The organism is Fulvivirga sedimenti (assembly GCF_020328055.1).
Map to the genome: position 1 here is coordinate 173,015 of NZ_JAIXNE010000005.1, position 57,671 is coordinate 230,685.

General features: G+C 45.1%; 50 protein-coding genes and 4 tRNA genes (2 of these 54 running past the window's edge). 23 read left to right on the forward strand and 31 right to left on the reverse strand.

The genetic code is table 11. The annotated features are described in order from the left end of the window. Together LDX50_RS24505 and LDX50_RS24510 are read right to left on the reverse strand one after the other, a co-directional pair. Positions 1 to 1,051, reverse strand: partial view of a BT_3928 family protein gene (locus LDX50_RS24505; protein ID WP_225698916.1) — the 5' portion only. 53 nt of this gene lie to the left of the window's left edge; 1,051 of the gene's 1,104 nt are visible here — the first part of the coding sequence; its start codon is at positions 1,049 to 1,051; its stop codon lies off the left edge, out of view. Beyond that, complete coding sequence (locus LDX50_RS24510; protein ID WP_225698917.1) at positions 1,041 to 1,595, reverse strand: DUF1599 domain-containing protein; 555 nt, start codon at positions 1,593 to 1,595, stop codon at positions 1,041 to 1,043. The genes LDX50_RS24505 and LDX50_RS24510 overlap by 11 nt, the downstream gene beginning before the upstream one ends. 38 nt (positions 1,596 to 1,633) lie before the next feature. Here LDX50_RS24510 and folP point away from each other — a divergent pair, with 38 nt between their 5' ends. Further along, a complete protein-coding gene (folP, locus tag LDX50_RS24515; protein WP_225698918.1) occupies positions 1,634 to 2,500 on the forward strand; it encodes a dihydropteroate synthase in 867 nt (288 codons plus the stop codon). Next, a complete protein-coding gene (gene cdaA / locus LDX50_RS24520) occupies positions 2,497 to 3,375 on the forward strand; it encodes a diadenylate cyclase CdaA (protein ID WP_225698919.1) in 879 nt (292 codons plus the stop codon). Before folP ends, cdaA begins: the two co-directional genes overlap by 4 nt. A 2-nt stretch (positions 3,376 to 3,377) precedes the next feature. On the opposite strand, the gene kbl is transcribed toward cdaA, so the two are convergent. Together kbl and LDX50_RS24530 are read right to left on the reverse strand one after the other, a co-directional pair. After that, positions 3,378 to 4,577: a glycine C-acetyltransferase gene (kbl, locus tag LDX50_RS24525; protein ID WP_225698920.1), complete on the reverse strand. Its 1,200-nt coding sequence runs from the start codon at positions 4,575 to 4,577 to the stop codon at positions 3,378 to 3,380. 1 nt (position 4,578) lies between these two features. Then, positions 4,579 to 4,896, reverse strand: a complete 318-nt coding sequence (locus LDX50_RS24530; RefSeq protein ID WP_225699203.1) for a hypothetical protein — start codon at positions 4,894 to 4,896, stop codon at positions 4,579 to 4,581. A 121-nt stretch (positions 4,897 to 5,017) separates the two neighbouring features. Between LDX50_RS24530 and LDX50_RS24535 the strand changes: the two genes are divergently transcribed. Then, positions 5,018 to 5,968 (forward strand): NAD-dependent epimerase/dehydratase family protein, encoded by a 951-nt coding sequence (locus LDX50_RS24535; RefSeq protein ID WP_225698921.1) that lies wholly within the window; start codon positions 5,018 to 5,020, stop codon positions 5,966 to 5,968. On the opposite strand, the gene LDX50_RS24540 is transcribed toward LDX50_RS24535, so the two are convergent. Then, positions 5,945 to 7,102: a T9SS type A sorting domain-containing protein gene (locus tag LDX50_RS24540; protein ID WP_225698922.1), complete on the reverse strand. Its 1,158-nt coding sequence runs from the start codon at positions 7,100 to 7,102 to the stop codon at positions 5,945 to 5,947. The genes LDX50_RS24535 and LDX50_RS24540 overlap by 24 nt on opposite strands. A 201-nt stretch (positions 7,103 to 7,303) precedes the next feature. Here LDX50_RS24540 and LDX50_RS24545 point away from each other — a divergent pair, with 201 nt between their 5' ends. From LDX50_RS24545 to LDX50_RS24620, 16 genes are all read left to right on the forward strand, one after another. Continuing rightward, a complete protein-coding gene (locus LDX50_RS24545) occupies positions 7,304 to 8,077 on the forward strand; it encodes an enoyl-CoA hydratase/isomerase family protein (protein WP_225698923.1) in 774 nt (257 codons plus the stop codon). Between the two features lie 7 nt (positions 8,078 to 8,084). Beyond that, positions 8,085 to 9,557 carry a lipopolysaccharide biosynthesis protein gene (locus LDX50_RS24550; RefSeq protein ID WP_225698924.1) on the forward strand — a complete coding sequence of 491 codons (1,473 nt, stop codon included), beginning with the start codon at positions 8,085 to 8,087 and terminating at the stop codon, positions 9,555 to 9,557. 41 nt (positions 9,558 to 9,598) lie between these two features. Beyond that, positions 9,599 to 10,603: a sugar phosphate nucleotidyltransferase gene (locus LDX50_RS24555; RefSeq protein ID WP_225698925.1), complete on the forward strand. Its 1,005-nt coding sequence runs from the start codon at positions 9,599 to 9,601 to the stop codon at positions 10,601 to 10,603. Positions 10,604 to 10,620: 17 nt separating this feature from the next. After that, the gene (locus LDX50_RS24560; RefSeq protein WP_225698926.1) at positions 10,621 to 12,333 is read left to right on the forward strand and encodes a tetratricopeptide repeat protein; all 1,713 of its coding nucleotides are present in this window, start codon (positions 10,621 to 10,623) and stop codon (positions 12,331 to 12,333) included. Then, positions 12,326 to 13,084 (forward strand): lipoprotein insertase outer membrane protein LolB1, encoded by a 759-nt coding sequence (gene lolB1, locus LDX50_RS24565; protein ID WP_225698927.1) that lies wholly within the window; start codon positions 12,326 to 12,328, stop codon positions 13,082 to 13,084. The genes LDX50_RS24560 and lolB1 overlap by 8 nt, the downstream gene beginning before the upstream one ends. After that, the gene (locus LDX50_RS24570) at positions 13,071 to 14,264 is read left to right on the forward strand and encodes a murein hydrolase activator EnvC family protein (protein ID WP_225698928.1); all 1,194 of its coding nucleotides are present in this window, start codon (positions 13,071 to 13,073) and stop codon (positions 14,262 to 14,264) included. Before lolB1 ends, LDX50_RS24570 begins: the two co-directional genes overlap by 14 nt. Before the next feature lie 102 nt (positions 14,265 to 14,366). Beyond that, entirely contained in the window at positions 14,367 to 14,573 is a 207-nt protein-coding gene (locus tag LDX50_RS24575) for a Sec-independent protein translocase subunit TatA/TatB (protein WP_225698929.1), read from the forward strand. Positions 14,574 to 14,575: 2 nt separating this feature from the next. Then, positions 14,576 to 16,003 (forward strand): Asp-tRNA(Asn)/Glu-tRNA(Gln) amidotransferase subunit GatA, encoded by a 1,428-nt coding sequence (gatA, locus tag LDX50_RS24580; protein WP_225698930.1) that lies wholly within the window; start codon positions 14,576 to 14,578, stop codon positions 16,001 to 16,003. Next, positions 16,000 to 17,355, forward strand: coding sequence for a lytic transglycosylase domain-containing protein (locus tag LDX50_RS24585; protein WP_225698931.1), 1,356 nt, complete (start codon positions 16,000 to 16,002; stop codon positions 17,353 to 17,355). Before gatA ends, LDX50_RS24585 begins: the two co-directional genes overlap by 4 nt. A gap of 74 nt (positions 17,356 to 17,429) precedes the next feature. Further along, positions 17,430 to 18,557, forward strand: coding sequence for a DUF4837 family protein (locus LDX50_RS24590; protein WP_225698932.1), 1,128 nt, complete (start codon positions 17,430 to 17,432; stop codon positions 18,555 to 18,557). A 97-nt stretch (positions 18,558 to 18,654) separates the two neighbouring features. Next, entirely contained in the window at positions 18,655 to 20,955 is a 2,301-nt protein-coding gene (locus LDX50_RS24595; RefSeq protein WP_225698933.1) for an NADP-dependent malic enzyme, read from the forward strand. Further along, the gene (ruvA, locus tag LDX50_RS24600; protein WP_225698934.1) at positions 20,933 to 21,526 is read left to right on the forward strand and encodes a Holliday junction branch migration protein RuvA; all 594 of its coding nucleotides are present in this window, start codon (positions 20,933 to 20,935) and stop codon (positions 21,524 to 21,526) included. Before LDX50_RS24595 ends, ruvA begins: the two co-directional genes overlap by 23 nt. A 14-nt stretch (positions 21,527 to 21,540) precedes the next feature. Next, the gene (gene sov, locus LDX50_RS24605) at positions 21,541 to 28,713 is read left to right on the forward strand and encodes a T9SS outer membrane translocon Sov/SprA (RefSeq protein WP_225698935.1); all 7,173 of its coding nucleotides are present in this window, start codon (positions 21,541 to 21,543) and stop codon (positions 28,711 to 28,713) included. Between the two features lie 50 nt (positions 28,714 to 28,763). Continuing rightward, positions 28,764 to 29,144 carry a glycine cleavage system protein GcvH gene (gene gcvH / locus LDX50_RS24610; RefSeq protein ID WP_225698936.1) on the forward strand — a complete coding sequence of 127 codons (381 nt, stop codon included), beginning with the start codon at positions 28,764 to 28,766 and terminating at the stop codon, positions 29,142 to 29,144. Further along, positions 29,137 to 29,526 carry a VanZ family protein gene (locus LDX50_RS24615; RefSeq protein ID WP_225698937.1) on the forward strand — a complete coding sequence of 130 codons (390 nt, stop codon included), beginning with the start codon at positions 29,137 to 29,139 and terminating at the stop codon, positions 29,524 to 29,526. Before gcvH ends, LDX50_RS24615 begins: the two co-directional genes overlap by 8 nt. A gap of 51 nt (positions 29,527 to 29,577) precedes the next feature. Further along, complete coding sequence (locus tag LDX50_RS24620) at positions 29,578 to 30,252, forward strand: energy transducer TonB (RefSeq protein WP_225698938.1); 675 nt, start codon at positions 29,578 to 29,580, stop codon at positions 30,250 to 30,252. On the opposite strand, the gene LDX50_RS24625 is transcribed toward LDX50_RS24620, so the two are convergent. From LDX50_RS24625 to recF, 23 genes are all read right to left on the reverse strand, one after another. Further along, positions 30,244 to 30,618, reverse strand: coding sequence for a hypothetical protein (locus LDX50_RS24625; protein ID WP_225698939.1), 375 nt, complete (start codon positions 30,616 to 30,618; stop codon positions 30,244 to 30,246). The genes LDX50_RS24620 and LDX50_RS24625 overlap by 9 nt on opposite strands. 72 nt (positions 30,619 to 30,690) lie before the next feature. Further along, positions 30,691 to 31,866, reverse strand: a complete 1,176-nt coding sequence (gene chrA / locus LDX50_RS24630) for a chromate efflux transporter (RefSeq protein ID WP_225698940.1) — start codon at positions 31,864 to 31,866, stop codon at positions 30,691 to 30,693. A gap of 6 nt (positions 31,867 to 31,872) precedes the next feature. Beyond that, a complete protein-coding gene (locus tag LDX50_RS24635; RefSeq protein ID WP_225698941.1) occupies positions 31,873 to 32,844 on the reverse strand; it encodes an isopenicillin N synthase family dioxygenase in 972 nt (323 codons plus the stop codon). Between the two features lie 125 nt (positions 32,845 to 32,969). Beyond that, positions 32,970 to 33,275 carry a 30S ribosomal protein S10 gene (gene rpsJ, locus LDX50_RS24640; protein WP_143399871.1) on the reverse strand — a complete coding sequence of 102 codons (306 nt, stop codon included), beginning with the start codon at positions 33,273 to 33,275 and terminating at the stop codon, positions 32,970 to 32,972. A 7-nt stretch (positions 33,276 to 33,282) separates the two neighbouring features. Further along, the gene (gene fusA, locus LDX50_RS24645; RefSeq protein WP_225698942.1) at positions 33,283 to 35,418 is read right to left on the reverse strand and encodes an elongation factor G; all 2,136 of its coding nucleotides are present in this window, start codon (positions 35,416 to 35,418) and stop codon (positions 33,283 to 33,285) included. 13 nt (positions 35,419 to 35,431) lie between these two features. After that, entirely contained in the window at positions 35,432 to 35,899 is a 468-nt protein-coding gene (gene rpsG, locus LDX50_RS24650) for a 30S ribosomal protein S7 (protein ID WP_225698943.1), read from the reverse strand. Between the two features lie 13 nt (positions 35,900 to 35,912). Further along, the gene (rpsL, locus tag LDX50_RS24655; RefSeq protein ID WP_202242120.1) at positions 35,913 to 36,287 is read right to left on the reverse strand and encodes a 30S ribosomal protein S12; all 375 of its coding nucleotides are present in this window, start codon (positions 36,285 to 36,287) and stop codon (positions 35,913 to 35,915) included. A 169-nt stretch (positions 36,288 to 36,456) separates the two neighbouring features. Beyond that, complete coding sequence (locus tag LDX50_RS24660) at positions 36,457 to 36,786, reverse strand: DUF3467 domain-containing protein (protein ID WP_225698944.1); 330 nt, start codon at positions 36,784 to 36,786, stop codon at positions 36,457 to 36,459. Between the two features lie 3 nt (positions 36,787 to 36,789). After that, positions 36,790 to 41,097 (reverse strand): DNA-directed RNA polymerase subunit beta', encoded by a 4,308-nt coding sequence (gene rpoC / locus LDX50_RS24665; RefSeq protein ID WP_225698945.1) that lies wholly within the window; start codon positions 41,095 to 41,097, stop codon positions 36,790 to 36,792. A 62-nt stretch (positions 41,098 to 41,159) separates the two neighbouring features. Continuing rightward, positions 41,160 to 45,032 (reverse strand): DNA-directed RNA polymerase subunit beta, encoded by a 3,873-nt coding sequence (rpoB, locus tag LDX50_RS24670; RefSeq protein WP_225698946.1) that lies wholly within the window; start codon positions 45,030 to 45,032, stop codon positions 41,160 to 41,162. Between the two features lie 168 nt (positions 45,033 to 45,200). Further along, entirely contained in the window at positions 45,201 to 45,584 is a 384-nt protein-coding gene (gene rplL, locus LDX50_RS24675; protein WP_225698947.1) for a 50S ribosomal protein L7/L12, read from the reverse strand. A 40-nt stretch (positions 45,585 to 45,624) separates the two neighbouring features. Continuing rightward, positions 45,625 to 46,164: a 50S ribosomal protein L10 gene (gene rplJ, locus LDX50_RS24680; RefSeq protein WP_225698948.1), complete on the reverse strand. Its 540-nt coding sequence runs from the start codon at positions 46,162 to 46,164 to the stop codon at positions 45,625 to 45,627. Between the two features lie 2 nt (positions 46,165 to 46,166). Then, positions 46,167 to 46,868, reverse strand: coding sequence for a 50S ribosomal protein L1 (rplA, locus tag LDX50_RS24685; RefSeq protein ID WP_225698949.1), 702 nt, complete (start codon positions 46,866 to 46,868; stop codon positions 46,167 to 46,169). 9 nt (positions 46,869 to 46,877) lie between these two features. Further along, positions 46,878 to 47,324 (reverse strand): 50S ribosomal protein L11, encoded by a 447-nt coding sequence (gene rplK / locus LDX50_RS24690; RefSeq protein WP_225698950.1) that lies wholly within the window; start codon positions 47,322 to 47,324, stop codon positions 46,878 to 46,880. 21 nt (positions 47,325 to 47,345) lie between these two features. Then, positions 47,346 to 47,903 (reverse strand): transcription termination/antitermination protein NusG, encoded by a 558-nt coding sequence (gene nusG / locus LDX50_RS24695; protein WP_225698951.1) that lies wholly within the window; start codon positions 47,901 to 47,903, stop codon positions 47,346 to 47,348. Positions 47,904 to 47,918: 15 nt separating this feature from the next. Further along, on the reverse strand, positions 47,919 to 48,113 hold the full coding sequence (gene secE, locus LDX50_RS24700; protein WP_225698952.1) for a preprotein translocase subunit SecE: 195 nt from the start codon (positions 48,111 to 48,113) through the stop codon (positions 47,919 to 47,921). Positions 48,114 to 48,128: 15 nt separating this feature from the next. Beyond that, positions 48,129 to 48,201, reverse strand: a tRNA-Trp gene (locus LDX50_RS24705). Between the two features lie 169 nt (positions 48,202 to 48,370). After that, positions 48,371 to 49,558, reverse strand: coding sequence for an elongation factor Tu (gene tuf, locus LDX50_RS24710; RefSeq protein ID WP_225698953.1), 1,188 nt, complete (start codon positions 49,556 to 49,558; stop codon positions 48,371 to 48,373). Between the two features lie 147 nt (positions 49,559 to 49,705). Then, a tRNA-Thr gene (locus LDX50_RS24715) sits at positions 49,706 to 49,777 on the reverse strand. A 45-nt stretch (positions 49,778 to 49,822) separates the two neighbouring features. Further along, positions 49,823 to 49,895, reverse strand: a tRNA-Gly gene (locus LDX50_RS24720). 35 nt (positions 49,896 to 49,930) lie between these two features. Next, a tRNA-Tyr gene (locus tag LDX50_RS24725) sits at positions 49,931 to 50,011 on the reverse strand. A gap of 148 nt (positions 50,012 to 50,159) precedes the next feature. Then, positions 50,160 to 50,465, reverse strand: a complete 306-nt coding sequence (locus tag LDX50_RS24730) for a DciA family protein (RefSeq protein WP_225698954.1) — start codon at positions 50,463 to 50,465, stop codon at positions 50,160 to 50,162. Continuing rightward, on the reverse strand, positions 50,452 to 51,552 hold the full coding sequence (recF, locus tag LDX50_RS24735; RefSeq protein ID WP_225698955.1) for a DNA replication/repair protein RecF: 1,101 nt from the start codon (positions 51,550 to 51,552) through the stop codon (positions 50,452 to 50,454). Before recF ends, LDX50_RS24730 begins: the two co-directional genes overlap by 14 nt. Positions 51,553 to 51,602: 50 nt before the next feature. On the opposite strand from recF, the gene pdhA reads away from it, so the two are divergent. The 3 genes from pdhA (at position 51,603) to ribH (ending at position 53,959) form a co-directional block, all read left to right on the forward strand. After that, positions 51,603 to 52,637, forward strand: a complete 1,035-nt coding sequence (pdhA, locus tag LDX50_RS24740) for a pyruvate dehydrogenase (acetyl-transferring) E1 component subunit alpha (RefSeq protein ID WP_225698956.1) — start codon at positions 51,603 to 51,605, stop codon at positions 52,635 to 52,637. Positions 52,638 to 52,699: 62 nt separating this feature from the next. Beyond that, entirely contained in the window at positions 52,700 to 53,407 is a 708-nt protein-coding gene (locus tag LDX50_RS24745) for a tetratricopeptide repeat protein (RefSeq protein ID WP_225698957.1), read from the forward strand. Positions 53,408 to 53,476: 69 nt separating this feature from the next. Further along, on the forward strand, positions 53,477 to 53,959 hold the full coding sequence (gene ribH / locus LDX50_RS24750) for a 6,7-dimethyl-8-ribityllumazine synthase (RefSeq protein ID WP_225698958.1): 483 nt from the start codon (positions 53,477 to 53,479) through the stop codon (positions 53,957 to 53,959). Positions 53,960 to 54,040: 81 nt separating this feature from the next. On the opposite strand, the gene icd is transcribed toward ribH, so the two are convergent. Next, on the reverse strand, positions 54,041 to 55,267 hold the full coding sequence (gene icd, locus LDX50_RS24755) for an NADP-dependent isocitrate dehydrogenase (RefSeq protein ID WP_225698959.1): 1,227 nt from the start codon (positions 55,265 to 55,267) through the stop codon (positions 54,041 to 54,043). 137 nt (positions 55,268 to 55,404) lie between these two features. On the opposite strand from icd, the gene LDX50_RS24760 reads away from it, so the two are divergent. Further along, entirely contained in the window at positions 55,405 to 55,968 is a 564-nt protein-coding gene (locus LDX50_RS24760) for a CAP domain-containing protein (RefSeq protein ID WP_225698960.1), read from the forward strand. On the opposite strand, the gene panB is transcribed toward LDX50_RS24760, so the two are convergent. Further along, a complete protein-coding gene (panB, locus tag LDX50_RS24765) occupies positions 55,965 to 56,783 on the reverse strand; it encodes a 3-methyl-2-oxobutanoate hydroxymethyltransferase (RefSeq protein WP_225698961.1) in 819 nt (272 codons plus the stop codon). The two genes, LDX50_RS24760 and panB, sit on opposite strands and share 4 nt — an antisense overlap. A gap of 16 nt (positions 56,784 to 56,799) precedes the next feature. Next, positions 56,800 to 57,671, reverse strand: the 3' portion of a protein-coding gene (locus tag LDX50_RS24770; RefSeq protein WP_225698962.1) for a sensor histidine kinase. Its footprint extends 616 nt past the window's final position; only the last 872 of its 1,488 coding nucleotides appear in the window; its start codon lies beyond the right edge, outside the window; its stop codon occupies positions 56,800 to 56,802.

The window sequence follows — 57,671 nt, forward strand, 5'->3', positions numbered from 1 at the left end:
TACCCACTACGACCCCGTCTTTCAGCAACATAATACCGGGATTTGAACGGATCATTGCCTTCAACACCGTTGCGTCGAGAAAATAGTAAGGAACGGCCAGCTGGTGCTCATGCCGGTAATTCTCAAAGGCATCCGGCCCTGAAGACGTGAATGCCATAACATCAAATTTTCCCGGGGCAAATGCTATCAATTCCCTGATCGCCTCAAGTGATTCATCATCCGATTTTGAAACATCCTGAAACAACAGCAGCAATTTTATCCCCTGAAATGATTCCTCCGTAAAATCATTCCCATCCAGATCCACTACCTGGTAATCTGTAATCTTCGGAGTAGAGGCTTTTTCATTTAAAATGGTCGCATCAATGTATTCATAACCGTCTTCCGGCATGAGATATTTTTCAGATGTTACCTCCTCTCCATCTTTTAAAAACCGGTATTCAACGATCGGATTTTCCTCGGCGATCATATTCTGAGGAATGCTGTTTCCAATTTTGTACGGCCTGAAATCTATGTAAGGCAAATGTTCTATGGCATACCACCCTACAAGCACCGACAGGAGACCGGCAAATGCTACTATGGTGCGATTTACCCCTGTTCGGAAAGAAGGAATAAAACGCTTCCGGTGCCAGAACAAATGCAAAACAAATACCATCAGTATTAAGTCTTTATAGAAAGACTGCCAGGGAGTAAGTGGAATCGCATCTCCGAAACACCCGCAATCCGTTACCTTGCCGGTGTATGCCGAAAAGAATGTAAGGCCAGTAAAGAAGATCATCAGAACCAATAACACTACGGCTGTATAACGCATGCGGTAATTCAGCAAGACGGCAACTCCCAATACAATTTCAAGTACAATGAGGAAAAGAGAGATCCCCAGTGCCCAGGGTATGAAAATACTGAAGAGCGGACTGAAGGAATCTGCAAATACCGTAAAGTATTCTTCCAGCTTGATCTCTGTGCCGATGGGATCATTCAGCTTTACCAGCCCCGAAAAAATAAAGAGTGAACCAACAAAAACGCGTGAAAAGGTATCGATCAATTTATTCAGCATCACTGGCGTAATTTAACTTTATTAAACAAAATACGGCGTAATTGATCATATCCTGGTAGTTAGCCCGTACCCCTTCAGACACCAGGGTCTGTCCCTGATTATCTTCAATCTGCTTCACACGAAATAGTTTCATGAGAATGATATCGGTGATGGAACTCACACGCATATCGCGCCATGCTTCTCCATAATCATGATTTTTCTGCATCAGGAGATCACATGTTTCACTTGCGATTTGATCATACATGGGCTCGATCTCTTCAAACGGGATTTCAAGATTCTCACTATCCCCAAGGTCAATTTGCATTATGGCAATGATGCAATAATTAATAATCCCGACAAACTCATCTTCTATAGCATCACCCACCTTCTGTTGACCCTTTTCCTGAATGGATCTGATGCGCTGAGCCTTAATGAAAATCTGATCGGTGATCGAGGGAACCCGAAGTATTCTCCATGCTGTTCCGTAATCCCTTGTTTTTTTTTCAAAGAGATTTTTACACTTTTGAATAACTCGCTGGTATTCAGCTACTGTTTTTTCAATCAATTTTTATTGCTATATTTTAAATAAAACCTTTTTTCGAGGTGGGCCAAGATACGCTATTTTCAACTAAAAAAACACTCAGGATCGGCGGAAATCTGCTTTCTTTCGATTCACCGAAAGTGATGGGGATCCTGAATATTACCCCGGACTCCTTCTCAGATGGCGGGGAACTGGATTCCTCTGATGCCCTGTTGCTCCGTGCCGAAGAAATGCTGAATGCGGGAGCAAGTATTTTGGATATTGGCGGATATTCTACCCGTCCCGGTGCCGATGATATCTCTGAGAATACCGAACTGGAACGTGTGATTCCGGTAATTCAAATGTTGAGAGAGACATTCCCGGATGCCCTGCTTTCCATTGATACTTTTCGCTCCAGAGTAGCGGCAGAAGCCGTCACTGCAGGCGCCAATATGGTCAATGATATCTCAGGAGGTTCACTCGATCAGGATATGTTCTCAACCATTGCTGCACTTGATGTACCGTATGTGCTTATGCATATGAAAGGAACACCTCAGACCATGAAAAATGAGGCGCATTATGAAAATATGCTCACCGAAATGCTGGAATATTTCAGAAAAAAACTGGAACAGCTGGCAGGCCTCGGTGTAACCGAAATCATACTTGATCCAGGATTCGGTTTTGCCAAGAATATTGACCAAAATTATTATTTGCTCAAAAATATGAGCTATTTCAAGTCTTTAGGATTACCTTTACTAACCGGTATTTCTCGCAAGTCCCTGATCTTTAAATTACTGAACATAGAGCCCCGTGACGCTGTAAACGGGACATCTGTTTTGAATACATACGCCCTGATGGAGGGGGCCTCTTTACTGAGAGTTCATGACGTTAAGGCTGCGATGGAATGCATAAAACTGACTGAGAAAATAAAAAATACAGTACTGGCTTGATTTATTTGTTTAGCATCGGATTCCTTGATATCAGCTGGGTCGACATGATCGATATAACCCTGGTAAGTATCCTGTTGTATCAGGTGTATAAACTCATGCGCGGTAGTGTCGCCGTGAAAATTTTTCTGGGGGTTTTAGCACTGTACCTCATCTACCTGATCGTACGCGCTGCGCAGATGGAACTTTTGGGCTCCATTCTTGGTCAGTTCATGGGCTATGGTGTCCTTGCTGCTATTATCCTCTTTCAACCTGAAATCCGGAAATTCCTGCTGCTGATCGGTAAATCAGCCGACTTTAAATCACTGGATGGCATCCGTAGTTTTTTCAACTGGAAAAGGAGCCGGAAGGAAGAAACCTTCAACATTACCCCGGTGATCGAGGCAGTTAAAATACTGGGAGGTACCAATACCGGGGCCTTGATCGTTTTTTCAAGAGATTCAGCACTGAAATTTTACTCCGAATCAGGTGATATCATTGACGCGGTGCTCTCCAAAAGACTACTTGTGTCTATTTTCAATAAAAACAGTCCGCTGCACGATGGCGCCGTTATTGTGTACAAGGGTAAAATAAAAGCAGCCCGATGTGTGCTCCCTGTTTCTGAAAGTGATAGCCTTCCTGCTCAATTCGGATTGAGACATCGTGCCGCACTCGGTATGTCGGAAGTGACCGATACAACCGTTCTGGTGGTATCAGAAGAAAGCGGGCAATTCTCACTGGCGCGAAACGGGCGGCTCGAACACAATCTTTCTCCCCAGGAACTCAGAAAGGGCATCAATGAATACTTAACCGCTGAAAAAGAAACAGCCATGGAAACCATGGCTGAAAATTCTACTGAAACATCTGTGGTGGCTAAAGAAGCCAATGCCGGTGCCTGAGATCAGGCTTCCTGAATTACCTGTAATTCCTTACCTACTTCAATAAAAGCGTTAATTGCACGATCCAGGTGTTCCCGCTCATGAGCTGCACTTATCTGTACGCGAATGCGCGCTTCGCCCTTCGGAACCACTGGAAAAAAGAACCCGATTACGTAAATACCACGCTCAAGCAGGGCATCTGCGAACCGCTGTGAAAGCGCTGCATCGTACAGCATGATCGGAACGATCGGGTGCTCACCAGGTTTAATGTCAAAACCCGCATTTGTCATTTTCTCCCTGAAATAACGTGTATTCGACTCCAGTTTATCCCTGAGCTCTGTAGTTTCACTGAGCATATCAATTACAGCAATGGATGCACCCGTGATCGACGGTGCCAGTGTATTTGAAAAGAGATAAGGCCTTGATTTTTGTCGCAACATATCAATTACTTCTTTCCGGGAGGATGTGAATCCTCCGGAGGCACCCCCAAGCGCCTTACCAAGAGTCCCTGTGATTATGTCAACACGACCCATTACATCCCTGTATTCGTGTACACCCCTTCCAGTCTTACCCATAAAACCCGTAGAGTGGCATTCATCGCTCATAACCATTGCACGGTACTTCTCGGCCAGGTCACATATTTTATCCAGCTGTGCAATCGTTCCATCCATTGAAAAAACACCATCCGTTACAATCATGATATCCTGCGCCCCGGCATTGCGGGCTTCCTGGAGCTTCTCTTCCAGATCCATCATATCGTTATGCTTGTATCTGAATCTCATGGCCTTACATAAACGCACGCCGTCAATAATCGATGCATGATTCAGCGAATCGGAGATAATGGCATCCTCCTGCCCCAGGAGAGGCTCAAATACACCCCCATTGGCATCAAATGCCGCAGCATAAAGTATGGTATCCTCCATGCCAAGAAATTCGGAAATCTTTGCTTCCAACTCCTTATGTATATCCTGGGTTCCGCAAATGAACCGAACCGAAGACATGCCATATCCATGTGTATCAATCGTTCTTTTTGCAGCCTCAATAACACGAGGATGGGAAGAAAGCCCGAGATAATTATTTGCACAAAAGTTAATTACTTCCAGACCCTTGTCTGTTCGGATCTCAGCACCCTGGGGGGTAGTGATTACGCGCTCCCGTTTATAAAGACCTTTGTCTTCAAGCTCCTTCAGCTCCTTTGCGAGCTTATCCTTAATTGTGAACATACTATTTCTTTTTAATGATGGGTTTTGGTTTAATAACCGGCCGTGATGGCTTCTTTACATCCTGGGCAATTTTGGAAGCAGGCTTTGCCAGCACAGGTGCCGACGCCTTTTCAGTACGCTTGTCGGCTTTTACCCACTGATCTGCCGGAAGTGGGTACAATCTCCTGATCGAATTGATCAGAAATAATTTTTGCATTGTGAAACTGTTGGGATGCATCTGCGCGAAAGCTTTCGAAAATTCACTGAAACGCGCCGGCTCGCTCTTTGCAAATGCGGCCGGATCAATCTTTTTGTCGACAAGATAATCCCTGAATTTCATCCTTACAAATATAACAGATTCCAGACCGAACAACAGAAATTTGGCCGGTCATTGATGTTTAAAATTAGTCTTATATCATTTTAAATTATGTATTTTCGCACCGAATTTGACGAAAATCGAAATGGAAAAAATTCTGATCATCGGGGCTGGCGGCCAACTTGGCACAGAACTAACAGCCGCACTTCGTGAAAAGCATGGTAAAGATGCCGTTGTAGCTACAGACATTCGTGAAATTCAATCTGCCGACGGTCCTTTCGAAATCCTCGACGCAATGGACGCAGACCGCCTGGCTGAATTGCAATCCAGTTATCAATTCACGCAGATCTATCACCTCGCTGCAATTCTGTCGGCCAAGGGTGAGAATAATCCGCAATGGGCCTGGAAGCTCAATATGGAAAGCCTGATGAACATTCTGGAATTAGGGAAGAACTCCGGTGTAAAACGGATTTTCTGGCCGAGTTCCATCGCTGTTTTTGGTCCGGGTACTCCCCGCCAGCAAACCCCACAGCATACGATCATGGACCCAACAACAGTTTACGGCATCAGCAAACTGGCCGGTGAACGGTGGTGTGAATATTATTTTAATAAATATAATGTGGATGTGCGCAGTATTCGGTATCCAGGCCTGATCAGCTACAAAGCCGATCCGGGTGGGGGTACAACTGATTATGCCATCGATATTTTCAAGCAGGGGCTGCTGCATGGCAGCTATACAAGTTTTCTCTCCGAAAACACTTATCTGCCCATGATGTATATCGACGATGCCGTGCGTGGCACGATTGAACTCATGGATTCTGCTCCGGATAAAATCAAGACGCGATCATCCTACAACCTCGGCGCCATGAGTTTTTCACCTTCAGAGCTCGCGGCTGAAATCAAGAAATATCTGCCCGGGTTTTCCATTAACTATGAGCCGGATTTCCGTCAGGCCATTGCCGACAGCTGGCCGGATTCAATTAATGATGATGCCGCAAGGAATGAGTGGGGCTGGAAGCCACAGTACGACCTTTCAAAACTAACTACTGCGATGATTGACGGAATGAAACCCCTACTTAAGCACCAGTCGGTGTAGCTTTCGCAGGGATCCGCTTCTTACCTCAAGCAGATACGTACCGCGTTCAACCGATTCTGGCACCATTAATTCAAGATGGTTTCCTTCAAAGGAATCCTTCCACACCACTGTTCCGCTCACAGAATAAAGGACCACTGCAACCTGATCAGACTCATTTCCACCGGTAAATAGCTGGATTCGGTCTGTAGTTGACGCAGGATTCGGATAAATGCCAATATCCCCTTCAAATCCACGATCAACCTTTACAGGCGTGAATATGGTGGTTATTCCCGAGTAATCGGTTTGTGAAAGCCGGTAATAGGAAGTACCCGGCATCGGATTATAATCTGTAAATTCATATTCAAGCTTCTGTTCGCTGTCACCGGCTCCCTTGATCCTGGTAAGCTCTGAGAATTCGCTTCCGTCACGGCTCACCTGTACGCGGAAGTAATCATTATCCTTTTCAGTAGCCGTCGCCCAGCTTACCAGAACAGCCTCCCCAACCGGACGGGCTGCGAAATTCAATAACTCAACCGGTAGGATTTGATTACAAATATTGGTTGTCCAGGAACATGATCCTCCAACGGTAAATGATCCACCCGGGCCTAAATTCAGGTTTCCGCTTCCCACACTTATATCGCCCCCGATGTCAACCGATCCGTTCACAGTGAAGTCGGTATTATTATTGGCAATAAAATCACCATCAACCACCATAGATCCTGAAATACTGAAATTGGAATTATTTCGGAGATCCACGTTACCGTGAATGATAAAATTACCGGTCACCTGGATCACCAGGTTATTATTTACATTGAGATCCCCGAAGATCTCCAGGGTGCCATTTACATAAATCTCCGCGTTATTATTGGTTTCCAGAAAACCAAGATTGCCAGAAGAACCGATAATCAGGATACCTCCGGTATTTATATAGAGCTTGGCCCCGTTAGCAAATGTAAGGTCACCAATCGTATAATTGTCCCCGCTAACAATAGTTGAGGTAATACCACCCGCCAGGTCTACGGATTCGGAAATATTATCTCCGATATTGCCACCCTGCCAGTTACCGGAATTATTCCAGTTACCAGTAGTATTTTGCCTTTGTGCAAAAGTTAACCCAGCCAACAGGGTTAAAACAGCTGCTAAAAAATATCTCATTAGTAAAAGATTTACAGCGATTAATACGTATTCTCTTTAAAATGTAAGCAATATCAGGCCAAAATAAATTATTACAAAGTCGAAATCGCAGAAAAACATACATGTATTGCAGAAATACGGTTTGAGAACTTGGTTGTGCGCAGGTTTTTATTTTGAATACTTTATATATAATTTTAGCCGAGTCAGAAGATCATATCAAATATGAACATCACCAAAGAATTGAACGACGGTGTCCTTACACTCACCATTTCCAGAACGGAATGCCTCAACGCACTGAATACAGAGACCATAAATGAACTCCGTGAGGTCATGAACGAGGTATATGATGATAAGGATGTAAAGGGAGTAATACTAACCGGTGCCGGTGAAAAGGCATTTGTCGCAGGGGCTGATATCAAGGAAATAGCCGCATTGAATGAACTCAACGCGCGAAAATTTGCTGAGAACGGACAGGAAGCATTCTCATTGATCGAAAATTCCGAAAAACCGGTCATTGCCGCGGTAAACGGCTTTGCCCTGGGAGGCGGATGCGAACTGGCCATGTCCTGCCACATCAGAATTGCCACGCAGAATGCCAAATTCGGACAACCAGAGGTGAATCTCGGTATCATTCCCGGTTATGGAGGCACACAGCGTCTCACGCAGCTGATCGGAAAAGGGAAAGCGATGGAATTGATGATGACTGCCGATATGATCGGTGCGGAAGAGGCGAAATCCCTCGGACTGGTGAATCATGTAGTTTCCGACAAAGCTGAATTAATGGAACTGGCTGATACGATCATCCGCAAAATCATTAAAAAAGCGCCTCTTGCCATTGGAATGATTGTAAACTGCGTGAATGCATATTTTTCCGACGAGGAAAGCGGATACCAGACTGAAGCCAACAGTTTTGCACATTGTGTGAATACCGAGGACTTTAAGGAAGGCACAACCGCATTCCTTGAAAAACGTCCGGCCGAATTCAAAGGCCAATAAGAAGTAAATGAGTCAACTAAAACGCCTGGCTTCTCAAACCGCCATTTACGGGGTTAGCAGTATCCTCGGCAGGTTGATCAATTACACCCTTGTACCCCTGCATACATCTGTTTTTGGGACGATGGCTATGGGTGAGGTTGGAATCCTTTTTTCCTACACGGCCATATTCCTGGTGGTTTATACCTTCGGGATGGAAACCGCCTATTTTCGCTTCGTAAATAAGGAAGATACCCAGGAAACATATAACAAGGCTTCGACAGCAGTAATTGCAATAAGCACCTTTCTTTCAGTTATTATACTGGCCGCAGCCCCGAAGATTGCAATACTCATTGGATTGCCCGATGCCGTCTTGCTGATCAGATGGCTCGCGGTGATTTTATGGATTGACGGTATAATGGCTATTCCGTTTGCCCGGCTCCGGCATGAAAACCGTCCCATCCTTTTTGCCGGAATTCGGGTGTCGAACATTTTCATAAATGTTGGTCTGCAACTTTGCTTCCTTTGGCTGTTCCCCAACCTCATTGATATTGAAATCCTGAATAATACGGATGGCACACCTGGGATTGGTTATATATTTCTGGCCAATTTAATTGCCAACCTTTTTCTGTTCCCGCTCCTTTGGGGATACCTCCGAAAAATTCGTTTTACTTTCGACTGGCAGGCATTCAAACCGATGCTCCGGTATGCATTCCCCATAATGATTACCGGCCTGGCAGGAATGTTCAATGAGCAGCTGGCGAATTTGATGATCGAATATTTTCTGCCCGACGATTTCTATGATACCATGAGCAGCACAGAGGCAGTGGGTGTTTATAATCAAACGCTGAAACTCGGGGTTTTCATGATGCTGGCTATTCAGGCATTCAGGTACGCGGCGGAGCCATTTTTCTTTAGTCAGGCATCCGATAAGAATTCTCCGGAATTATTTGCCAGGGTTATGCATTATTTCATGCTCTCGGGATTGGTACTGCTGTTCGCTGTTAGTGTAAATGTAGACCTGATCGGTGCAATTTTTCTGAGGAAACCGGAGTTTAGAGTGGCACTTTACCTGGTTCCTATCCTGCTGTTTGCCAAACTTTTGAATGGAATTTATCTAAACCTGAGCATTTGGTTCAAGCTCACAGACCGAACAGTGTATGGCATGTATTTCAGTATACTCGGGGCCGCAATAACCATTGGCGGAAATATATTGCTGATTCCCTATATCGGATACAATGGCGGAGCACTCACGATGGTCCTGTGCTACCTCGTCATGTGCGCGGTATGCTACTATTATGGTCAGAAATATTATCCGATCCCGTATCAGTTCAGCAAGATCATACCCTACCTGTTCGCAACATTTCTGCTGGTTCTTCTTTCAGGAAGCTTTCATCTGCAAAATTTCCTCCTGGAAAGTGCCATCCGGGTAACAATCACGCTGCTCATCCTGCTTGGTTTGTTTTTGCGGGAAAAAAGGCATTTACTTCCAAAAGCAGGGTAGATTTCCTTATTTTGCACTGATTTTTACATAGACAGATTTCAATGAACATCATAATTCCAATGGCAGGTCGCGGAACGCGTCTTCGCCCGCATACACTCACCGTTCCAAAGCCATTGATACCTATTGCTGGAAAACCGATTGTCCAACGCCTGGTCGAAGATATCGCGAAGGTTTATGACGGGGAAATCAGCCAGATAGGGTTCATCATCGATCGTGATTTTGGCGCACAGATTGAAGCCGATCTGAAGCAGATAGCTGCAGCGGTTGGCTCTGAAGGAGTAATTTTTTATCAGGATGAAAAGCTGGGTACGGCGCACGCCATTCTTTGTGCGGCAGACCTGCTCGAGGGCAATGTTACCGTAGCTTACGCGGATACTTTATTTAAAGCTGATTTTAATCTGGATGCATCAAAAGATGCCATTATCTGGGTTCAACAGGTGGATGATCCATCTGCATTCGGTGTAGTCACAGTAAATGACCATGGCATCATTACAGAGTTTGTTGAAAAACCTAAAAAATTCGTGAGTGATCTCGCTATTATCGGGATTTACTATTTCAGAGATGGAGCCAATCTGAAGGCAGAATTACAATACCTGATTGATGAAGATATTCGTAAGGGCATGGAGTACCAGCTCACAGATGCACTTGAGAATATGAAAAAGAAAGGCCTGGAATTTGTGCCTGGACAGGTTTCTGAATGGCTGGATTGTGGTAATAAAGATGCAACCGTATATACCAATAAACGATACCTGGAGTATCTGAGTAATGAAAAACTAATTCATGACTCCGTACAGCTTAAAAATTCAGTAATCGTTCCACCGGTGTTTCTGGATGAAAATGTCACCATTGAGAACTGCATTATCGGCCCCCATGTATCCGTAGGAAAAGGATCCGCCATAAAGAATTCAATCATTCAAAATACCATAATCCAGACCCACAGTGAGTTAAATAATATTCATCTGAAAAACTCGATGATTGGAAATTACGTTACTTTTGAGGGTACGATCTCCGATGTCAGCCTTGGAGATTATAACAATATTCAGTGAACGACCGCTTGATGGGCATGAAATCATTCTTAATTCCATTGTTACTGTGCTGTTTAAGCATGACGATGGAATATGCGCATGGCCAAAACAAGAAGAGCAAGGAAGTTGACGCGAAAACCAGGCTTGAAGCTGAATTCTATTTCACCGAAGGTGAAAAATTCTTCATTCTGGAGGATTTTGCAAAAGCCCTGGTACTTTTCAGAAAATCAGCAGAAAGTGACCCGAACAACGCGACCGCCCATTTTAAAATGGCACAGGTCTATCGCCTGATGGGTGATCAGGTCCAGGCACTACAGGAGATCTCAACCGCCATCAGTATCAATCCGGATAATAAGTATTTTCATGCGCTGCAGGCAGAGCTATACACCGATATGAATGAGTTCGACAGGGCGGCAGATGTGTATGAAAATATGATCTCTTCGATGGATGGGACGGATGAATACCTTTTTGAACTCGCGGCCATTTACCTTTTTCAGCAGAAATATGAAAAGGCCATAACCGCCTACGACCGGATTGAACAATACTACGGGGCGAGTGAGGAAATAGGCACTCAGCGCCAAATGATATACCTTCAGCAAAATAAACTGGATAAAGCGATTGCCGAAGGTGAAAAACTAATTGAAAGTTTCACTGAAACCGACAAATATGCCGTCAGGCAGGTTGAACTCCTTCTCAACAATGGCATGGAGAAAGAGGCAGGAGTTGAAATCATGGAATTAATAGAAAAATTCCCGCAATCTGCCCGACTAAGGCTGATCCTTTCAGATATGCAACGAAAAAGTGGAAATGTCGCCCTTGCTGAAGAAAGCCTGAGGGAAGCCTTTCGTAATCCAGTCATGGATATTGACACCAAGGTTCAGCAGCTGGCAGAATACAGAACACTTTTGTCTGAAGATGAACTTCGCGAACGGGCCCTGCCACTCGCCGAAATCCTTACAGAAGTTCATCCGGAATCTGCACTGGCATATGCCGTAAAGGGAGATCTGTACCAGGCCCTCGGAGACCGGGCTGAATCTAAAAATGCATACCTCAAAGCACTTCAATATGATCAGTCGAACCTTTCGGTTTGGCAAAATGTGCTTCAGATGCTGATTGAGAATAACCGTATGGACAGCGTACTGCTGTTATCGGAAGAGGCCCTGGAAGTTTTTCCAAACCAGGGAATGATCTATTATTTCAATGGAGCAGCAAACCTGCAGAAACAAAATTATGATGAGGCTGTATACGCACTTGAGCAAGGCAAAAGACTGTCATCAGCTAATCTCGGTCTTGTAAGTGTTTTCAACAGTATGCTCGGCGATGCGTACAACGGGGCCGGAGATTATACGAAATCAGACCGGGCCTACGACGCAGCCCTCGATTTTGATCCGGATAACCTGGCTGTATTGAATAATTACAGCTATTATCTCGCTCTTCGGAAAGAAAAACTGGACAAGGCGGAAGCCATGGCCAGGCGTGCAGTGGACGGCGATCCCGACAATACAACTTTCCTCGACACCTACGCCTGGGTTCTCTTTACACAGGAAAAATATAAGGAAGCTTCCAAAGTAATTGAAAAAGCCATAAATCTCGGAAATGTTTCTGCCATTCATTATGAACATTATGGTGATATTTTGTATAAATTGGGAGAAATTAATGCCGCAGTTGAACAGTGGAAAAAAGCACGTGAACTGAATCCAAAAGCTCCTTTAATCGACAAAAAAATTGCTGAAAAGACTTTGTATGAATAGCCGGTACGCCACGATCATTATCATCTTCATGTATGTTGGGATCATCGGCTGCAGCAAAAAAACCTCTGGCATAAACTGGAACTTCCTGGATAAAAACAAACTTGATGTTCAGGAGGCCAACTTTGAATATTTTTCAGGAAAAGCAAAAATCAATTACAAAGACGACGAACTTGATATCAAGGCACGTGCGAATGTGCGTATCCGTAAAGACAGTGTGATCTGGATATCTTTTTCCTCGGTGGGGATTCAGGGTGCGCGCTGCCTTATCAATAAGGATTCCATTACCATCATTAACCTTGTAAAGAAAGAATACTATGTTTTCAACTATGATTCACTTACCAAACAGTTCAATTTTGAAGTGAATTATGATGCCATTCAGGCAGCAACATTCGGTAATCTCATCAAATCGAGGGATAAATCGGATGTCGTGGAAAAAGAAGAAGGACTCTATATCCTGAAACAAACTTCAGGCAATGTTTCGATCGACAATTTCGTTAATCCAAAGACAATGAAGATAGAGCGTGTAGAGATGACCGAGGATTCCACCAAAAATACCGCGGTCATCCGGTATTATGATTTTCAAATGGTGGATCAGTCTGCTTTCCCCTATTCAGCGATATTGTCAATTTTCTATAAAAAGGGCGTAAAAATGCTGAATACAGTAATTGAAATGGAGTACAGTAAAGCGGAATTGGGTGATAAAGAGCTGAAGTTCCCATTTAATATTCCTAAAAAATATGAGCGGAAATAGACGTCGGCACGGCGTATTTTTACTATTGTTTCTCTTAATTTTTACCTGTGGTTATGGTCAGAAGACCAAGGAACAACTGCAGCGTGAAAAACAGGAAAACCTGCGTAAAATTCAGGAAACTGAACGCATTTTGCAGGAAACCACGGGACAAAAACAAAATACCATTGGAGAGTTGAATGCACTGAATCAACGGATTCAGGCACAGGAGGACCTCATCAGCTCTATCCGTAATGAAGTATTGCTACTGAATGAAGAGATTGAGGAGAATAATCTGATCATCGATGCACTGGAACAGGATGTTAATAACCTGAAGCAGGAATATGGAGCAATGATATATGCTACCTATAAAGCCAATAAAGGGTTTAACAAACTCACATTTCTCTTCTCCGCAAAATCCTTTAACCAGTTCCTGATGCGACTGCGCTATATGGAACAATATGCGGAAGTTCGGGAACAACAGGCCCGGCAGATAAAGCGTGTTCAGGAAACACTTTCAGACCAGGTCACGCTGATTGAAAGCAAAATGTCTGACAAAAATATTCTACTGGCAGATCAGATTCAGCGAAATAAGGAATTAGCCTCACTGAAGCAAAACCAGAGTAAGATTGTTTCTTCTCTTCAGCGCAGAGAAAAAGAAATCAAAAAAGATCTGGAAGAAACCCGTAAGGCCGTCGCAAAACTTGACCGGATGATCAATGATATCATCAAAGCAGAAATAGAAAAGGCCCGGTTAGCGGAAAAGACAACAAATGAGGCGGCGACACGTCTGGCATCCGATTTTGCTCAGAACAAATCAAAATTACCATGGCCGGTATCCGGCTTCGTTACCCAGAAATTCGGCAAACAGGCGCACCCCGTTTTTAAGAATGTTACCCAGGATAACCATTGGATAACAATTCAGACAAAAAAAGAAGAGAAGGTGAAATCTGTCTTCAATGGTCAGATCACTACGGTAGCTTTTGTGCCCCTTATTGGCAATACGGTAATTGTTAGCCATGGCGAATATTATAGCGTCTACGCTGGTTTACGTGATGTTTTCGTGCGATCCGGACAGCAGGTCACAACCAACCAGGAACTGGGCAATATCCTTACCAATAAGGATGGAGTTTCTGAATTGAAATTCGAAATTCGAAAAAATATTGCCCCTTTGGATCCCCAACAATGGCTTAAACGGAATTAAAACCATACACAGGATGTTTTTATGAAACATTTATGGGGCAACTCCCCTTTTTAGGTTGCAATTTAAATACCTATCTTTACTAAAATTTAGAATCTTATAATCATGAACAGCATGTATGCAATTCTTGGGGGTTTGGGTGGACAGGAAGTCCTGTTGATCCTGTTGGTGATACTTATATTTTTCGGAGCGAAGAAAATCCCTGAACTCGCACGAGGTCTTGGAAAAGGAATCCGTGAATTTAAGGATGCCACAAAAGAAATCAAGAGTGATATCGAAGAGTCAGCACGAATAGAAGACGAGAAAAAATAATCGTGGTACATCACCGGTCATTATCAGATATTCAAAAACAATTGAATAACGGGACACTTACGTGTTCCGCTCTTGTTTCATACAGCCTCGAAAATATTGAAGCAAACCAGCATCTGAATGCATTTGTGGATGTTTATGCTGATGAAGCTCGTAAGCGCGCGGCCGGGATTGATGAAAAAATAAAAAATGGATCTGCCGGAAAACTGGCTGGGCTTGTGATTGGAATAAAGGATGTTATTTGCCATGCGGATCATCCTGTTCAGGCCGGAAGTCACATCCTCGACGGCTTTGAGTCACAGTTTAATTCCACCGCGGTGGAAAGACTGCTCGCTGAAGATGCGATTATCATCGGGCGAAATAACTGCGATGAATTTGCCATGGGCTCCTCCAACGAAAATTCATACTTCGGAAATGTGTTGAATGCCATTGACACGGAAAGAGTACCGGGTGGAAGTTCCGGAGGATCTGCGGTAGCCGTGCAGGCAGATATGTGTCACGTTTCCCTTGGATCCGATACCGGTGGCTCAGTTCGACAGCCTGCCGCTTTTTGCGGAATACTTGGGCTGAAACCTACCTATTCCAGGATTTCGAGACATGGTCTCATTGCGTATGCTTCCTCTTTCGACAGTATCGGGATCTTCTCCAAAAATGTAGAGGATATGGCCCGGGTACTGGAAGTTATCGCAGGTGAAGACAGTTACGACAGCACAGTTTCTAAAACACCGGTACCGGCCTATTCAACAAAATTAAACCCCGACAATAATTATCGGGTAGCTTATATCCGGGAAACACTGGAAACAGACGGACTACAGCCTGAAATTCGTGAAGCAACAGAAAAAACGATCTCCAAGTTAACCTCCATGGGGCACCGTGTTGACGCCGTTGATTTTCCGTTACTTGACTACCTCCTTCCAGCATACTATATTCTCACGACGGCAGAGGCAAGCAGCAATCTCTCACGTTTCGATGGGGTAAAATACGGCTACCGAAGTGAAAACGGTGATGACCTCGAATCCATGTACAAGAAAACACGTTCTGAAGGATTCGGCAAGGAGGTTAAACGCAGAATAATGCTGGGTACCTTTATCCTCAGTGCCAGCTATTATGATGCCTTTTACAATAAGGCCCAAAAAGTGCGCCGGATGATACGGGACCTTACTAAAAAGATCCTGTCGGAATACGATTTCATCGTGTTACCCGTTACTCCTACCACGGCTTTTAAACTGGGTGAACATACTGCGAACCCACTGGAAATGTACCTGGCCGACCTTTTTACCGTACAGGCATCCGTTAGTGGTTTACCTGCTATCTCAATCCCAAACGGGACGGACAAGGCGGGACTGCCTATCGGCTTTCAGATTATCGCAGACGATTTCCAGGAGGACCGGCTGCTGGCTTTTTCTAAAATGTTAATGGATCATACATCGTGAAACGTACAGGACTCATCGGACTGATCTTACTCGCAGTTGCTTTTACAGCTTCTGCCCAGTTGGATTCTGTAATTTTTTATCCTGAATCCGATCTTGAATATATTCCTGCAGATGCAGACTATGAACTTATCGAAGACAGGCTATCCTGTATCGAGAATGAAATTCCTCTGAATTATAATGAACGCGTCCATGCGTTTGTAAACTATTTTGCGGTTAAGGACAGAGACTATATGCGCATGGTCCTTAAACGAAAAGAAGTCTATTTTCCGCTCTTTGAGAAATATCTGAAAAAATACGGACTGCCGGAAGAATTGAAATATCTCTCAATCGTTGAATCAGGACTGAATCCTACGGCCATTTCCCCTGCTCGTGCTGTTGGGCTCTGGCAATTTATGCCGACTACAGGCAGGTATTTCGGACTATACCAGGATTGGTTCATTGACGAGCGCATGGATCCTGAAAAATCTACCGAAGCGGCATGCAAATACCTCAAACAACTCTATGGAATGTTTGGTGACTGGGAACTCGCAATTTCCGCTTACAATACAGGTCCGGGGAACGTTAGAAAAGCCATCCGACGTTCCGGGTATAAAAATACTTTCTGGGATATTTACCCCTACCTCCACCGCGAAACACGCTCCTATTTGCCACAGTTCGTTGCAATCATGTACGTGGTAAACTATGCCCATGAACATAATTACCTGATCGAAGATGCCCAGTTTGCGTGGGAAACCGATACGGTCATGGTCAAAAAATATGTTCACCTTGAAACGCTTGCCAGCCAACTTAACCTGTGTCTGGAGGATCTTCAAACCGCTAATCCATCGCTGCGCTATCCGATGGTTCCGGACAATACAAGGGGATATGCCCTGGTTCTTCCGGCAGCTTCCAAACAACGCTTACTGGCGGCCGACTATTCAATACTTGACAGCGCAGGAAGAGTTGGCAAGGAAGAAATGCAAAAATTGGCTCAGGCCTCCCCGGGCAGCACCTACGGACGGGAGAAGATCGTATACCGGGTTCGTAGCGGTGATGTGCTGGGAACCATTGCACAACGTCATGGTGTACGGGTTTCTGATATAAAGAAATGGAACAACCTGAGCAGTAACACAATCCGCATAGGGCAGCGATTGAACCTTTATGTGCGCGGTTCGGGAGCTTCAGTGGCAAGTACGGCACCGGTCATTAAAACAAAATCAGACGGCACCAAAACATACGTTGTTCAGCCGGGTGATACATTATGGGACATTTCCCGTAAGGTATCGGGGGTAACCATAGAATCCCTTAAAGAGCTCAATTCTCTCCAGGGCAACAATATTAAGCCCGGCCAGGAGCTGATTATCTCACGTTGATCATTAAATAAAATCAGACTTTCTTAATTTAGACGGTGACTTCCGGATAAATTACTGTTATGAGGTTAAAAAATATGAATCGACTCGGTCAACTACTTTTTCTTTCCATTTCACTATTCCTCTTTTCCTGCGGAGGCAATGGCAAGCCCTCAAAAGCCATGCTGCCCCCTGCCAGTGGAAGACCCGGGGAAATGATCATTGTGATGGATTCCACTCAATGGAGTGGTGAACTTGGAGAAACCTTGCGTGGCACTTTTGCCGCTGACGTCCCGGGCTTACCCAGGGATGAGGCGATGTTCAAAATGAACCGTGTTGAGCCTTCAAAAATGACCCGCATTCTTAAAATGGTGAAAAATCTCGTTTTCGTTGTAACCCTCGACAGCGAAAGCGCAGCCTCCAGACGTATCAGAAGCTACTTTACCGCTGAGTCCCTGGAAAGGATCAAGAATGAACCGGAATTGTTCGTCTTTACCGCAGAAGATGAATTTGCAAACGGGCAGCAGGTAATGTATCTGTTTGGCCAGACAGAGGAACAACTCATTTCAAGTATCCGGGAAAATGCGGGAAATCTCAGGGGATTCTTCAATCAGGCCGAGGAAAAACGACTTGAAAATACCATTTTCACCGGCAGAAATACACTCGGATTAACGAAGACATTGCAGGAGCAGTATAACTGTACCATGAACTTCCCTTTTGGATTTCAGGTGGCACATACCTATAAATCTCCGGAAGGAAGTCGTGGATTTATCTGGTTCCGTCAGATGAATCCTGAAAATGACAAAAATGTTTTTGTAACATATGTTCCCTACAGGTCTGAGTCGATGTTCAGCCAGGAAAACCTGATTGCATTCCGTGATTCGGTTGCGATCAACCAACTGTTTGGGGATCCGGACCGGCCTGAATCCTTCGTATTGACCGAAACCACTGTTCCTTATATTCCTGTAACTACGCAACAACTCACCTTCAAGGGTAAATTTGCAGTAAAAATGAGAGGCCTGTGGAAAACGAATAATATTTCAATGGGAGGTCCATTTGTTTCCTATGCCATGGTGGATGAAAACACCGGAAGATTCTATTACATCGAAGGATTTGTGTACAGTCCGGGTAAACCCCAGCGCGAATATATGCGTGAACTACAGGTGATCCTGAACTCATTTCAGACCACAGAAATGATGAAAGAACAGGAATCCAGCACGGAATAATTAAAAAATAGTACCGGAAGTTGATCAGGACCCTGTCGGTCCTGATTTGCTTTTTGTATCTTCGTGGAGTCTTTCATTTTTTTAACTTCGCTTTATAATGACAATAAAAATCCGAAAAGAGGATGCGCTGGCATATCACGAAGAAGGTCAGCCCGGGAAAATTGAAGTAGTCCCAACCAAATCCGTAAGTTCCCAGCTAGATCTCGCCCTGGCATATTCACCTGGAGTTGCCGAGCCCTGCAAAGAAATTGAAGCTGATGAGGAAAACGCATATCGCTATACCGCAAAGGGTAACCTGGTAGGTGTTATTTCCAACGGCACGGCCGTACTGGGACTTGGCGACATTGGAGCTCAGGCTTCGAAACCCGTTATGGAAGGAAAGGGCGTATTGTTTAAGAAATTCGCGGGAATTGATGTCTTCGATATTGAGATCAACGAAAAAGATCCTGAAAAATTCATCGAGATCGTTAAGTCGCTCGAACCAACATTTGGCGGAATTAACCTCGAGGATATCAAGGCACCGGAAAGCTTCCTTATTGAAGAGCGGTTGAAATCTGAAATGCGTATTCCCGTCATGCACGACGATCAGCATGGAACCGCCATCATTTCCGCAGCGGCTTTGCTGAATGCGCTCGAGCTGACAGGAAAGAAAATAGAGGATCTTAAAATTGTAGTGAATGGAGCAGGTGCTGCGGCCATCGCATGCACAAATATCTACATCTCACTCGGCGCTCAAAAGAAGAACATTATTATGTGTGACAGCAAGGGCGTCATACACAAGAACCGGGAAAACCTGGATGCTTCAAAAGCGCAATATGCCACTGACAGGCATGATCTTGAAACCGTATATGATGCAATCGCTGGTACGGATTTCTTTCTGGGGCTGTCGGTAGCTGACATTCTGAGCACTGAGGACCTGTTGAAAATGAACCCTGATCCGATCGTATTCGCGCTTGCCAATCCCAAGCCTGAAATTGATTATGCAGTGGCAATGGAATCAAGACCTGATATTATCATGGCTACAGGACGATCCGATCATCCTAACCAGGTGAACAACGTACTGGGATTCCCCTATATTTTCAGAGGTGCCCTCGATGTTAGGGCTACTGCCATTAATGAAGAGATGAAACTGGCTGCTGTTCATGCGCTTGCCCGACTGGCAAAAGAACCGGTCCCGGATTTTGTAAGCAGCGCCTATGGCGAAGACAAGATTCAGTTCGGAAGAGATTACCTCATTCCTAAACCATTGGATCCCAGGTTAATTACAGCGATCTCACCTGCCGTTGCCAAAGCAGCGATTGAATCAGGTGTTGCAAGAAAGGAAATAAAGGACTGGGATGCCTACAATTCTGATCTGAACCTAAGAATCGGTATCGATGACAAAATGATGTCAAAGATCATCAGCCGTGCAAAGAAGGACCCCAAGCGGATCGTATTTGCAGAGGCACATGATCTGAAGATTCTGAAGGCTGCGCAGATTCTGCATGAAGAAGGTATCGCGAAACCAATCTTACTGGGGAATCGAAAAATCATCCAGGGTCTCATCGAGGAGAATCAACTGGACCTTGATGAGGTGACGATCATGGATTGCTTTGAGGAAGAAGAGAAAACCAAGAAGTTTGCCGCTCATTTCTATGAAAAACGCAAGCGTAAGGGAGTCACTCAATATGAGGCGCAAAAGCTCATGCGTGAACGTAATTATTTCGGAAGTATGCTCGTTGAGCATAACGAGGCAGACGCGCTTATCAGCGGCCTCACGAAAGATTACCCAAAAACTATCCTTCCGGCACTCCAGGTTATCGGCATGGAACCACGCGTGCAGCGCGTGGCCGGAATGTATATCATTAACAGTAAACGGGGTACCTATTTCTTCGCAGATACAACCGTAAACGTTAATCCTACAGCTGAAGAACTGGTGGGCATCATCGGATTAACCTCCAGGGTGGTTCGCCTGTTTGATGTTGAACCCAGGGTTGCAGTACTATCCTACAGCAACTTCGGATCAAGCAAGGGAGAAATCCCCGAGAAAACCCGGAAAGCGGTTGAACTGGCCAAACAGAAATATCCTGATCTGATCATCGATGGCGATATCCAGGCAAATGTTGCGCTGGATGAAGACATTCAGCGCAAGAATTATCCTTTTTCTGCACTGGCTGACAAAGGTGCCAATACCCTGATATTCCCTGACCTTGCGAGTGGCAATATTGCCTATAAGCTTGTCATGGAAATCGGAGGCGCAGAGGCCATTGGGCCATTGTTGCTTGGAATGAGAAAACCTGTTCACATACTTCAACTTGGAAGCGATGTGCGGGATATCATCAATATGGCGGCAATCGCAGTGGTAGATGCTCAGTTGTACTCTCAAAGAATCCAGGATGATCGCATATCTAAAAGGTAAATTCATTGAAACCGAACCCACGCATGTCCTGATAGATGTTCAGGGCGTGGGCTATCATGTGCATATTTCACTCCATACATTCACTGAAATAAAGGAAAAAAAGGAGGGGCTGATCCATACACATTTGCATATCAAGGAAGATGCCCACACGCTTTTTGGCTTTTCAGGCAAAGGCGAAAGATCGATGTTTCTGGCGCTTCTTTCTATTTCAGGAGTCGGCCCCAGTACCGCAATTATGGTGTTATCCTCGCTGAATGTTTCGGAGCTGAAAACAGCCATCGTTCAGGGTGATGTGCGAACTATTCAGTCGGTGAAGGGAATCGGTGCAAAGACAGCACAGCGAATCATTCTCGAATTAAAGGATAAACTCATAAAAAGTGATGATTTTGAGGCAGAAAGCCAATTAATCTCACATTCACACAATACCTTGAAATCTGAAGCGTTATCCGCCCTAACGACATTGGGAATAAGCAAAAACGCGGCAGAAAAAAGTGTTGAAACCATCCTGAAAAATTCAGGAAATACGATTACATTGGAAGAATTAATAAAGCTCGCGCTGAAAACTACCTGATAAAATAAAGGGTTTTGATTTTTAAGCATATAAAAGGAGAATATTCACCATTTTTTGCGGCTTCTTTGTTCTGTCTGATTTTTGTGATTGCCGGAATGGCAGGGACAGGGGAATCATCGGTTTCGGGACCGTGGATTATCCGGGAGGATACCACAAAATCAGATACGGTCAAACGGGACACCCTGAACAGGGATAGCATTTACGACAAGCCGTACAACGCCAGCAGGCGGCCTGCCTATCTTCCTACAGATAGGTTCGGAGATCCTTTGAGCAGTATTTACATGGGCTCCACATTCTTCCTGCCTGAACCTTCAAACCTGAAAATGGATGTCGAGATTGATACAGGTATGAACTATACCCTGTACGAGCGCCTCGGTGAACTGGATTACCGAGCCCCTACAACCATGTCTTTTCAGGAATTCAAGCAATTCCAGGAACAACAACAACTAAAATCCTATTGGAAATCAAGATCAGAAGGTTTGGATGGCGAAAGCGCCGTGAGCAGCAGGAATCTCATTCCGCCGATCTATATAAGTCCCGTTTTCGACCGCATATTCGGAGGTAGTTATGTGGAGATTATACCACGCGGACTGGTCACACTTGATTTCGGAGGAAGATGGCAGCGAATTGCAAGTCCCGACAGATCTATTCGCCAGCAACGAAATGGCGGCTTCGAGTTTGACCAGCAGATCGAAATGAACGTGGTAGGTAAAATTGGTGAGAAACTACAGGTTACCGCTAATTTCAACAATAATAACTCTTTCGACTTTCAGAACAACCTGAAGGTTGAATATACCGGCTTTGAAGAAGACATCCTGCAGAAGCTTGAAGTAGGTAATGTGAGCCTTCCCCTGAATAACAGCCTGATCACAGGCGCACAAAACCTGTTCGGTGTAAAAGCCCAACTCCAATTCGGTGATCTTTTTGTTACAACGGTGGCCTCCACACAGCGGGGTAAATCCGAATCACTAACCATCTCAGGAGGCGGTGTGCAAGGACGGGAATTTGAGTTTTCAGCCGCTCAGTACGATGAAAACCGCCACTTTTTTCTTGGTCACTTTTTCAGGGATAATTACGAAAACTGGCTTGCTACAATCCCGTTCGTACGATCCGGTGTCAACGTAACCCGTGTGGAAGTCTATGTTGTAAACCGGAATAATGACACACAGACTTTGCGAAACGTTGTGGGTTTCATGGATATGGGTGAATCAAAGACCATTTACCGGGACGATCTCATCAATGGAACCCCGCTCAGAGATGGCGCCAATTCAAATGAGGCCAACGACCTTTTCAACATCCTCAACACGCTCGACAGAGATGCGGATGCCATCAATACACAGCTTGAAGGACTTGGGTTTGAGAACGGCCTCGACTATGAAAAGATTACCAGTGCACGCAAACTGGATCCTACTGAATTCAATGTAGATCCCAAACTCGGTTATATCACACTTTTCCGGAAACTTCAGAATGATGAAGCGCTGGCGGTTGCCTATCAGTACACCTACCAGGGGCAGGTATTCACTGTCGGTGAACTTTCAGAAGATTACAACGGTCTTGGTGAAAACAAAGCAGTATGGTTGAAATTGCTTCGCCCAAGAAAAATTAACATCCGGGATAACAGCGGAGGTCCTGTTCCAACCTGGAACCTGATGATGAAGAACGTGTACGCCCTTAATGCCACCAACATCGAGCAGGAAAATTTCTCCCTGCGGATCATATATCGTGATGACCGAACAGGTATTGATAACCCCCAGCTTCAGGAAGGTATTATCGCTAGTACAACCCCGCTGATTGAGTTGCTGGGCATGGACCGGCTGAACCAAAACCTTGATCCGCAGCCTGATGGGAATTTTGATTATGCGGAAGGTCTGACCATCAAGCCTGAGCTCGGACTGGTGATTTTTCCGTCACTCCAGCCATTTGAGGATAACCTGAGGGTAGCATTCAGAAATGACCCGAACAGGGATGATCTCATCGACAAATATGTCTATGAAGAATTATACAATGAGACTCAGAATGATGCGGAGCTCGTTTCAAGCAAAAATAAATTCTTCGTTGTAGGCCGATTCCAGTCCGGCTCTGCAAACGAAATTGTAATCCCGGGATTCAATATCGCAGAGGGATCTGTGCGCGTCTATTCCGGAGGTACACCCCTGCAGGAGGGTATTGATTACCGGGTTGATTATACATTCGGGAAGGTAAGTATCATCAATGAGGGCGTTTTGAATTCCGGTAAGGACATTACCGTGTCTTACGAAAAAGCAGATCTTTTTAATTTCCAGTCGAGAACGCTGCTGGGTGCTCGTTTTGATTATAAGGTAGATGATGGTATTAACCTGGGAGCAACCCTTCTGCATCTTAATGAACGGCCGCTGATTACCCGTATAAGTGTAGGAAATGAGCCAACAAGGAATACCAAGTACGGGTTCGATGTGAATATTCAGAAAGACTCCCGGTTTCTGACCAAGATGGTTGACAAACTGCCATTGATTCAAACCAAAGAGCCTTCCAGGATAACCTTCAATGCAGAATTCGCCCAGCTCATTCCGGGTACGTCCAATACTGTAAACGGTGAAAGCACTTCTTATATAGACGATTTTGAATCCTCCACGACACCCTTTACACTGAGTAACCCTACCAGCTGGCGCCTGGCATCAACGCCGCAAACAGCCGATGACCGTTACAATGGTTCCAGCAGAGACCTTTCATTTGCTTACAAAAGGGCAAAACTGGCATGGTATACCATTGATAACCTCTTTTACCGAAATGACCGGCGAACCCCGGGGAACCTTACCGACGAGGACCTGGAGAATCATTACGTGCGCTCTGTGAAGCCACAGGAAATATTTCCCAACCTGGACGAGAATATCATCAACTTCCAGCAAATTTTTGATCTGGCCTATTATCCTGAAGAACGCGGACAATACAACTTTAACCCGCTTACAACTTCTAACAACCTCTTACCTAGCCCAAGGAGCAACTGGGCCGGTATAACAAATGCCATCCGGACGGAGATTGATTTCGATAAAGCCAACGTGGAATACATCGAATTCTGGATGATGGATCCTTTCATCACCACACCCCGCGGAGTTATCAACGACGGACGAGGCAATGTAAAACCAAACACTACCGGGGGTGATATCTATTTTAACCTGGGAAGTATCAGTGAGGATATTATGCGTGACAGCCGACATGCCTTTGAAAACGGACTGCCGCCAACCGGTGTTGACAATAATCCGGATGCTGTCGTGCAAAACGTATGGGGATACGTAACACAGCAGCAGTTTCTTACCAATGCTTTCGACAATTCAACGAGCGCCCGGCCTAACCAGGATGTTGGCCTCGACGGTGCACGCAATGAGCAGGAACGTGTGTTGTTCCCCGACTTTGTGAATTTTGAAGACCCTTCTGCTGATAATTTTGAATATTTCCTGGGTGCTGAACTTGATCAGCGCGATGCCAAGATCCTGGAACGATACAAGAATTTCAACGGGATGGAAAATAACTCCCCCGTTGTAGAAAATAACAACAGCCTGTTCATCCCTTCCGGGACTATTATCCCGGATAATGAAGATCTCAACGCCGATAATACACTGAGTGAACTTGAGGAGTATTACGAATACAAAGTGCCTCTGCGTCCGGGAAACCTGTCACAAAATAAGTATGTGGTTGATGAGATCACCAGCCGCGAAAGTGGTGAGGATGTTACCTGGTATCTTTTCAGAATTCCAATCCGGCAGTTTGATGCAAAATTTGGTGGCATCAATGGATTCAAGTCAATCAAATACCTTAGAATGTATATGACCAATTTCGCAGAGCCTGTTGTTTTGCGAATGACTAATTTCCGATTGGTCTCGAGCCGCTGGAGACGTTACCTCAATCAGTTGAATGAGCCTGGGTTTGATGTGATTCCAGAGCCTTCCGATTTTGACAATTTCACTGTTTCTACGGTAAATATCGAGGAAAATGGAACTCCCAGCGATGAAAAACCGCCGTATGTACTTCCACCTGGATTTAGCCGTGACCGTGACAATACTGCGGCCGTGGAGCGTCGTTTGAATGAACAATCAATCCAGGTTTGTGTGGAAGACCTTCGCGATGGCGATGCGCGCGCTATTTATAAGCAGGTGGGACTGGATTTAATCAACTATGGAAGGATCAAAATGTTCCTTCATGCCAATGGCCCGATTGATGATAATGAGATAACAGCCTTCCTTCGGCTGGGTTCCGATGTTGATTCGAACTATTATGAAGTAGAAGTGCCGCTGCTGGTAACGGAGGCAAGTGCCACACTCGCAGAAGATATCTGGCCAATGGAAAATGAAATTGACCTTGCAACGGAGTATCTTTTTGCCCTTAAGTCGTTGAGAGACCGCGAAGGAATTCCAAAAAGCCAGCTCTTCGAAAACCAGGAAATAAGTGAAAGCGCTAATCACAAACTCCGGCTCAGGGGAAACCCCGACTTAAGTGCGGTGACATGGATTACCATTGGTGTTCGGAATCCAAGAAATGACGGCGTTCCGAAAACTGCGTGCATTTGGGCCAATGAGCTTCGGGTCACGGACTTTAATGATACCAAGGGATGGGCGGCCAATGCAACCCTTAATGCCAAACTTGCCGATTTTGCAAATATCACTGCTACCGTCAGGCATTCCACCTTTGGATTTGGCGGTATACAATCACGAATTGCTGAACGAACACGGGAGGATGTAACCGCTTATGACCTTTCGGCCAATATCGCGCTGGATAAACTATTCCCGGAGAAGTGGGGACTGCAAATACCTGTTTACGCGGGATATCAGAAAGTAAGGGAGCGGCCCTTCTTTGATCCGGCTAACCCTGATATTGCCCTGGATGCATCACTTGAATCTTTTGACAGCGAAGTTGATCGTTCGGATTATGAACAAATCGTAACAGATATTACCACAACTAAAAGTTTAAACTTTACAAATGTTCGTAAAATTCGGACCAATCCCGATGCCAAAGAACAATTCTGGGATTTTGAGAATTTCAGCTTCAGTTATGCATACAGCCAGCGGGAACGTTCAAACTTTAACCTGGCCCAGTACCTGCGCACTTCGCATGACGCATCCATCGCATATAATTACACGACCAATTCCAAACCCTGGGAACCCTTTGCCAATTGGGAATCGATGAATTCTCCGTGGCTCAAGCTGATAAAGGATTTTAACCTGAATCTCATCCCCACGAGTATTTCGCTGCGTGCCGATGTACGACGTCGATTTGAGGAAAATGTTTATCGAAATGAAATTGGTATTCCGAACAATAACGTTGAACGGTTTGAGAAATTCTTCACGATGGACAGGATCTACAATGTACGATGGGACCTCACGCAGAACCTTTCCCTGGATTATAATGCCCGGGCAAACGCAATAATTGATGAACCCGAAGGGAGAGTAAATACAGAGGAAGCGCGGGACTCAATCTGGTCCAACATGAAGCATCTTGGAAGGATGAAAAACTTTGATCAGCGAATTTCCCTTAATTACAAAGTACCATTGGACAAATTGCCGCTTACAGACTGGATCAATATTGATTATCGCTATGAGGCGAATTTCAACTGGCGTGCTGGTCCGCTTTATACTGATGCCCGGAAGGACTCGCTTGATTTCGGAAACATACTTCAAAACAGCCGTGACAATACACTTTCCGGAAAGCTGGACCTCGTAGGATTATACAACAAGAGCAACTTCTTAAAAGAAATTAACAGTCCGCCCCAAAATGAGCGTCGCAGTTCTCTGAGGCAAAACACGCCGGCGGATACCGCGCAGGTGGAGAAGCCTGACAACAAATTTCTCAAATCGTTATTCCGTGTGTTAATGAGCGCACGTAGTGTAAACGGAACGTATACCGTTCGGGAAGGGACATTCCTTCCTGGTTATACACCACGGGCATTCCTTTTCGGCCTTGACAGTTCCTTCTCCGATCCGGGGTGGAATTTTGTATTTGGTTCCCAGGATCCGAATATCAGATATAAAATGGCTGAAAAGGGAAATATTACCAACAATCCTGATTTAACCACCCCATTTGCACAGACACAGATCATCGATTATAGTCTGCGCGCTACCCTTGAACCGGCACGGGATTTTAACATTCAGCTGGATGCGCAGAAAACAAAGAGCTCATCCTTTGAAGAAATCTTCAGGTTTGACAGCGTGGGAATCGGCGGTGATGATATTTATACAAGTCTTGGTCCGAGCAGATCCGGATCTTATGGGATTTCATTTATGACCATTAGAACGGCATTCAGCCGGGATGATTCAGAAAATAATTCTCCACTGTTCCAGAATTTCGAGCAACACAGACTCACCATCCTGGAAAGGCTTGAGGAGCGCACGGGAAATCGGTATGATACAAATAATCAGGACGTCCTGATTCCTGCGTTCATCGCTGCATATACCGGCAAAGACGCAAATTCGGTGGGCTTAAGTCCGTTCCCGGGAACTCCGATACCCAACTGGAGGATTGAATATACAGGATTAAGCAGAATGAAAGCATTCAAGGACAAGTTTCAATCGATCAGTATTCTGCATGGTTATAAATCGGGGTATGCCATAACGAACTATGTTACCTCGACAGAGTATAACGATTTTGTTGAGTTGAATACCTCATTGGAGGATTATAATGAGTCCTACTTTGGAATGGAACGGGAAGGAAACGTAATACCCCGTTACAATATCACGCAGGTCCTCATTACAGAGCAATTCAGTCCGTTAATCGGAGTCGCGATTCGGGGAGCAAAACGATTCACTGCGCGTGTGGAATATAAAACAAAGCGGGATCTCGTCCTGAATGTCACGAATTCCCAAATTACCGAGACCCGCAGTAATGATATGGTGATTGAGGTGGGTTTTACCAAGGCGAATATGCGGCTTCCGTTTAAATCTCAGGGAAGAACCATCAGTTTGAAGAATGACCTGCAATTCAGGCTTTCAGTAACGGTTCGGGATACCGAGACCATTCAGCGTAAAATCGAAGAATTGAATACCGTTACAAACGGTTCACTTAATTTCCAGCTTCGTCCGAATATCAGTTATGTCCTGAATGACCGGCTGAATCTACAGTTCTATTTTGAGCGTACAATCAATGAACCCAAGATCTCCAGTACGCCCCGCAGATCAACAACTCGATTAGGTTTTCAACTACGCTTCAACCTTGCCCAATAATATTTTTTGGCATTTGTAAAAAGAGTGTATTTTTGGACAAAAAAAGATCAATGAACATTCCTGCTAATCTGAAGTATACCAACGACCACGAATGGGTCTCCGTTGACGGCAATATTGCCACTGTCGGTATCACTGATTTCGCTCAGGGCGAATTGGGTGATATTGTTTATGTTGAAATTGAAACCGAGGGTGAAGAAATTGGTGAAGGAGAAGTCTTCGGAACCGTTGAAGCCGTAAAAACAGTTTCAGACCTTTTTATGCCCGTGAAAGGAACTGTTATTGAAGTGAACAGTGAGCTTGACGGGTCGCCTGAACTTGTGAATGATGACCCCTATGGTAAAGGTTGGATGATCAGGATTGAGCTATCCGATGATGCAGACCTGGATGCACTTCTGGATGCAGGAAGTTATCAGGAAGTGATCGGTGGATAAAAAAACTGTTGGCAGATTTTTCCTGTTCGCGTCCATCGCATGGGCTGTACTGATCCTGGTTCTTACACTCACACCGGGGAAATATGTTCCAAGTTATTCGCTTTTCAGCTATGACAAACTTGGTCATGCGGGAATTTTCTGCATCCAGTCGGTATTATTGATGTTTACCCTAAGACATCAGTATAATCGGAAAATCCAAAATTCAATACTGGCATCAATGGCCGTAACAATCATTTACGGGTTCATAATTGAGGCCATTCAGGGCTTGATTCCGGATCGATCAATGGATATCTATGATGCAATTGCCAATATCGCGGGATCTTTTTTGGCGCCGCTCGTGTTTTATCTCGTGAATAAGGTTATTCACATTAACAATATTTAATATTGTTTTGTATATTTGAAATTACGACTCGTAATATAATTCTGGAGTAAAATGGAAGCTAAGAAAACTGAAAAGGCGGACCTCGGAAATAAAACTGGTTTATTCTTCAGCATCGGGCTGTTGGTAACCATGAGCATCGTCGTTATGGCATTTGAGTACAAAAAGTACGATGACGGTGATTTCGTTGATATGTCGGCCAACACAAACAATCTTGAAGAACTACTGGAGATTCCTCCGACGGAGCAGCCCCCGCCACCTCCTCCAAAGATCAAGCAGCCTGAAATTATCGAGGTGCCTGATGAGGAAGAAATTGAAGAGGAAATTGAAGTAGACCTTGATGTTGATATTACTGAAGAAACAGTAATTGAAGAAATCATTGTAGAAGATGCCCCTGAAGAAGAGGTGGCAGATCAGGTATTCCTGATTGTTGAAGAGCCTGCAACACCTCCTGGTGGTTACGAGGCATTTTACAAGTACATTGGAGATAACCTGAAATATCCTGCTCAGGCACGTCGTATGGGTATTGAAGGAAGAGTATATGTTCAGTTTGTTGTGGACAAGGATGGTTCACTTACAGAGGTTCAGGCCGTAAAGGGCATTGGAGCCGGATGTGACGAGGAAGCTGTTCGGGTAATTAAAGGCGCCCCTAAGTGGAGCCCGCCAAAGCAGCGCGGTAAGCCTGTGAAGCAACGAATTGTAGTTCCTATCGTATTCCAGTTAGGATAACATAGTAGAATTTATCAAAAAAGCCTCCCTTTCACGGGAGGCTTTTTTTTGCACTGTTACCAATAATACACGCCAGTTGAGTAATTCGTGCCATTCAAAAAGAGGCCATTGATGCGTGCCGTCAGGTACGCCGTGTTGGTAGAAACGTCGGATAGGTAATTCAAACAAAAAGAGGCCATTGACGCGTGCCGTTAGCCACGCCGGATCGGCAAAACAAACAACCAGCCATTGACGCGTGCCGTTAGGTACGCTGTGTTGGTAGAAACGCCGGATCGGTAAAACAAACAACCAGCCATAGATGCGTGCCGTTAGGTACGCCGTGTTGGTAGAAACGTCGGATAGGTAATTCAAACAAAAAGAGGCCATTGACGCGTGCCGTTAGCCACGCCGGATCGGTAGACGCCGGATCGGTAACCACCCCGCAACGGCATTCCAAATTCACAGCCAGATACCGGCGATGAGCCCTGCGAGAATAAGTATTGGGGCAGGAATCCGCGTAAACATAAGTATCAGGAATGTGCCTATTGCCAGCGCAAAATTAATAATTGAAAATCCCAGGGGAATAAAGAGAAGAAAAGCCGCCGCAACGACCATTCCTGAACTCGTAGCATTTACACCTTCGAGTGAAGCCCGTACCCAGCGGTATTTTTTCAGGCTGTCCCAAAAGCGAATTACAAAAAATATGAGGAATACCCCTGGCAGGAAAATCCCAAGTGAGGCTACAGCACTTCCCAGAATTTGGCCAGAGATACCACTTTCGCGCATTGAAAGTGCCCCGATATAAGCACAAAAGGAGAATACAGGCCCTGGAACACTTTGACCAATGGCGTATCCTGTGAGAAATTCCTGTGATGATACCAGATTCTTCAATTCAACGAATTCAGCATACAGGAAAGGAATGAGCACCTGTCCGCCACCAAATATGAGACTGCCGCTTCGATAGAAGTTCTCAAATAAACGAACCGGCAATGATCGTGTAATTCCACCCAGGGATGCGGCCAGAATAAAGACCCCTGCCCACAGAATGAAATTTGCCCATTCAATAGTAAATTTCTGTTTCTCCTCTACCGGTTGACGTTTATATTTAAATGCTGTGACAGCACCTCCGGCAAGTATCAGGATGGGAAAGGCATACGGCGAGTTTAACTGAAAAGACAAAATAGCAGAAACAATCATGAGTGCCCATGCTGTTTTGCTGCGAACAACCTTTCGGGTGATTTTAAATGCGGCAAACGCCACAAAACCTACAGCAATCGGTTGCAGAAACCTTGTAAACTCCAATGATACCTGCTGATCCTGTAAATTTGTTATAATGATGGCCGCGGCAGTCATTATAATCACAGCAGGGAGCATCCAGACAAGAACGGTGAGATACGCAAGGTTTGGCCCGCCAATACGAAATCCGATCGCTGTGATGGTCTGAGTTGATGTTGGACCTGGGAGTACCTGGCAGAGTGCATTGAGTTCAATAAGATCTTCCTCCGATAGATAGGCTCGCTTTCTTACCATCATATCAAACATGAGTGCCATATGCGCCTGTGGCCCTCCGAATGCGGATACGGAGAGAAGTAATACATCCCTGAGGAAAATGTAATATCTAACTCTCTTGAACAATCAATATTATTTTTTAAGTCCGATTTCAGCCAATCGCTGATTCAGGAAATCTCCTGCGGTAATATCTTCAAATAATTTTGGATGTTCATCATCAATACAACTTTCCAAGCAACTTAAATCCATTTCAGATCGAGGATGCATAAAGAAAGGAATACTAAACCGGGAGGTATTCATCAAGTCTCTCGGAGGATTAACAACCCGATGTATGGTTGATTTAAGTTTCTTATTAGTGAGCCGTTCCAGCATATCCCCAACATTGACCACAAGCTGATCAGGAAGGGCTGTGATAGGTATCCATTTGCCGTCACGTCGCAATACCTGCAGGCCGTCGGCACTGGCGCCCATCAGTAGGGTAATCAGGTTAATATCGCCATGTTCTGCGGCCCGTACGGCATCTTCAGGAACCTCATCCGGATTGGCAATCGGAAAATAATGGATCGGGCGTAATATACTGTTTCCATTCTTCACCCTACTTTCGAAATATTCTTCCGGAAGGTCAAGATAGAGTGCAATGGCTTTGAGCATTTCCTTACCAGTCCTTTCAAGTCTACGGTACACTTCCAGTGCTACCTCCTGAAACTCGGGAAGCTCTGCCGGCCAGACGTTATCCGGATACTCACTTTTTATCGGATCATCCCCTTCTACCTCTTGTCCGACGTGATAGAATTCCTTTAAATCACCCGTTGATCTGCCTTTGGCATGTTCCTTTCCCTTACCCACATAGCCGCGCTGACCGGCAAGTCCGGGAATTTCATATTTTTCCTTGATGTTATCAGGAAGAGAAAAGAACGCTTTAATAACCTGGTATAATTTTTTAGTCAGGTCGTCTGATAAATAGTGGTTACGAATTGCCACAAACCCGATATTATTATAGGCCTGACCTAGTTCCTTAACAAATTGCTGCTTTTTTAACGGGTCCCCTGCGGTAAAATCATTCAGATCCAGGGATGGAATTTCTTCATATAGTTTATCTGTCATGCTCAAAAATTTAAGGTCCTGTCTCTGCAATCTACTAAAAATCACTGACAGATTTCACCAAAAATTATGGCATAAAAAAACCCTCACAGGATATGCGAGGGTCTTTATTTTCGTCAGTCTTGAAATTAGACTTTAATTTCAACGTCTACTCCACTTGGCAATTCAAGTTTCATGAGAGCGTCAACAGTTTTTGTACTGTTTGAGTAGATATCCACCAAACGCTTGTATGTACAAAGCTGGAATTGCTCCCGTGATTTCTTGTTCACGTGGGGCGAACGCAGCACAGTAAATTTCTCCTTCACAGTAGGAAGAGGAATCGGTCCGCTTACAACCGCACCAGTAGTTTTTACGGCACGCACAATCTTCTCTGATGATTTATCAACAAGATTGTGGTCGTAAGACTTGAGCTTTATTCTAATTTTCTGATTCATAGTCTTATTAATTTACGGCTGCGCCTTTTACTTCTTCAATCACTTTATCAGCAAGGTTCTTCGGAACCGGATCGTAGTGTGAGAACGTCAGGGATGCCGCAGCACGACCTGAAGTAATGGTACGAAGATCGGTTACATAACCAAACAGTTCTGAAAGCGGAACGTCCGCCTTAATTACCTGGGCACCACCCTTGGTATCCATACCTTTCATGATACCGCGACGCTTGTTAAGGTCACCTGTAACGTTTCCGGTAAATTCTTCAGGGGTTACTACCTCTACTGCCATGATAGGCTCCAGCAACTGAGGTCCGGCTTTCTTGGCAGCTTCTTTGTAACCAAGTCTTGCAGCCATTTCGAATGACAGCGCATCCGAATCCACATCGTGGAATGATCCGTGGAACAAACGAACGTACAGTGAATCCATAGGATAGCCTGCCAATGGCCCGTTCTTCATGGCCTGGTCAAAACCTTTCTGGATTGCAGGAATGAATTCCTTAGGAATAACACCACCCACAATCTTGTTATCAAATTCAAGACCCTGCTTACCATCTGTCCGCGGTCCGAGTTCAAATACGATATCCGCAAATTTACCCTTACCACCTGTCTGTTTCTTATAAACTTCCTTATGTTCAACCGACTTGGTAATAGCCTCTTTGTACGCCACCTGAGGTGCACCCTGGTTAATTTCAACCTTGAATTCACGCTTCAGACGATCGATAATGATCTCCAGGTGAAGTTCACCCATTCCGCGAAGAATAGTCTGTCCTGTTTCATGATCAGTATTAACCTGAAGTGTAGGATCTTCTTCAACCAGCTTGGAAATTGCCACACCCAGCTTATCTGCATCGGCCTGTGACTTAGGCTCGATCGCATAACCAATAACGGGTTCAGGGAATGACATAGATTCAAGCACTATCTGATGTTTCTCGTCAACAAGCGTATCACCAGTCTTAATATCCTTGAAACCAACTCCTGCACAAATATCACCTGCTTCTACGCGGTCGATAGGATTTTGCTTGTTAGAGTGCATCTGCATCAGTCGGCTGATACGCTCTTTCTTGTGTGTTCTCATGTTGTACACATAAGAACCTGCATCAAGAACACCCGAATAAACACGGAAGAAGCAAAGACGTCCAACGAAAGGATCGGTTGCAATCTTGAAAGCAAGCGCTGCAAATGGCTCCTCTATTTCAGGTTTACGGGTTAATTTCTTTTCTTCATCATCAGGATCTGAACCGATAACCGGGGGAAGATCCATCGGAGAAGGAAGGTATGCACAAACAGCATCAAGCAACGCCTGAACACCTTTATTCTTGAACGCCGATCCGCAAAGAACTGGCGAGAAAGAAAGATCGATAACAGCTGCTCGAATAGCTGCACGCATTTCAGCAGGAGTGATTGAATCCGGATCTTCAAAGAATTTCTCCAGAAGATGGTCATCATATTCGGCAACACTTTCTACCAGGTTTTGACGCCACTCATCTACTTCATCCTGAATATCTTCAGGGATATCGATGAAATCGTAGGTCATTCCCAAATCCTCTTCATTCCAGATTACCGCCTTGTTGGTAATGAGATCAACTACTCCACGGAAATTATCTTCAGCCCCGATAGGAATTTGCAACGGAACAGGCTTCGCATTCAGCTTATCCTTAATCTCCTTCACACAATTGAAGAAATCCGCACCAGCACGGTCCATTTTATTTACAAAACAAATACGGGGAACCCGGTATTTGTCAGCCTGTCTCCAAACGGTTTCCGATTGCGGCTCAACTCCTGAAACAGAGTCAAACAATGCAACCGCTCCATCCAATACCCTCAGTGAACGCTCTACTTCAACAGTAAAGTCAACGTGACCGGGAGTATCGATGATATTGATCCGGTATTCCTTGGTATTATCATTAACATGACCCTGGGTAGTTGGATATTTCCAGGAAGTGGTAGTCGCAGCAGATGTGATAGTAATACCACGTTCCTGCTCCTGCTCCATCCAGTCCATAGTAGCCGCACCGTCATGCACTTCACCAATCTTATGGCTCAGACCGGTGTAGTAAAGAATACGCTCTGTAGTCGTAGTCTTACCGGCATCGATGTGAGCCATGATACCTATATTTCGAAGAAAATTTAAATCTTTCTTTGCCATGAGTTACGTGTAATTAAAATCTGAAGTGAGAAAACGCCTTGTTCGCCTCTGCCATACGATGAGTATCATCCTTTTTCTTCACAGCAGCACCTTCACCTTTTGAAGCAGCAATTATTTCACCTGCAAGACGATCCACCATTGTCTTTTCACCTCTCAAACGTGAGTAACGGATCATCCATTTGATACCCAGCGTAATTTTACGTTCAGGACGCACTTCCATAGGAACCTGGAAAGTAGCACCACCAACACGACGGCTCTTCACCTCCACTGCAGGCATAATATTATTCAACGCCTTTTTCCATGTATCCAGTCCGTTCTCTCCGGTTTTTTGCTCTACAATTGCAACAGCATCATAGAAAATGTTGTACGCCACGCTCTTCTTGCCGTCTACCATCAGGTAATTCACAAATTTCGTTACCAGGGTATCCTTGAACTTAGGATCCGGCAGAATATATCGCTTCTTGGGTTTCGCTTTTCTCATTCTATTCTACGATTTATTTTTTAGGGCGCTTTGCACCGTATTTAGATCTTCTTTGTAACCTGCCATTCACACCAGCAGTATCCAGTGCACCACGGATAATGTGATAACGTACACCAGGAAGGTCTTTAACCCTTCCTCCACGGATAAGAACAATCGAGTGTTCCTGAAGGTTATGTCCTTCACCTGGAATGTAGGCGTTTACTTCCTTACCGTTGGTCAGTCGTACCCTTGCAACTTTTCGCATTGCAGAGTTTGGCTTTTTAGGGGTTGTGGTGTACACACGTGTACAAACGCCGCGGCGCTGCGGGCATGAATCCAGAGCCGGTGACTTGGATTTCGATACCAACTTTTTTCTACCCTTTCGTACTAATTGCTGAATAGTAGGCATTGAATATTGTTTCCTTTAGTTCTATCGTTTTCAAAATTCGGACTGCAAAGGTATAAAATCACCTTCATTAAACAAACAGTTTAAATAATTTAATTTACCGTCTGTAACGACAATGGACATTGGAAAAAAGGCTTCCCAATGTCCACTGTTCTATCATTTATCACCCGCATCAGGCCTCACCCATGGTACCCCCGAAATTCATCGGGAACTTAGGTGCTTCGTCCGTCTTCTTGATCGGTCCGAATGTATCCTCATACTTTTTGATGTTATCACCTAAAGCATGAAGCAACCTTTTTGCGTGTTCCGGTGTAATCACAATCCTGGACTTTACCTTGGCTTTTGGCACTCCGGGCATCAGCCTGATGAAGTCAATCACAAATTCACTATTGGAATGTGCGATCATTGCCAGATTGGAATAAACACCTTCTGCAACTTCTTCCGTCAGTTCAATATTGATCTGATTCGGATTTTTTTTATCTGGTTTCTGTTCGTCTCCCATGGATTATTCTTCGCGAACCACTTTTTCCTGTGTTGCAGCCTCTTCATTGGCTTCAACGAGTTCTGCGTATTCTTCCTTGGAACCGACGATCAGATTCTGGAATCTTCGCTGTCCGGTACCGGCAGGAATGAGGTGACCAACGATCACGTTTTCCTTCAGACCGATCAATGTATCCATCTTACCCCGGATTGCCGCTTCGCTTAATACCTTGGTAGTTTCCTGGAAGGACGCTGCCGACAGGAAGCTTTCGGTTTTCAGTGAAGCCTGCGTAATTCCCTGAAGTGTAGGACGCGATACTGCCGGAATGGCTTCACGTACTTCCACGGGCTTCAGATCCTTACGCTTCAGGGTCGAATTCTCATCCCGCAATTCACGGGCCGAAATGATCTGACCAGGTTTCAGGTTCGGTGAGTCACCTGCATCGGTTACTACCACCTTATCAAGAACACGGTCATTCTCTTCAGCGAATACAAATTTATCTACATTCTCACCAGGCAGGAAGTTGGTATCTCCCTGATCCAGGATTTGAACCTTCTGCATCATCTGGCTAACGATTCCCTCGATGTGCTTATCGTTGATCTTCACACCCTGCAGACGATATACCTCCTGAATCTCGTTCACCAGGTATTCCTGAACTGCGGTCGGACCTTTAATCGCAAGGATATCAGCCGGGGTAATGGCTCCGTCTGAAAGCGGATATCCTGCTTTCACAAAGTCATTATCCTGAACAAGGATGTGCTTCGACAGCGGCACCAGGTAACGTTTCTTGATTCCATCTTTAGATTCAATGAAAATCTCACGGTTACCGCGCTTAATTCCGCCATATGTCACAACGCCATCGATCTCACTTACAACGGCAGGGTTCGAAGGATTTCGTGCTTCAAAAAGCTCGGTTACCCTTGGCAGACCCCCGGTAATATCACGGGATTTACCCATGGTTCTCGGGATCTTGGCCATTACCTGTCCGGCTTTCAGCTTCTGTCCGTTCTCTACAGCCAGGTGAGCTCCTACCGGAATATTGTAAGACTTGGATTCTTTCTTGCCATTGATGATGATCGCCGGGTTCTTGGTCTTGTCTTTCGTGTCGGTAATAACCTTTTCACGGTGACCGGTCTGTTCATCCGATTCCTCCTTGTAGGTAATACCTTCGATGATCGATTCAAATTCTACTGTACCGTCGAATTCAGAAAGGATTACCGCATTGTAAGGATCCCAGAAACAAAGTTCATCACCCTTCTCGACTTTCTGACCTTCTTTCACGCGAAGGAATGCACCGTAGGGAACGTGGTTGGAAATCAATGTAATTCCTTTCTCCGGATCAACAATTTTGATTTCACCAGTTCGTCCCATGACCACCTCAACGGTATCACCGTCATAGTTGGTTGTTTTCAGTGAACGAACTTCCTCAAACTCTACTACACCACTGAATTTAGCCTTGATATTGGCATCAACGGCAATGTTGGAAGCTGTACCACCCACGTGGAATGTACGGAGTGTAAGCTGTGTACCAGGTTCACCGATTGATTGAGCTGCGATAACACCAACCGCTTCACCTGCCTGTACCATCTTACCGGTTGCCAGGTTACGGCCGTAGCATTTCGCGCATCCCCCCTGCTTTGTTTCGCAGGTAAGAAGTGATCTGATTTCTACCTCTTCAATACTGGTCTCATCGATCCTTGCCGCTACTTCTTCAGTAATTTCATCTCCTGATTCACAGATGATCTCATCGGTGATCGGGTCATAGATATCATGAACGGATACGCGACCGAGGATTCGCTCTGAAAGCGGCTCTACGATATCTTCGTTATCCTTCAGGGCAGCCACGGTAAGTCCGCGAAGCGTTCCGCAATCTGCCTCGGTAATCACGAGATCCTGCGCCACGTCCACAAGACGACGTGTCAGGTATCCTGCATCCGCTGTTTTCAGGGCGGTATCGGCAAGACCCTTACGAGCACCGTGTGTAGAAATGAAGTATTCCAATACATCAAGTCCTTCCTTAAAGTTGGAAAGGATCGGGTTTTCAATAATTGATCCAACAGAACCAGCAAGGTTTTTCTGAGGCTTGGCCATCAGACCCCTCATACCACCCAGCTGACGGATCTGCTCACGCGAACCACGGGCACCTGAGTGCATCATCATGTAGATCGAGTTAAAGCCCTGATCATCCTGCTCCAGCTTCGTCATCAACGTGTTGGTAAGGAGAGTATTGGTACGTGTCCAGATATCAATTACCTGGTTATATCGTTCGTTGTCGGTAATCAGACCCATCAGGTAGTTGTTCCATACGGCATCAACTTCCTCTTTTGCCTGATTCACGAGAACTTCTTTCTCTTTAGGTACAGTCACATCATTCAGACCCATCGACAGACCGCCTTTGTAGGCCATCTGGAATCCGAGATCTTTAATATCATCCAGGAACTGAGCGGTACGCGCCATACCTGTGATATTGAAAACGTCGGCAATGATCTTCTGAAGTTTCTTCTTGGTAAGCAGTTCGTTTACAAAACCTACTTCCTCAGGAACGTTTTGGTTGAAGAGCACACGACCGGCAACTGTTTCGATCACTTTAGTGACCAGTTCACCTTTTTCACGAACCTTCGCGCGAACCTTGATCCAGGAATGCTTGCTGAGTTTACCCTCGTTCAGTGCAATGATAACCTCTTCGGCATTATAGAACATTTTACCTTCGCCCGGCATTGGTTCTTCCTCGGTGCCTTTACGACCCTTGGTTACATAATACAGACCCAATACCATATCCTGTGAAGGAACGGTGATAGGCGCACCATTTGCAGGGTTCAGGATATTGTGCGATGAAAGCATCAGTAATGAAGCCTCAAGAATCGCTTCCTGTCCGAGTGGCACGTGAACAGCCATCTGGTCACCGTCAAAGTCGGCGTTGAAGGCCGTACATACGAGCGGGTGCAGCTGGATCGCTTTTCCTTCTATCAGTTTTGGCTGGAAAGCCTGGATACCCAAACGGTGCAGAGTAGGAGCACGGTTGAGCAGCACAGGGTGTCCTTTCAATACATTTTCAAGGATATCCCAAACTACAGGATCTTTACGATCCACAATTTTCTTCGCCGATTTCACCGTCTTCACGATTCCGCGCTCGATGAGTTTACGGATGATGAACGGCTTGAACAGCTCAGCAGCCATGTCCTTGGGAAGTCCGCATTCATGCAGCTTCAGTTCAGGACCTACCACGATTACGGAACGACCTGAATAATCTACACGCTTACCGAGAAGGTTCTGACGGAAACGACCTTGCTTACCTTTGAGCATGTCACTCAATGATTTCAGCGCACGGTTTCCATCTGAGCGCACAGCGTTCACCTTTCTAGAGTTATCGAATAGTGAATCAACTGCTTCCTGCAGCATTCGCTTTTCGTTTCTCAGGATCACTTCAGGAGCCTTGATGTCGATCAGTCTCTTGAGACGGTTATTCCGGATAATTACACGGCGGTAAAGGTCGTTCAGATCTGATGTTGCAAAACGGCCGCCATCCAGAGGAACCAGCGGACGGAGTTCCGGTGGAATTACAGGAACCATCTTTATGATCATCCATTCAGGACGGTTTTCAATACGGGTCTTGGCTTCACGGAATGCCTCAACAACCTTCAGACGCTTGAGGGCTTCTGCCTTACGCTGCTGCGATGTATCAGTAGCCGCCTGATGTCTGAGATCATATGAGAGTGTATCCAGTTCTATTCGAGCCAGTAACATTTCAAGTGCTTCCGCACCCATTTTAGCGATAAACTTCTGCGGATCAGTGTCATCAAGCATCTGATTTTCGCGGGGCAGTTTATCCATGATATCGAGGTACTCATCCTCGGTAAGGAAATCCATGTACTGAAGTCCATCTTCTTCCTTTGTGCCGGGCTGAATTACCACATATCGCTCATAGTATATAATCTGATCAAGCTTCTTAGTAGGAAGTCCGAGCAGGTATCCGATCTTGTTGGGAAGTGATTTGAAATACCAGATGTGTGCTACGGGAACAACCAGTTCAATGTGTCCCATACGCTCACGACGTACTTTCTTCTCTGTTACCTCCACACCACAGCGGTCACAGATAATACCCTTATAACGGATTCTTTTATATTTTCCGCAATGACATTCCCAGTCCTTAACCGGTCCGAAGATCCGCTCACAGAACAACCCGCCCATTTCGGGCTTGTAGGTCCGGTAATTGATCGTTTCCGGTTGTGTAACCTCGCCGTGCGAGCTTTCCAGAATTGATTCCGGAGAAGCAAGACTGATGGTTACATTAGAGAAGTCAAGGTTAATTTTCTTGTTTTTTCTGAACGACATAATGATGTATGTATTTAATGTCTTACCCTGCAGCAAATGCTGCAGGGTTGAAAATGTCTATTTTAGTCAAGCGTGATTTCAAGTGCCAGTCCACGAAGTTCATGAACGAGAACATTGAAGGATTCCGGAATGTTTGGTTTCCTCATGTTATCTCCTTTCACAATGGCTTCGTATGCCTTAGCACGACCAATCACGTCATCTGACTTGATCGTCAGAATCTCCTGAAGAACGTTTGCTGCACCAAATGCCTCGAGTGCCCAAACCTCCATTTCACCAAATCGCTGACCACCGAACTGGGCTTTACCACCCAATGGTTGCTGTGTAATGAGAGAGTATGGTCCGATAGAACGTGCGTGCATCTTATCGTCAACCAGGTGACCAAGTTTCAGCATGTAGGCAATACCCACAGTAACCGGCTGGTCAAAACGCTGGCCTGACAGTCCGTCGTACAGGTAAGCCCGTCCGAAATCAGGAAGTCCTGCTTCCTTCAGTTCTTTGGATACTTCACTGAGATTCGCTCCGTCAAAGATCGGCGTTGCGTATCGGCGGCCAAGTTTATAGCCCGCCCATCCGAGAACGGTTTCGTAAATCTGACCAAGGTTCATACGTGAAGGCACACCCAGTGGGTTCAGACAGATATCAACCGGAGTCCCGTCTTCCAGGAACGGCATATCTTCTTCACGAACGATCTTCGCAACAACACCCTTGTTACCGTGTCGACCGGCCATCTTATCACCTACCTTGAGCTTACGTTTCTTGGCGATATACACTTTGGCAAGCTGAACAATTCCTGCAGGAAGTTCATCTCCAACCTCGAGTGTAAACCGCTCACGTTTGAATTCACCTGTGATTTCATTACGCTTGATATTGTAATTCTTCACAAGACGGAATACCCAGTGGTTGATTTCCTCGTCGTCAGTCCAGTTATCGAGATTAACGTCAGAAATAAGGTTCACTTCTTCAGGCACATTGTAGGTACTTTCATCCCGGTAAATATTCTTCATCGGGAAGAGGTTCTCTTCAATAACCTTGGCTGTGAATTTTACACCTTTGCTGATGAGTTCGTCACCAAACTTATGACGAATTCCCTTACTGGTTTTACCATTCAACAGGGTTGACATCTTCTCGATGAGTTCACCGCGAAGCGCCAACAGGTCCTTGCTGTATTTATTTTTAAGTACTTCAACTTCTTTCTTTGCCTTTGCACGAAGGTCCTTATCCTTCTTAGGGCGTGAGAATAGTTTGGTATCGATAACCACACCGCGCAATGAAGGAGGTGCTTTCATCGAAGCATCTTTCACATCACCAGCTTTATCACCGAAAATAGCTCTGAGGAGCTTTTCTTCCGGTGTCGGGTCTGTTTCACCTTTCGGAGTGATTTTACCGATAAGGATATCTCCTTCACGAACTTCCGCTCCAACCGAAATGATACCGTTCTCATCAAGATGACGAACAGCTTCTTCACTTACGTTAGGAATTTCGGAAGTAAGTTCTTCCTCACCGCGTTTGGTATCCCGAACCTCAAGTTCGAATTCCTCGATGTGGATGGAAGTGTAAACATCATCACGTACTACGCGCTCTGATATTACAATCGCATCCTCAAAGTTGTATCCCTGCCATGGCATGTAGGCAACCATCAGGTTGCGGCCCAGTGCAAGCTCTCCCTTCTCGGTAGCATATCCCTCAACCAGTGGTTGACCTTTAGTAACCTTTTCACCTTTTTTAACAATTGGAGTAAGGTTGATACAGGTATCCTGGTTTGTACGGCGGAATTTGATCAGGTCATATGTTTTGGTATCCTCATCAAAGCTTGCGAGAAGATCCATTTCCGTCATTTTATAACGGATAACAATCTTTTTCGCATCCACATATTCCACGGTTCCATCGCCTTCAGCCAGTACAAGGGCGCGTGAATCAAGTGCTACGCGTCCTTCCAGTCCGGTTCCTACGATAGGAGCTTCCGGCTTCAGGAGCGGAACTGCCTGACGCTGCATGTTTGATCCCATCAGGGCACGGTTCGCATCATCATGTTCCAGGAAAGGAATAAGCGATGCTGCCACCGATACAATCTGGTTAGGAGCAACGTCCATGTATTTCACTTCATTCGGCTCAACAACCGGGAAGTCACCTTCGAAACGGGCTTTTACACGTTCGTTGATGAAATCACCATTATCTTTCAGTGGTGCATTTGCCTGGGCAATATTGTGGGTATCTTCCTCCTCAGCCGTCAGGTATTTCACGTTACCACTCATATCCACCTTACCTTCAGCTACCTCACGATATGGAGTTTCGATGAATCCCATGTGGTTCACTTTCGCGTGAACACAGAGGGAAGAGATCAGTCCGATATTCGGACCTTCCGGAGTTTCGATCGTACAAAGACGACCGTAGTGAGTGTAATGAACGTCACGAACTTCAAATCCGGCGCGTTCTCTGGATAAACCTCCTGGTCCGAGGGCAGACATTCTACGCTTATGCGTGATTTCGGCCAGTGGGTTCGTTTGATCCATGAACTGCGACAACTGGTTCGTTCCGAAGAATGAGTTGATCACAGACGAGAGTGTACGCGCGTTGATCAGATCAACAGGCTTAAAGTCCTCGTTATCACGAACGTTCATTCGTTCTTTAATGGTACGGGCCATACGTGCCAGACCCACCCCAAACTGGGAGTAAAGCTGTTCACCTACGGTTCGTACACGTCGGTTGCTCAGGTGATCGATATCATCGACCACTGCCTTCGAGTTGATCAGACCGATCAGGTACTTCACGATCAGGATGATATCCTGTGTGGTAAGTACGCGCTGATCACTGTCGATATCAAGACCAAGCTTTTTATTAATTCTGTAGCGTCCTACTTCACCGAGATCATAACGTTTCTCACTGAAGAAAAGGCTTTGAATGATATCGCGTGCAGTTTGCTCATCCGGTGCCTCGGTATTTCGAAGCTGGCGGTAGATCTGCTCAACTGCTTCCTTCTCAGAATTTGAATTATCTTTCGAAAGCGTATTGAAAATGATCGTGAAATCGGTCACGTTCACATCTTCGCGGTGCAGAATAATTGATTTTGCACCTGAATCGAAGATCGTTTCGATATCTTCATCTGTGAGGATGTGATCCCTTTCCAACAATACCTCGTTTCGGTCGATAGATACAACTTCACCGGTATCCTCATCCACAAAGTCTTCTGTCCAGGTCTTGAGAACCCTGGCAGCCAACCTTCTTCCGGTAGCATTTTTCAAATCTTTCTTGGTTGTCTTAACTTCCTCAGAAAGACCGAACAGGTCCAGAATATCCTTATCTGTTCCGTATCCAATGGCACGAAGCAGGGTTGTTACCGGGAACTTCTTCTTACGGTCGATATATGCATACATCACGTTATTTACGTCGGTAGCAAATTCGATCCATGATCCTTTAAACGGAATAATCCGTGCGGAATACAAGGTTGTTCCGTTGGTATGCTTACTCTGCGCAAAGAATACACCTGGTGATCTGTGTAACTGGGAAACAATTACCCTTTCCGCACCATTGATCACGAATGAACCTTTGGCGGTCATGTAAGGGATATTTCCAAGGAAAACCTCCTGTTCGATAGTCTCGAAGTCTTCGTTATCCTCGTCGTTACACGTTAATTTCAATTTAGCTTTCAGCGGAACTGAGTATGTCAGGCCGCGATCTATGCACTCATCCACAGAATATTTCGGAGGATCGATTGTATAATCGATGAATTCCAGAACGAAGTTTTCCCTTGAATCGGAAATGGGAAAATTCTCTGCAAACACCTTGAACAAACCCTCATGTTCACGTTTTTCAGCCGGTGTTTCCAGCTGAAAGAAGTCCATGAATGATTGTAACTGGATATCCAGGAAATCGGGATAATCGATTACCTTTTTTATGGATGAAAAGCTTATTCGATTGTTATCTTTCTTGTTAGCCAAAGCTTTTAGAATTTAGATTACAAAATGATTGTAATTCGGCCGTTTTTTTACTGATGACGGCTCACCAACGCATATATGCGTACAAACAGGAAAAGACCCCTATCCCGAAATGCATCGGGACCAGGGGCCTAACGGTATCGTTAGACGATCAATGTCGCCAACAGCGCCTTATTTCAATTCAACTTCAGCCCCAGCTTCTTCAAGCTGCTTCTTCAGGCCTTCAGCCTCATCTTTACTTACGCCTTCTTTGATAGCTTTAGGTGCGCTATCAACGATTTCTTTTGCTTCTTTCAGTCCGAGACCGGTCAGTTCTTTAACCAATTTCACGATTGCGAGTTTGGCACCTCCGGGTGACTTCAGAACTACATCAAATTCTGATTTCTCCTCAGCGGCCTCTCCACCTTCACCGCCACCGGCTGGAGCTGCTACGGCTACCGCTGCTGCTGCTGCAGGCTCGATGCCGTGAGTTTCCTTAAGGTATTCAGCTAATTCGTTTACTTCCTTTACGGTAAGTTCAACAAGTTGATCTCCAAGTGCTTTAACGTCTGCCATTTTTACTGTATTTAATCGATTGTAATTTTTAATTCATTTATTAATTTTCTCGCTCCTCGAGGGCTTTCACCAGACCTGCAAGGGTATGCTTTCCACTCTGTAGTGCAGAAATAACGTTCTTGGCAGGAGATTGCAGCAATGCAATAACTTCACCAATAAGTTCAGGTTTGGATTTAAGCTCGGTGAGCATTTTCAGATGCTCTTCGCCAACGAAGACATCTGTATCTATGGAAGCAGCCTTTAATAAAGGTTTTTTCTGATTTCTTTTCTTACGGTATTCTGTAATCACTTTGGCCGGAACGTTCGCATTGTCTTCCGAAGTAAACAGAATTCCTGTATATCCTTTAAGCGCCTCGTTCAGTCCGTTTTCCTCATATGCTACCTCCAGCTTTTCAAGGGCCTTCTTTACAAGTGTATTTTTATATACGCTGTATTCCAGTCCCTTATCAAAGCACATCCGGCGGAACGCATTGATCTGGGCTACCGATAATCCTGAAGCATCCGTAAGATAGAAATTCGGATTGCTGGAAAACTTCTCGGTGAGTTGCTCGATGATGATTGCTTTTTCTTGCCTGGTCATGATTACTTTATTCCTGAGATAGAGTTCTTATCAATTGTAATGGAAGGGCTCATCGTTGAAGACAAATTAATGCTTCTGAAATATGTCCCTTTCGCTGATGCAGGCTTCAGTTTTGCAACTGTCTGAAGCATCTCCTGCACGTTATCCATAATTTTTTCGGGAGTAAATGATGTTTTCCCAATGCTGGTATGGATGATACCGAATTTATCAACCTTGAAGTCGATCTTACCGGCCTTAATTTCTTTTACTGCCTTACCTACTTCGAGTGTAACAGTTCCTGATTTGGGGTTTGGCATCAGACCGCGCGGACCAAGAACACGACCCAGGCGACCCACTTTGGCCATCACTGTAGGCATCGTGATGATCACATCAATATCTGTCCAGCCTTTTTCAATTTTTTGGATATAATCATCCAGTCCAACGTAATCAGCTCCCGCTTCCTTGGCTTCTTCTTCCTTGTCAGGAGTACAAAGTACAAGTACAGTCAGATCTTTTCCCGTTCCGTGCGGAAGTGTAACCACGCCACGAACCATCTGATCTGCTTTCTTAGGATCAACTCCCAGACGGATATCGATATCCACAGAAGAATCAAACTTTGTGTAGGTGATTTCTTTCAAAAGGCTGGCTGCATCCGTAAGTGAATACTCACGATTGTTATCAACCTTCTCCCGGGCTATCTTTTGATTTTTAGTCAGTTTTCCCATTGTCTTATCTTAATTTTGCTCCCAGGGAGCTTTTCCTGTCACTCGAACACCCATACTACGAGCCGTTCCTGCCACCATTTTCATGGCAGATTCAATTTTAAAGGCATTCAGGTCTTGCATTTTTGTCTCTGCGATCGTTTTTACCTGATCCCATGAGATGCTACCTACCTTATTACGGTTGGGTTCCTGTGATCCTTTTTTCTTCTTGGCTGCTTCCAGGATCATTACTGGTGCCGGAGGTGTTTTAACGACAAATTCAAAAGACTTATCTGTATAAATTGTCACCAGCACAGGCAGTACCTGACCTTGCTTGTCCTGAGTACGTGCATTAAACTGCTTGCAGAACTCCATAATATTGAGTCCCTTACTACCCAGTGCAGGTCCTACCGGAGGCGACGGGTTAGCCTGCCCTCCGCGTACCTGTAATTTCAAGTATCCACTGATTTCCTTAGCCATTATTCTTTATATTCTTGTGCCTTAGTCTAATTTTTCTACCTGCATGTAATTCAGTTCGACAGGCGTATTCCGCCCGAAGATCTTAACCATTACATTAAGCTTTTTACGCTCTTCAAAAACTTCTTCCACCACGCCTGTAAATCCACTGAAAGGACCATCCATCACTTTCACTGATTCACCCACTATATAAGGTGTCTCCAGTTTTTCTTCCATTTCATCGATCTCGTCAACCTTTCCAAGAATTCGGTTCACTTCAGATTGGCGCAGCGGAACCGGCTCTTTCGAGGAACCTGTACCATTGTTGCCCAGGAAACCAATAACTCCGGGAATGCTTGTCACCAGGTGATTCGCTTCTCCGTTGCTGAGATCTGCAGAGAGCAGAACATAGCCGGGGAAAAAGTTTCTTTCCCGCACACGCTTCTTGCCATTCCGCATTTCATATACCTTTTCAGAGGGAATCAGAACCTGTGGAATAAAATCCGTCAGTCCTTCGCGCTCCACTTCTGTTTCCAGGTAAGATTTTACTTTCTTTTCCTGACCGCTGACGACCCTGATCACATACCATTTTAAATCACCCATCGTTCAGTCCGTCTTTTATTGATTAAAGCTGTAAATCCACTCCATGCCATTCTGGAAAACATAGTCCATGAGGAAGATCGCCAGCGAAAATATCATTGATGCAATCAATACCAGTATTGAACTGCTTTGCAATTCACTGTATTTAGGCCATGAAACCTTATCACGCATCTCGTGATAGGACTCCTTAATATATTTAACCACTTTTTGCATCCTTCTTTACTTTAGCACGGGTGGAGAGACTCGAACTCCCAGCCAACGGTTTTGGAGACCGCTACTCTACCAATTGAGCTACACCCGTTTCCGTTATTTAACACGGGAACTTCCCTGCATCCCAACCGTTGTTATCCACTTTTCAAAGATGTGCCCGTGTACCACATCTCAAAATGGTCTGCAAAGATACGTGAAGATTATAGAAAACAAAAGCGTTTCCGAAAAAATCAGAAACGCTTTTGCTTAAAATTTATTGATTAGTCGAGGATTTCAGTAACCTGACCAGATCCTACTGTACGACCGCCTTCACGGATCGCAAAGCGAAGACCTTTTTCCATAGCAATTTTGTTGATCAACTCAACTGTTACGGAAACGTTATCACCAGGCATAACCATCTCAACTCCTTCGGCAAGCATGATCTCGCCAGTCACGTCTGTTGTTCTGAAGTAGAACTGAGGACGATATTTGTTAAAGAAAGGAGTGTGACGACCACCTTCTTCTTTTGAAAGAACGTAAACCTCTGCTTTGAATTTAGCGTGAGGAGTTACTGAACCTGGCTTACAGATAACCATACCACGACGGATATCAGATTTTTCAATACCACGAAGCAACAGACCTACGTTGTCACCGGCTTCACCTCTGTCGAGGATCTTACGGAACATTTCAACACCTGTTACAGTAGACTTCAGGTTTTCAGCTCCCATACCCAGGATTTCTACAGGGTCACCGCTGTTGATCACACCGCGCTCGATACGACCAGTTGCAACAGTACCACGACCTGTGATTGAGAAAACGTCTTCAACCGGCATAAGGAAATCTTTGTCGATCAGACGCTCAGGAAGCGGAATGTACTCATCCACAGCCTTCATCAGTTCTTCTACTTTTTCAACCCACTGAGGCTCGCCATTCAATGCACCAAGAGCAGATCCCTGAATAACAGGAATATCATCACCTGGGAAATCATAGTCAGAAAGCAGTTCACGGATTTCCATCTCAACTAGTTCAAGCAGTTCAGGATCATCCACGAGGTCTACCTTATTCATAAATACTACAAGAGCAGGAACACCTACCTGACGAGACAGGAGGATGTGCTCACGAGTCTGCGGCATAGGCCCGTCAGTCGCAGCAACCACGATGATTGCTCCGTCCATCTGTGCAGCACCAGTTACCATGTTCTTTACATAGTCAGCGTGACCCGGACAGTCAACGTGTGCATAGTGACGGTTTTCAGTTGCATACTCAATGTGTGCAGTGTTAATTGTAATACCCCGCTCTTTCTCTTCTGGAGCGTTATCGATAGATGAGAAGTCGCGTTCCTGAGCCAAACCCTTGCCCGACAGTACCTTGGAGATAGCCGCAGTAAGGGTAGTTTTTCCATGGTCAACGTGACCGATAGTACCGATGTTCACGTGGGGTTTTGAACGGTCAAAAGTTTCTTTAGCCATATTTGAAAATCCCTAAATTTAGTTTAAAATGTATTCTTTACTTTTTTTCTGTATGTACAGCGAAATCAGGAAGCCTCCGGTTTTGATCCCGGAAAAATCCTGAAGTTATCTGCCGCGAACGGCATGACCGGTCCCAACCGATCAAAGAGCCAATGAGGGGAATTGAACCCCTGACCTCTTCCTTACCAAGGAAGCGCTCTACCCCTGAGCTACATCGGCATTCCTGTATGCCTGCCCAGAGACAACACAGGCCCCGATAGGGTGAGCGGGAGACGAGGCTCGAACCCGCGACCTACAGCTTGGAAGGCTGTCGCTCTACCAACTGAGCTACTCCCGCTTATTTGGTTTATCCGGAAATTCCGGCATCACCAGTGGGGAGAGCAGGATTCGAACCTGCGAAGCCGAAGCAACGGATTTACAGTCCGTCCCATTTGACCGCTCTGGAATCTCCCCAATTCAACAATATTTTTAAGAACCTGACCCTTGAATCAAGCCCCGGATTTGTTGAGCTTTTTTCAAAGAGAGTGCAAAATTATACGCTTTTTTCTTTTATTCAAACTTTTTAAAAAAAAGCCTGAAAAAATCTTAACACCTTGCAGGTTTATCGGATAATGATCTCATCCACAATCTTTTTTCCGGCTTCTTCCTCGAGACGTGATAGTATTTTATCCCGGGACATAGTAAGTTCATGCCGTAAAGGGGCACTGTTAACAGTCACAAACAATTTGCGGTCCTTTATATAAAGGCGTGTGGTCCGGTTCGCAATCGTTTTACCCATGATTCGCTCCCAATCTGCAATCAGTTTCGATTCATTGAATTTATCCTCAATCTTATAGCTTCGTAACAGATCACCCATGGCATCTGAAACCATGGTGACTTCCGACTTGCGTCCTTTATTTGATTTCATGAATCGATTCATTTTCTACTTTGTAAAATGTTAATGGAAACTCAGTTTCTGCCAGCAATTCCCGCGTCCGCTCTTCACGGGCATCGGTAATAAATACCTGCCCCATTCCTTTACCCTGAAGTATGTGCATCAATTGCAGAATCCGCTGCCGGTCGAGTTTATCGAAAATATCATCCAGCAATATAATGGGAGGAGTTTCCCTGGCTTCTGAAAGATACGCAAATTGAGCCAGTTTAAGCGCAAGAACAAATGATTTTTGCTGACCCTGAGATCCGTATTTACGAATTGCATGACCATCCATAACAAACCTGAAATCATCCCGGTGTATTCCCGTCGTCGTTCGCTCCAGGGCGATATCCTTTCGTAGAGATTGCTCAAACAGGCTCTGAAGATCTTCCGCTCCGTCGGATTTATACCGGATGTCCACCTGCTCACTGTTTTCACTGATCAGTTCATAGTAATTCCTGAATTCAGTGAGGAACGATTCGAGAAAATCACGTCTTTCTTCATAAATGGATCTTCCAAGCAAAATCAGCGGATCTGTATATGATTTCAACAGGTCCGCATCCGGAGCATAACCTCCCGACTGCTTCAACAAAGCATTTCTCTGCCGGAGAATATGATTATATCGAATGAGATCCCGGAGATAACTTTCATTTGCCTGGCAAAGGATTCCGTCGAAGAATCTTCGCCTTCCATCACTGCCGCCCCGGATCAGATCGGTATCATAAGGGGTGACGAGTACCAACGGCAAACGGCCGATATGCTCACTTATCTTTTCATAATCCTTGCCGTCGTATCTGATCGTCTTTGGAAGACCGGCCTGATAACTGCAAACAACCTGATGTGCTGATCCCCCGATTTCCCATTCACTCTGAATGAGAAAAGCCTGCGAGCCATGCCGGATATTTTCTTTTTCAATCGTATTGAACGCACTCTTGGTAAGCGCCAGGTAATGAATCGCATCAATCAAATTCGTCTTCCCCGAACCGTTCAATCCTGTTATACAGTTGATATAGGGTGAAAAAACCACGTTTACCTCATGGTAGTTCTTAAAATCAAACAAACGTAGTTTTCTAATGTGCATTAAGTTTTTTTGGTTAATTTCGCAGTCCCAAGTGGATCAAAATTAACATTATGGCAACGAGAACAAAAGGAAAGACAGCTGCTAAATCTACAGGTAAAACAAAATTCTCGAAAGAAACCTATCTGAACTGGTTTGAACAAATGCTCCTGATGCGACGCTTTGAGGAAAAAGCAGGTCAATTATACGGGCAACAAAAAATTCGTGGATTCTGTCACTTATACATCGGTCAGGAAGCTTGCGCTGCTGGTGCAGTTTCTGCGCTGAGAAGGGGTGATAAATACATCACCGCTTACCGCGACCATGCCCACCCTATCGCGTTGGGTTCAGACCCCAGAGCCATCATGGCCGAGTTGTTTGCGAAGGAAACCGGCATCTCGAAAGGAAAGGGCGGCTCGATGCATATGTTTGATAAAGAAAATCATTTCTTCGGAGGGCACGGTATAGTTGGCGGACAAATTCCGCTCGGCGCCGGGATAGCCTTTGCCGAACAGTATAATAAAACCGGAAATCTTTGCATCTGTTATATGGGCGACGGAGCAGTTCGTCAGGGTGCATTTCACGAAGCACTGAACCTTGCGATGGTGTGGAGCCTGCCGGTGATCTTTGTAATTGAAAATAACGGTTATGCAATGGGTACTTCTGTTAAGCGGACATCCAACGTAACTGAACTATATACACTGGGTGAATCCTACGACATGCCATCCGCGCCTGTTGATGCCATGTCGGTGGAAGACGTTCACGAAGCCGTAGCAAAAGCAGCCGAACGCGCCAGAAAGGGCGAAGGGCCATCACTCCTCGAATTCAGGACATACAGGTACAAAGGACATTCCATGTCTGACCCTGCGAAATACCGTACTAAAGAAGAAGTTGAGGAATACAAGGCAAAGGATCCGATCGAGCAGGTTCGTAAAACCATCCTCGATAATAAATTCGCTTCTGAGGAAGACCTGGAGAAAATTGAAAAGAAGATCAAGGAAACTGTTCAGGAATGCGTCAAATTTGCTGAAGAATCCGATTTCCCTGATCCTTCAGAAGCATTCCGCGATGTGTATGCTGAAGAGGATTATCCTTTCACTACGGATTAAGCCGGGCTGTATTTTCATATTGGGATATTATTGTTAGCTTTGCAGCCTTAAAAATGTAATCGATGGCAGTTAAGAGTAAAAAGAAAGCAGAGAGTCACACGGGGACCGAATACCTGGAGAATCCGGAGTTGCTGAGGGATCAGCTTACCAAAACGGAACAATTCCTTGAGGACCACCGCGGTGTCGTTATTGGAGTAGCCGCATTGATCGCTGTGGTTATTGCCGGTTTTTTTGGTTGGAAGTACTACCAGGATAGCCGAAATGAAGAAGCGCAGAACATGATGTTCCAGGCAATTCATTATTTTGAAAGCGACAGTCTTGATTTGGCATTAGACGGTGATGGCAGCAACCTGGGATTCAGTGCCATTGTTCAGGAATATTCCGGAACTGAAGCAGCAAACCTCGCCAATTACTATGCTGGTGTATCTTACCTGAAAAAAGGTCAATACAAGCCGGCACAACTGTTCCTTGAAGATTTTTCGAGCAGCGATCTACTCGTTCAGAGTAAAGCCTACAGTCTGCTTGGAGATATTCAAATGGAGCAGGGTAATTTCGACGAAGCCCTGACGTACTACAAGCGCGCTGCGAATCACCAGCCCACAAGTGAATTTTCTCCCGTGTACTGGATGCAGGCAGCCATCGCGGCTGAGAAAGCCGGCAATGAGACTGAGGCAGCAGGGGCTTATGAAAAAATTATCAATGATTATCCTAACAGTGACCAGGTGAATGAAGCAAAAAAATACCTGGCAAAAATTCAGGGTGTGAGTTAATCATTTAAGAACTATAAAAATGCAGAGAGGGGTAAGGTAACTTATCCCTTTCTTTTTAACTTTATTCCTATGGCAAGTTCCCAAAACAACCTGAGTGGATTCAGGGCAAAAACGACCGAAGACACAAAGAATTATCGTATCGCGATCGTCGTGTCTGAATGGAACGAATCCGTTACGGAAGCATTGTACTCCGGTGCGGTAAGCACATTGCGTGAATATGGGATTCAGCGGGATAACATTGTGCGTAAAAATGTCCCGGGAAGTTTTGAGCTAACCCTCGGGGCTCAATTCATGGCGCAAAAAGAAGATATTGATGCAGTTATCTGTCTTGGCTGCGTAATTCAAGGTGAAACCCGTCATTTCGACTTCATCTGCCAGGCAGTCGCTATTGGAATTACGAATGTAGGCCTGTCCTCCAACAAACCGGTCATATTCGGGGTACTTACACCGGATAACCAGCAGCAGGCACTTGACCGTGCCGGCGGGAAACACGGAAACAAGGGTGATGAAGCTGCCATTGCAGCTATAAAAATGTTGCAGGAATTCAAGTAACACTGAGGTTAAAAACATGATAAATTAAAAGAGCCCGCTCATCAGGAACGGGCTCTTTTATTATGTATAGTTCAATTATGATTACATGTTGCTCACAATCTCCTCGCCAAACTCAGAACACTTGAGCAACGTGGCTCCTTCCATAAGTCTTTCAAAATCATAGGTGACACGCTTGGATGCAATGGCTTTTCCAAGACCTTCATAAATCAGGTCGGCCGCTTTCTGCCATCCAAGATGTTCAAGCATCATGGCTCCGGAAAGAATTACCGATCCGGGATTCACCTTATCCTGTCCTGCATATTTTGGCGCCGTACCGTGGGTTGCCTCGAAAATGGCATGACCACTGATATAATTTATATTCGCACCGGGAGCAATTCCAATACCACCAACGATTGCTGCAAGGGCATCTGAAATATAATCTCCGTTCAGGTTGAGTGTAGCAACAACCGAGTATTCCGAAGGACGGAGCAGGATCTGCTGAAGGAAGGCATCCGCAATTACATCCTTGATGATTACCTGGTGACCGTCTTTTTCAATGATCTGCCATGGTCCTCCCTCAAAATCCGTTGCACCATAATCTTCACGGGCTACTTCATATCCCCAATCACGGAAAGCACCTTCGGTAAATTTCATAATGTTGCCCTTGTGAACAAGTGTTACAGACGGTTTCTTCTGTTCAAAGGCGTAGTCAATGGCACTTTTAACCAGGCGGCTGGTTCCTTCCTGACTAACCGGTTTAATGCCGTATCCGGCAGAATTTGGAAATCTTACTTTCTTATATCGGGCAGGAAACTGTTCTTCCAGTAATTTTCCAAATTTATCACAATCAGCTGTTCCCTGCTGAAACTCAATTCCCGCATAAATATCCTCCGTATTTTCCCGGAATATAACCATATCAGTTTTCCAGGGTTCCTTCACGGGCGACGGCGTTCCCTCAAACCAGCGAACAGGTCGTACGCACGCATAAAGATCAAGTTCCTGCCGTAAGGCCACATTAAGAGAACGAATCCCTCCTCCCACTGGTGTTGTGAGCGGACCTTTAATTCCTACAAGATATTCACGGAATGCATTGAGTGTTTCTTCTGGCAACCACTCACCACTGGCATTGAAAGATTTTTCTCCGGCAAGGACTTCTTTCCACGCAATCTTTTTACTTCCGCCGAAAGCCTTTTCGACGGCGGCATCAAGTACAAGTTTGGCAGCAGGCCAGATATCAACTCCCGTGCCATCCCCTTCAATAAAGGGAATAATTGGATTATCCGGTACACGAAGTACGCCGTTCTCTATGGTGATCTTTTGTTCGCTCATTTTTTAATTGGTTACTTTAAATGAAACCGCCTTACCGCGGGATGCGAATTTACTAAATTAGAAGTCTTTCTGAAAGAAAAACGGCGCAACTGAGCTAACTAGGCAATAATATTCTGAAATTGACCGTTTCCGGCATAATGAGATACCTGCTTTTTATATTGTTCATACTGTATTTACAGCCACCGGGGATAAATAAACAGGCTATTTGCCTGTCAGCAGAGGAAGCGCGCCTGCTTACCCTGATCAATGAATACAGGCAGGATCAGGGATTGCCTCAAATATCATATTCATCCCGTCTCACAAAAGTGGCACAGGCACATGTTCGGGATCTGGAAAATAATTATGAATTTTCATCAAACAACCGTTGCAACCCACATTCATGGTCGGAAAATGGCGAATGGTCATCATGCTGCTATACCAATGACCATAAGCAAGCAGAGTGTATGTGGAACAAGCCGAAGGAGATTTCAGGATATGATGGTGCAGGGTTTGAAATTGCCTATTTCGCTTCATCAGGTGCCAAAGCACGTGCGGGTCTGGATGGCTGGATAAGGAGCCCGGCCCATCTCCCCCTGATCATCAACAGTGGCCAGTGGGAGCAGGTCACCTGGAATGCTATTGGAGTTGGAGTGTATGGAAAATATGCAGTAGTATGGTTCGGAAGGGAACCGGATCCTTCAGATTATTCAATATGCCGTTAATAAGATTCATCTTCCGAAGGAAATCCACCGGATTTTACATCATGAATATATTCGGTAACTGCTCCTGAAATTATGGTATCGAGGTCGACGTAGCGGCGTAAAAACCTCGGTTTGAATTCTTTGGTAATTCCGAGCATATCCTGCATTACAAGTACCTGTCCGTCAACATCAGGTCCGGCGCCAATCCCGATAATTGGAATCTTCACTTCCTGGGCAACCCGGCGGGCAAGTTCGGAAGGAATTTTTTCCAGCACAATCGAAAAACATCCGCATTCTTCCAGAAGCCGAGCATCTTCAATGAGCTTTTCAGCCTCCTCCTCTTCCTTCGCCCGAACAGTATACGTACCGAATTTATATATCGACTGCGGAGTAAGACCGAGATGGCCCATCACAGGAACACCGGCGGTAAGGATTCTGGCAACAGATTCCCTGATTTCCCTGCCCCCTTCAACCTTTACGGCATGGGCACCGGATTCTTTCATGATTCGGATTGCTGAGCGAAGTGCTTCCGACGAATTCCCCTGATAACTTCCGAAAGGTATATCCACCACGACAAAGGCTCTGTTCACGGCCTTCACTACTGAAGTAGCATGATAGATCATTTGATCCAGCGTAATAGGCAATGTGGTTTCATTTCCCGCCATCACATTGGATGCCGAGTCACCTACCAGCAAAACATCAATTTGCGCAGCATCCAAAATTCTGGCCATTGAATAATCATAGGCCGTAAGCATGGCAATTTTCTCACCACGATTCTTCATCTCCTGGAGCTGGTGTGTGGTAACTTTCTTGATTTCAGACTTATGCACAGACATGTGCCTAAGTTACAAATTATTTGGAATTCGGAATGGTCACAGTGAATGTAGTTCCATCGAGTTCAATACTCTCCACATCGATGGTTGCCTCCAGCTTGTCTGCGACTTTCTTTACGATATATAGTCCCAGGCCGGATCCTTCACTCTTTTCCGTTGCCCGGTAAAACATATCAAAAATATGCGGCAGCTTAGACGATTCAATCCCTTCACCATTGTCACTGATCCGTATCACGGTCTTTTCACGCGTTACCTCCGCGAAAATATCGATCGTCGATTTTTCCTTATAGAAGCTGCGGTATTTAATCGCATTGGAAATCAGGTTATTCAGTATGATCCGAACCCTGGTAGGATCGGATATGAAAGGTATGGGCTGGAATATTTGGGTTGTAATTTCAAGGTTACTCGTATCTGAAGCATTATAATAACTGGTTATGCTATTATTAATTTCCAGCATGAGACTGATGGGTTCATGGGGATCGTTCACCCTGTCGTTACGTGAAATACTGAGGAGTTCCACTACCAGATCATCGAGTCGGCGGACACTCAGTTGAATTTTTTCGATGCATTCCTCACGAAGCTTCTCACTGTCCTCCATTCTGTAAAGATCAATCAGCCCAAGTATTGACCGGAGAGGGGAACGTAAATCATGGGAAGCATGATAAACGAAACTATCCAGTTCAAAATTTACCTTTTGGAGTTCTATGAGGTTCTCCTTGGTCTGGGTGATATCCTTCAACACGAAGTCAACGGTTTCCTCCTCCTGATAAACCACTGCATTAATTAGCACCCATCGTTCTTCACCATTGGCCAGTTTTAGCTGCAGTTCAACATTTTCGACGGCACCGTCGGTTTTGAGCAATTCGATCAGATCCTTCCGCTGTCGTTTAC

Bases quoted from the DNA above. Each gene is read 5' to 3' on its own strand.
- kbl (WP_225698920.1), bottom strand. From the start codon at position 4,577: ATGTTCACAATTAAGGATAAGCTCGCAAAGGAGCTGAAGGAGCTTGAA.
- LDX50_RS24530 (WP_225699203.1), bottom strand. From the start codon at position 4,896: ATGAAATTCAGGGATTATCTTGTCGACAAAAAGATTGATCCGGCCGCA.
- LDX50_RS24535 (WP_225698921.1), top strand. From the start codon at position 5,018: ATGGAAAAAATTCTGATCATCGGGGCTGGCGGCCAACTTGGCACAGAA.
- LDX50_RS24540 (WP_225698922.1), bottom strand. From the start codon at position 7,102: ATGAGATATTTTTTAGCAGCTGTTTTAACCCTGTTGGCTGGGTTAACT.
- LDX50_RS24545 (WP_225698923.1), top strand. From the start codon at position 7,304: ATGAACATCACCAAAGAATTGAACGACGGTGTCCTTACACTCACCATT.
- LDX50_RS24550 (WP_225698924.1), top strand. From the start codon at position 8,085: ATGAGTCAACTAAAACGCCTGGCTTCTCAAACCGCCATTTACGGGGTT.
- LDX50_RS24555 (WP_225698925.1), top strand. From the start codon at position 9,599: ATGAACATCATAATTCCAATGGCAGGTCGCGGAACGCGTCTTCGCCCG.
- LDX50_RS24560 (WP_225698926.1), top strand. From the start codon at position 10,621: ATGAAATCATTCTTAATTCCATTGTTACTGTGCTGTTTAAGCATGACG.
- lolB1 (WP_225698927.1), top strand. From the start codon at position 12,326: ATGAATAGCCGGTACGCCACGATCATTATCATCTTCATGTATGTTGGG.
- LDX50_RS24570 (WP_225698928.1), top strand. From the start codon at position 13,071: ATGAGCGGAAATAGACGTCGGCACGGCGTATTTTTACTATTGTTTCTC.
- LDX50_RS24575 (WP_225698929.1), top strand. From the start codon at position 14,367: ATGAACAGCATGTATGCAATTCTTGGGGGTTTGGGTGGACAGGAAGTC.
- LDX50_RS24590 (WP_225698932.1), top strand. From the start codon at position 17,430: ATGAATCGACTCGGTCAACTACTTTTTCTTTCCATTTCACTATTCCTC.
- LDX50_RS24595 (WP_225698933.1), top strand. From the start codon at position 18,655: ATGACAATAAAAATCCGAAAAGAGGATGCGCTGGCATATCACGAAGAA.
- ruvA (WP_225698934.1), top strand. From the start codon at position 20,933: ATGATCGCATATCTAAAAGGTAAATTCATTGAAACCGAACCCACGCAT.
- gcvH (WP_225698936.1), top strand. From the start codon at position 28,764: ATGAACATTCCTGCTAATCTGAAGTATACCAACGACCACGAATGGGTC.
- LDX50_RS24620 (WP_225698938.1), top strand. From the start codon at position 29,578: ATGGAAGCTAAGAAAACTGAAAAGGCGGACCTCGGAAATAAAACTGGT.
- LDX50_RS24625 (WP_225698939.1), bottom strand. From the start codon at position 30,618: ATGGCCTCTTTTTGTTTGAATTACCTATCCGACGTTTCTACCAACACG.
- LDX50_RS24635 (WP_225698941.1), bottom strand. From the start codon at position 32,844: ATGACAGATAAACTATATGAAGAAATTCCATCCCTGGATCTGAATGAT.
- rpsJ (WP_143399871.1), bottom strand. From the start codon at position 33,275: ATGAATCAGAAAATTAGAATAAAGCTCAAGTCTTACGACCACAATCTT.
- fusA (WP_225698942.1), bottom strand. From the start codon at position 35,418: ATGGCAAAGAAAGATTTAAATTTTCTTCGAAATATAGGTATCATGGCT.
- rpsG (WP_225698943.1), bottom strand. From the start codon at position 35,899: ATGAGAAAAGCGAAACCCAAGAAGCGATATATTCTGCCGGATCCTAAG.
- rpsL (WP_202242120.1), bottom strand. From the start codon at position 36,287: ATGCCTACTATTCAGCAATTAGTACGAAAGGGTAGAAAAAAGTTGGTA.
- LDX50_RS24660 (WP_225698944.1), bottom strand. From the start codon at position 36,786: ATGGGAGACGAACAGAAACCAGATAAAAAAAATCCGAATCAGATCAAT.
- rpoC (WP_225698945.1), bottom strand. From the start codon at position 41,097: ATGTCGTTCAGAAAAAACAAGAAAATTAACCTTGACTTCTCTAATGTA.
- rplL (WP_225698947.1), bottom strand. From the start codon at position 45,584: ATGGCAGACGTTAAAGCACTTGGAGATCAACTTGTTGAACTTACCGTA.
- rplJ (WP_225698948.1), bottom strand. From the start codon at position 46,164: ATGACCAGGCAAGAAAAAGCAATCATCATCGAGCAACTCACCGAGAAG.
- rplA (WP_225698949.1), bottom strand. From the start codon at position 46,868: ATGGGAAAACTGACTAAAAATCAAAAGATAGCCCGGGAGAAGGTTGAT.
- rplK (WP_225698950.1), bottom strand. From the start codon at position 47,324: ATGGCTAAGGAAATCAGTGGATACTTGAAATTACAGGTACGCGGAGGG.
- nusG (WP_225698951.1), bottom strand. From the start codon at position 47,903: ATGGGTGATTTAAAATGGTATGTGATCAGGGTCGTCAGCGGTCAGGAA.
- secE (WP_225698952.1), bottom strand. From the start codon at position 48,113: ATGCAAAAAGTGGTTAAATATATTAAGGAGTCCTATCACGAGATGCGT.
- tuf (WP_225698953.1), bottom strand. From the start codon at position 49,558: ATGGCTAAAGAAACTTTTGACCGTTCAAAACCCCACGTGAACATCGGT.
- LDX50_RS24730 (WP_225698954.1), bottom strand. From the start codon at position 50,465: ATGAAATCAAATAAAGGACGCAAGTCGGAAGTCACCATGGTTTCAGAT.
- recF (WP_225698955.1), bottom strand. From the start codon at position 51,552: ATGCACATTAGAAAACTACGTTTGTTTGATTTTAAGAACTACCATGAG.
- pdhA (WP_225698956.1), top strand. From the start codon at position 51,603: ATGGCAACGAGAACAAAAGGAAAGACAGCTGCTAAATCTACAGGTAAA.
- LDX50_RS24745 (WP_225698957.1), top strand. From the start codon at position 52,700: ATGGCAGTTAAGAGTAAAAAGAAAGCAGAGAGTCACACGGGGACCGAA.
- ribH (WP_225698958.1), top strand. From the start codon at position 53,477: ATGGCAAGTTCCCAAAACAACCTGAGTGGATTCAGGGCAAAAACGACC.
- icd (WP_225698959.1), bottom strand. From the start codon at position 55,267: ATGAGCGAACAAAAGATCACCATAGAGAACGGCGTACTTCGTGTACCG.
- LDX50_RS24760 (WP_225698960.1), top strand. From the start codon at position 55,405: ATGAGATACCTGCTTTTTATATTGTTCATACTGTATTTACAGCCACCG.
- panB (WP_225698961.1), bottom strand. From the start codon at position 56,783: ATGTCTGTGCATAAGTCTGAAATCAAGAAAGTTACCACACACCAGCTC.